This is a genomic window from uncultured Arthrobacter sp., from assembly GCF_947493765.1.
GTDB lineage: Bacteria > Actinomycetota > Actinomycetes > Actinomycetales > Micrococcaceae > Arthrobacter_D.
On record NZ_CANLSZ010000003.1, the window covers coordinates 229699 to 285197 of the forward strand.

At 68.5% G+C, this 55499-nt stretch carries 54 protein-coding genes and 1 pseudogene (2 of these 55 only partly in view); 20 read left to right on the plus strand and 35 right to left on the minus strand.

Annotated elements, in window-relative coordinates; translation table 11 throughout:
• Window positions 1-17: the 5' portion of an aspartate--tRNA ligase gene (aspS, locus tag Q0747_RS06200; RefSeq protein WP_298252663.1), read on the minus strand. It extends 1786 nt beyond the left edge of the window; only the first 17 of its 1803 coding nucleotides appear in the window; its start codon is at window positions 15-17; the stop codon falls past the left edge of the window.
• A 178-nt stretch (window positions 18-195) separates the two neighbouring features.
• Between aspS and Q0747_RS06205 the strand changes: the two genes are divergently transcribed.
• Window positions 196-1449, plus strand: a complete 1254-nt coding sequence (locus tag Q0747_RS06205) for an APC family permease (protein WP_298252665.1) — start codon at window positions 196-198, stop codon at window positions 1447-1449.
• A gap of 54 nt (window positions 1450-1503) precedes the next feature.
• On the opposite strand, the gene hisS is transcribed toward Q0747_RS06205, so the two are convergent.
• Window positions 1504-2832, minus strand: coding sequence for a histidine--tRNA ligase (gene hisS / locus Q0747_RS06210; protein WP_298252667.1), 1329 nt, complete (start codon window positions 2830-2832; stop codon window positions 1504-1506).
• A 610-nt stretch (window positions 2833-3442) separates the two neighbouring features.
• On the opposite strand from hisS, the gene Q0747_RS06215 reads away from it, so the two are divergent.
• Window positions 3443-4828 carry a DUF349 domain-containing protein gene (locus Q0747_RS06215; RefSeq protein ID WP_298253055.1) on the plus strand — a complete coding sequence of 462 codons (1386 nt, stop codon included), beginning with the start codon at window positions 3443-3445 and terminating at the stop codon, window positions 4826-4828.
• Between the two features lie 101 nt (window positions 4829-4929).
• A complete protein-coding gene (locus Q0747_RS06220; RefSeq protein WP_298252669.1) occupies window positions 4930-5568 on the plus strand; it encodes a hypothetical protein in 639 nt (212 codons plus the stop codon).
• Window positions 5569-5617: 49 nt separating this feature from the next.
• On the opposite strand, the gene Q0747_RS06225 is transcribed toward Q0747_RS06220, so the two are convergent.
• The 9 genes from Q0747_RS06225 to pdxT form a co-directional block, all read right to left on the minus strand.
• Complete coding sequence (locus tag Q0747_RS06225) at window positions 5618-8023, minus strand: bifunctional (p)ppGpp synthetase/guanosine-3',5'-bis(diphosphate) 3'-pyrophosphohydrolase (RefSeq protein ID WP_298252671.1); 2406 nt, start codon at window positions 8021-8023, stop codon at window positions 5618-5620.
• Between the two features lie 99 nt (window positions 8024-8122).
• A complete protein-coding gene (secF, locus tag Q0747_RS06230) occupies window positions 8123-9121 on the minus strand; it encodes a protein translocase subunit SecF (RefSeq protein WP_298252673.1) in 999 nt (332 codons plus the stop codon).
• Window positions 9118-10851, minus strand: a complete 1734-nt coding sequence (gene secD, locus Q0747_RS06235) for a protein translocase subunit SecD (RefSeq protein ID WP_298252675.1) — start codon at window positions 10849-10851, stop codon at window positions 9118-9120. The genes secF and secD overlap by 4 nt, the downstream gene beginning before the upstream one ends.
• Before the next feature lie 78 nt (window positions 10852-10929).
• Entirely contained in the window at window positions 10930-11502 is a 573-nt protein-coding gene (yajC, locus tag Q0747_RS06240) for a preprotein translocase subunit YajC (RefSeq protein WP_298252677.1), read from the minus strand.
• 100 nt (window positions 11503-11602) lie between these two features.
• Window positions 11603-12718 (minus strand): Holliday junction branch migration DNA helicase RuvB, encoded by a 1116-nt coding sequence (gene ruvB / locus Q0747_RS06245; RefSeq protein WP_298252679.1) that lies wholly within the window; start codon window positions 12716-12718, stop codon window positions 11603-11605.
• Window positions 12715-13344: a Holliday junction branch migration protein RuvA gene (gene ruvA / locus Q0747_RS06250; RefSeq protein ID WP_298252681.1), complete on the minus strand. Its 630-nt coding sequence runs from the start codon at window positions 13342-13344 to the stop codon at window positions 12715-12717. The genes ruvB and ruvA overlap by 4 nt, the downstream gene beginning before the upstream one ends.
• Before the next feature lie 141 nt (window positions 13345-13485).
• Window positions 13486-14049, minus strand: coding sequence for a crossover junction endodeoxyribonuclease RuvC (gene ruvC / locus Q0747_RS06255; protein ID WP_298252683.1), 564 nt, complete (start codon window positions 14047-14049; stop codon window positions 13486-13488).
• 35 nt (window positions 14050-14084) lie between these two features.
• Complete coding sequence (locus Q0747_RS06260) at window positions 14085-14843, minus strand: YebC/PmpR family DNA-binding transcriptional regulator (RefSeq protein ID WP_298252685.1); 759 nt, start codon at window positions 14841-14843, stop codon at window positions 14085-14087.
• A gap of 2 nt (window positions 14844-14845) precedes the next feature.
• A complete protein-coding gene (gene pdxT / locus Q0747_RS06265; protein ID WP_298252687.1) occupies window positions 14846-15649 on the minus strand; it encodes a pyridoxal 5'-phosphate synthase glutaminase subunit PdxT in 804 nt (267 codons plus the stop codon).
• Window positions 15650-15750: 101 nt separating this feature from the next.
• On the opposite strand from pdxT, the gene Q0747_RS06270 reads away from it, so the two are divergent.
• Window positions 15751-17022, plus strand: a complete 1272-nt coding sequence (locus Q0747_RS06270) for a Mur ligase family protein (RefSeq protein ID WP_298252689.1) — start codon at window positions 15751-15753, stop codon at window positions 17020-17022.
• A complete protein-coding gene (locus tag Q0747_RS06275; RefSeq protein WP_298252691.1) occupies window positions 17022-17792 on the plus strand; it encodes a type 1 glutamine amidotransferase in 771 nt (256 codons plus the stop codon). The genes Q0747_RS06270 and Q0747_RS06275 overlap by 1 nt, the downstream gene beginning before the upstream one ends.
• Before the next feature lie 81 nt (window positions 17793-17873).
• Here Q0747_RS06275 and Q0747_RS06280 read toward each other — a convergent pair whose 3' ends face one another.
• On the minus strand, window positions 17874-19433 hold the full coding sequence (locus Q0747_RS06280) for an alpha/beta hydrolase domain-containing protein (protein ID WP_298252693.1): 1560 nt from the start codon (window positions 19431-19433) through the stop codon (window positions 17874-17876).
• Window positions 19434-19640: 207 nt separating this feature from the next.
• Here Q0747_RS06280 and Q0747_RS06285 point away from each other — a divergent pair, with 207 nt between their 5' ends.
• A complete protein-coding gene (locus Q0747_RS06285) occupies window positions 19641-21650 on the plus strand; it encodes a M3 family metallopeptidase (RefSeq protein WP_298252695.1) in 2010 nt (669 codons plus the stop codon).
• A 293-nt stretch (window positions 21651-21943) separates the two neighbouring features.
• Here Q0747_RS06285 and pdxS read toward each other — a convergent pair whose 3' ends face one another.
• Window positions 21944-22858 (minus strand): pyridoxal 5'-phosphate synthase lyase subunit PdxS, encoded by a 915-nt coding sequence (gene pdxS, locus Q0747_RS06290; protein ID WP_298252697.1) that lies wholly within the window; start codon window positions 22856-22858, stop codon window positions 21944-21946.
• Window positions 22859-23189: 331 nt separating this feature from the next.
• Here pdxS and Q0747_RS06295 point away from each other — a divergent pair, with 331 nt between their 5' ends.
• Complete coding sequence (locus tag Q0747_RS06295) at window positions 23190-24350, plus strand: methyltransferase domain-containing protein (protein WP_298252699.1); 1161 nt, start codon at window positions 23190-23192, stop codon at window positions 24348-24350.
• A gap of 181 nt (window positions 24351-24531) precedes the next feature.
• Window positions 24532-25356 carry a sigma-70 family RNA polymerase sigma factor gene (locus Q0747_RS06300; RefSeq protein WP_298252701.1) on the plus strand — a complete coding sequence of 275 codons (825 nt, stop codon included), beginning with the start codon at window positions 24532-24534 and terminating at the stop codon, window positions 25354-25356.
• A gap of 36 nt (window positions 25357-25392) precedes the next feature.
• Here Q0747_RS06300 and pgsA read toward each other — a convergent pair whose 3' ends face one another.
• Genes pgsA through thrS form a run of 3 tightly spaced genes read right to left on the minus strand, consistent with a single transcriptional unit; the run spans window position 25393 to window position 28624 of the window.
• The gene (gene pgsA / locus Q0747_RS06305; protein ID WP_298252703.1) at window positions 25393-26013 is read right to left on the minus strand and encodes a phosphatidylinositol phosphate synthase; all 621 of its coding nucleotides are present in this window, start codon (window positions 26011-26013) and stop codon (window positions 25393-25395) included.
• Window positions 26013-26612 carry an HIT domain-containing protein gene (locus tag Q0747_RS06310; protein ID WP_298252705.1) on the minus strand — a complete coding sequence of 200 codons (600 nt, stop codon included), beginning with the start codon at window positions 26610-26612 and terminating at the stop codon, window positions 26013-26015. Before Q0747_RS06310 ends, pgsA begins: the two co-directional genes overlap by 1 nt.
• Window positions 26612-28624, minus strand: coding sequence for a threonine--tRNA ligase (gene thrS / locus Q0747_RS06315; protein ID WP_298252707.1), 2013 nt, complete (start codon window positions 28622-28624; stop codon window positions 26612-26614). The genes Q0747_RS06310 and thrS overlap by 1 nt, the downstream gene beginning before the upstream one ends.
• A gap of 238 nt (window positions 28625-28862) precedes the next feature.
• On the opposite strand from thrS, the gene Q0747_RS06320 reads away from it, so the two are divergent.
• The 3 genes from Q0747_RS06320 to Q0747_RS06330 all read left to right on the plus strand — a co-directional run bounded on the left by Q0747_RS06320 (window position 28863) and on the right by Q0747_RS06330 (window position 30929).
• Entirely contained in the window at window positions 28863-29120 is a 258-nt protein-coding gene (locus tag Q0747_RS06320; RefSeq protein ID WP_298252709.1) for a mycoredoxin, read from the plus strand.
• A 94-nt stretch (window positions 29121-29214) separates the two neighbouring features.
• Entirely contained in the window at window positions 29215-30300 is a 1086-nt protein-coding gene (locus tag Q0747_RS06325) for an S-(hydroxymethyl)mycothiol dehydrogenase (protein WP_298252711.1), read from the plus strand.
• Complete coding sequence (locus Q0747_RS06330) at window positions 30300-30929, plus strand: MBL fold metallo-hydrolase (protein ID WP_298252714.1); 630 nt, start codon at window positions 30300-30302, stop codon at window positions 30927-30929. The genes Q0747_RS06325 and Q0747_RS06330 overlap by 1 nt, the downstream gene beginning before the upstream one ends.
• A 19-nt stretch (window positions 30930-30948) precedes the next feature.
• Here Q0747_RS06330 and Q0747_RS06335 read toward each other — a convergent pair whose 3' ends face one another.
• The gene (locus tag Q0747_RS06335; protein ID WP_298252716.1) at window positions 30949-31689 is read right to left on the minus strand and encodes a lipoyl protein ligase domain-containing protein; all 741 of its coding nucleotides are present in this window, start codon (window positions 31687-31689) and stop codon (window positions 30949-30951) included.
• A 177-nt stretch (window positions 31690-31866) separates the two neighbouring features.
• Between Q0747_RS06335 and Q0747_RS06340 the strand changes: the two genes are divergently transcribed.
• Both Q0747_RS06340 and Q0747_RS06345 read left to right on the plus strand, forming a co-directional pair.
• A complete protein-coding gene (locus Q0747_RS06340; protein WP_262364391.1) occupies window positions 31867-31992 on the plus strand; it encodes a hypothetical protein in 126 nt (41 codons plus the stop codon).
• An 85-nt stretch (window positions 31993-32077) separates the two neighbouring features.
• Window positions 32078-32260, plus strand: a complete 183-nt coding sequence (locus Q0747_RS06345; protein ID WP_298252719.1) for a hypothetical protein — start codon at window positions 32078-32080, stop codon at window positions 32258-32260.
• Between the two features lie 30 nt (window positions 32261-32290).
• Here Q0747_RS06345 and Q0747_RS06350 read toward each other — a convergent pair whose 3' ends face one another.
• From Q0747_RS06350 to Q0747_RS06365, 4 genes are all read right to left on the minus strand, one after another.
• Entirely contained in the window at window positions 32291-33172 is an 882-nt protein-coding gene (locus Q0747_RS06350) for a manganese catalase family protein (RefSeq protein WP_298252721.1), read from the minus strand.
• A gap of 174 nt (window positions 33173-33346) precedes the next feature.
• Window positions 33347-34378, minus strand: coding sequence for an aldo/keto reductase (locus Q0747_RS06355; RefSeq protein ID WP_298252722.1), 1032 nt, complete (start codon window positions 34376-34378; stop codon window positions 33347-33349).
• Between the two features lie 90 nt (window positions 34379-34468).
• Window positions 34469-34753, minus strand: a complete 285-nt coding sequence (locus Q0747_RS06360) for a DUF427 domain-containing protein (RefSeq protein WP_298252724.1) — start codon at window positions 34751-34753, stop codon at window positions 34469-34471.
• A gap of 93 nt (window positions 34754-34846) precedes the next feature.
• Window positions 34847-35623, minus strand: coding sequence for a thioesterase family protein (locus Q0747_RS06365; RefSeq protein ID WP_298252726.1), 777 nt, complete (start codon window positions 35621-35623; stop codon window positions 34847-34849).
• Between the two features lie 240 nt (window positions 35624-35863).
• Between Q0747_RS06365 and Q0747_RS06370 the strand changes: the two genes are divergently transcribed.
• Both Q0747_RS06370 and Q0747_RS06375 read left to right on the plus strand, forming a co-directional pair.
• Complete coding sequence (locus tag Q0747_RS06370; RefSeq protein WP_298253057.1) at window positions 35864-37306, plus strand: MDR family MFS transporter; 1443 nt, start codon at window positions 35864-35866, stop codon at window positions 37304-37306.
• 91 nt (window positions 37307-37397) lie between these two features.
• Window positions 37398-38159, plus strand: a complete 762-nt coding sequence (locus Q0747_RS06375) for a glycosyltransferase family 2 protein (protein ID WP_298252728.1) — start codon at window positions 37398-37400, stop codon at window positions 38157-38159.
• Here the strand turns inward: Q0747_RS06375 and Q0747_RS06380 are convergent.
• From Q0747_RS06380 to Q0747_RS06390, 3 genes are all read right to left on the minus strand, one after another.
• Window positions 38134-38637 (minus strand): DNA alkylation repair protein, encoded by a 504-nt coding sequence (locus Q0747_RS06380; protein WP_298252731.1) that lies wholly within the window; start codon window positions 38635-38637, stop codon window positions 38134-38136. The genes Q0747_RS06375 and Q0747_RS06380 overlap by 26 nt on opposite strands.
• A 1-nt stretch (window position 38638) precedes the next feature.
• Window positions 38639-39409, minus strand: a complete 771-nt coding sequence (locus tag Q0747_RS06385; protein ID WP_298253059.1) for a CPBP family intramembrane glutamic endopeptidase — start codon at window positions 39407-39409, stop codon at window positions 38639-38641.
• 298 nt (window positions 39410-39707) lie between these two features.
• Entirely contained in the window at window positions 39708-40754 is a 1047-nt protein-coding gene (locus tag Q0747_RS06390) for an NAD(P)-dependent alcohol dehydrogenase (protein ID WP_298252732.1), read from the minus strand.
• A gap of 259 nt (window positions 40755-41013) precedes the next feature.
• Here Q0747_RS06390 and Q0747_RS06395 point away from each other — a divergent pair, with 259 nt between their 5' ends.
• Window positions 41014-42465 carry an HNH endonuclease signature motif containing protein gene (locus Q0747_RS06395; RefSeq protein ID WP_298252733.1) on the plus strand — a complete coding sequence of 484 codons (1452 nt, stop codon included), beginning with the start codon at window positions 41014-41016 and terminating at the stop codon, window positions 42463-42465.
• 150 nt (window positions 42466-42615) lie between these two features.
• Here the strand turns inward: Q0747_RS06395 and Q0747_RS06400 are convergent, their stop codons facing one another.
• The 5 genes from Q0747_RS06400 to Q0747_RS06420 all read right to left on the minus strand — a co-directional run bounded on the left by Q0747_RS06400 (window position 42616) and on the right by Q0747_RS06420 (window position 45945).
• Window positions 42616-43650 (minus strand): NAD(P)-dependent alcohol dehydrogenase, encoded by a 1035-nt coding sequence (locus Q0747_RS06400; RefSeq protein WP_298252735.1) that lies wholly within the window; start codon window positions 43648-43650, stop codon window positions 42616-42618.
• Window positions 43647-44141: a hypothetical protein gene (locus Q0747_RS06405; RefSeq protein ID WP_298252737.1), complete on the minus strand. Its 495-nt coding sequence runs from the start codon at window positions 44139-44141 to the stop codon at window positions 43647-43649. Before Q0747_RS06405 ends, Q0747_RS06400 begins: the two co-directional genes overlap by 4 nt.
• Complete coding sequence (locus tag Q0747_RS06410; protein WP_298252739.1) at window positions 44138-44431, minus strand: hypothetical protein; 294 nt, start codon at window positions 44429-44431, stop codon at window positions 44138-44140. Before Q0747_RS06410 ends, Q0747_RS06405 begins: the two co-directional genes overlap by 4 nt.
• A 168-nt stretch (window positions 44432-44599) precedes the next feature.
• Window positions 44600-45457, minus strand: a complete 858-nt coding sequence (locus tag Q0747_RS06415) for a universal stress protein (protein ID WP_298252741.1) — start codon at window positions 45455-45457, stop codon at window positions 44600-44602.
• Window positions 45454-45945 (minus strand): universal stress protein, encoded by a 492-nt coding sequence (locus Q0747_RS06420; RefSeq protein ID WP_298252743.1) that lies wholly within the window; start codon window positions 45943-45945, stop codon window positions 45454-45456. Before Q0747_RS06420 ends, Q0747_RS06415 begins: the two co-directional genes overlap by 4 nt.
• A gap of 277 nt (window positions 45946-46222) precedes the next feature.
• Between Q0747_RS06420 and Q0747_RS06425 the strand changes: the two genes are divergently transcribed.
• A complete protein-coding gene (locus tag Q0747_RS06425) occupies window positions 46223-46864 on the plus strand; it encodes a response regulator transcription factor (RefSeq protein WP_298252744.1) in 642 nt (213 codons plus the stop codon).
• Here the strand turns inward: Q0747_RS06425 and Q0747_RS06430 are convergent.
• Window positions 46861-48522: a GAF domain-containing protein gene (locus Q0747_RS06430; RefSeq protein ID WP_298252746.1), complete on the minus strand. Its 1662-nt coding sequence runs from the start codon at window positions 48520-48522 to the stop codon at window positions 46861-46863. The genes Q0747_RS06425 and Q0747_RS06430 overlap by 4 nt on opposite strands.
• Before the next feature lie 80 nt (window positions 48523-48602).
• Here Q0747_RS06430 and Q0747_RS06435 point away from each other — a divergent pair, with 80 nt between their 5' ends.
• Complete coding sequence (locus Q0747_RS06435) at window positions 48603-49073, plus strand: pyridoxamine 5'-phosphate oxidase family protein (protein WP_298252748.1); 471 nt, start codon at window positions 48603-48605, stop codon at window positions 49071-49073.
• Window positions 49070-49516, plus strand: a complete 447-nt coding sequence (locus Q0747_RS06440) for a pyridoxamine 5'-phosphate oxidase family protein (RefSeq protein ID WP_298252750.1) — start codon at window positions 49070-49072, stop codon at window positions 49514-49516. The genes Q0747_RS06435 and Q0747_RS06440 overlap by 4 nt, the downstream gene beginning before the upstream one ends.
• 159 nt (window positions 49517-49675) lie before the next feature.
• On the opposite strand, the pseudogene nrdF reads toward Q0747_RS06440, so the two are convergent.
• From nrdF to nrdH, 4 genes and pseudogenes are all read right to left on the minus strand, one after another.
• Window positions 49676-50656: pseudogene (nrdF, locus tag Q0747_RS06445) on the minus strand (class 1b ribonucleoside-diphosphate reductase subunit beta); the annotation flags it as partial.
• A gap of 79 nt (window positions 50657-50735) precedes the next feature.
• Complete coding sequence (nrdE, locus tag Q0747_RS06450) at window positions 50736-52895, minus strand: class 1b ribonucleoside-diphosphate reductase subunit alpha (RefSeq protein WP_298252752.1); 2160 nt, start codon at window positions 52893-52895, stop codon at window positions 50736-50738.
• Window positions 52892-53350 (minus strand): class Ib ribonucleoside-diphosphate reductase assembly flavoprotein NrdI, encoded by a 459-nt coding sequence (gene nrdI, locus Q0747_RS06455; protein WP_298253061.1) that lies wholly within the window; start codon window positions 53348-53350, stop codon window positions 52892-52894. Before nrdI ends, nrdE begins: the two co-directional genes overlap by 4 nt.
• Window positions 53351-53402: 52 nt before the next feature.
• Entirely contained in the window at window positions 53403-53648 is a 246-nt protein-coding gene (gene nrdH / locus Q0747_RS06460; RefSeq protein ID WP_298252754.1) for a glutaredoxin-like protein NrdH, read from the minus strand.
• Between the two features lie 523 nt (window positions 53649-54171).
• Here nrdH and Q0747_RS06465 point away from each other — a divergent pair.
• Complete coding sequence (locus Q0747_RS06465) at window positions 54172-55104, plus strand: LysR family transcriptional regulator (RefSeq protein ID WP_298252756.1); 933 nt, start codon at window positions 54172-54174, stop codon at window positions 55102-55104.
• A 40-nt stretch (window positions 55105-55144) separates the two neighbouring features.
• Here Q0747_RS06465 and Q0747_RS06470 read toward each other — a convergent pair whose 3' ends face one another.
• Window positions 55145-55499: the final stretch of a methylenetetrahydrofolate reductase gene (locus Q0747_RS06470; protein WP_298252759.1), read on the minus strand. Its footprint extends 548 nt past the window's final position; only the last 355 of its 903 coding nucleotides appear in the window; its start codon lies beyond the right edge, outside the window; the stop codon is at window positions 55145-55147.

Here is a 55499-nt window from a genome sequence, read left to right on the forward strand (position 1 = left end):
TCATGCGTGCGGAGCACAGCATTCCTTCCCACAGATGTAACGGATGGCTGGCAGGTGGTTGAGGCACCCACCTAGAGTTGGGTCAAGCGCGACCAACGTTACCGGTCGTGTCCGGACCATCCTGACAGGCGCCCTGCAGTACCCGTACCACTGCGCGACGCCGCTGGTCCCGCGGGTTCCGATCCGAGGAGGAGCATGTCGTCGCCACCGGAAGCACGCCGGCCCCTCGGGGGCTTCGATGCGACGACCGTGGGGGTCGGCTCGATGGTCGGTGCGGGCGCCTTCGTGGTGTTCGCCCCGGCGGGCGCCGCGGCCGGCGTGCTCCTGCCCCTGGCGGTGGTCGTCGCGGGCTTCGTCGCCTACACCAACGCGGCGGCCATGGCCCTCCTCGCGGGGGGACTGCCCGCGGACGGGGCGGTGGACGGGCGCGAACAGCTCGGTTCGTGGCCGGGCTTCCTCGCCGGGTGGGCGCAGCTCACCGGCCGCCTGGCCGCCTGCGCGGCGGTGGCCCTCACGACAGGGCTGTACGCCGCTCCCGGCAGTGCGGGGAGCGCGGCGGTCGCCGCTGTCGCCGTGACCACGCTCCCGGCCCTCCTCGGGGTGACCCGCTCGGCGACGCTCACCCGGGCTGTCATTTCCCTCGTCATCCCGGTGCTCGCCTTCGCGATCGTGGTCGGGTTGACCTCCCCGGCGTACTCCGCGGCGATCGGTGGCGGACCGGGCGCGACGCCCGGGGTCGGCGGCGTGCTGCAGGGCGCCGGTCTGCTCGTCTTCGCCTACGCCGGGTACGGACGAAGCGCCACGCTGGGTCACGGTGTCCGTGAACCCCGTCGCAACATCCCGGCGGTCGTCCTGGGAGCCCTCGGCGTGACGCTGGGCCTGTACGTCCTGCTGTCGTTCTCCCTGCTGAGGTCGCTGGGACCGATCATGCTGGCGGAGACCACTGTCCCGCTCCGCGAGCTGATCCGCGGGGCCACCGGGGCCGGATCCGCGGGCGTCCTCGGAGCCGTGATCACCGGCGCGGCGGTGCTGGCCGGTCTCGGCGGGCTGGTGTCCCTCACCGCGGGGCTGGGAGGCAGGGCCCTCGCGCTGTCCCGGCGGGGGGAGCTGCCGGAGACGTTCTCCCGGGTCTCCATCCGCTACCGGGCGCCCTGGGTGTCGATCCTCGGTGCCGCCGCCGTCGTGGTGGTCCTCCTGCTCACGGTCCAGCTACCCACCCTCATCGGGTGCGCAGCGTTCGGCGTGCTCGTGCACGGTGCGATCGTCGGGATCGCCGCGCTCAGGGTCGAGGACAGGCGATGGTTCGCTCCGCGCTGGCTCAACGCGGTGGGCGCGGCCGGTTGCCTCGCGCTGGCCCTGGCACTGCCGTGGGGGTCGGTGCTCGGCATGCTCACGGTGCTCGCTGCCGGTGCCGTGCTGCGCGGTATCTCCTCGCGCCGGCACCGCTGAACCGGGTGAGCCCCACCTCCGGTTCGGGTCCCTGCGGGCAGGTGGGGCCGCGACTCAGGCGGTGGTGATCACGGGTCGCACGTCCTCCACCGGAGGTGACCACGACGCGGGATCGGCGCCGTGCTGCTCCCCCGAGCGGATGTCCTTGACCTCGTGCGTACCGTCCGCGTTCGTGAACCAGACGAAGGGGATGCCTCGCCGGTCGGCGAATCTGATCTGCTTGCCGAACTTCTCGGCCGTCGCTGCGACCTCGGTGGCGATGCCCCGCTGCCGGAGCGCCGCGGCGACATCCTGCGCCCGGGACCAGGCGTCGTCGTCGGCCAGCGCCACGAGGACCGCCGTCGGCACGGACCGGGAGACCGAGGCGAAACCCTGGCTGAGGATCCGCGAGACGAGGCGCGTGACGCCGATGGACAGCCCGACGCCGGGGAAGGTCCGGCTGCCCTTGTGGGCCAGGGCGTCGTAGCGGCCACCCGAGCAGATCGAGCCCAGGCCCTCGTGTCCGTCGAGCACGGTCTCGTAGACGGTTCCCGTGTAGTAGTCGAGGCCGCGGGCGATGCTCAGATCGGCGACCACGCGTCCGGGAGCGCGGCGGGTGGCCTCGGCGATGACCTGGCGGAGTTCCTCGAGGCCCTCGTCGAGGAGTTCGTGGGAGACGCCGAGGGCCCGCACCCGCTCCACGAAGGAGGTGTCCGGGGTGCGGATCGTCGCGAGCTCCAGGGCCAGGCGCACCTGGTCGTCGTCGGCGCCCAGCTCCTCCTGCAGCAGGGCACCCACCTTCTCGGGACCGATCTTCTCGAGCTTGTCGATGCTGCGCAGCACGGCGGCCGTGTCCCGGAGGCCGATGGCACTGTAGAAACCCTCGGCGAGCTTCCGATTGTTCACGCGCAGGGTGAAAGCGGGGATGGGCAGGGCCTCGAGGGCCTCGACGACGGTGAGGGCCAGCTCGATGTCGTACCGGAAGGGCAGGACGCCGTCACCGACGACGTCGATGTCGGCCTGGGTGAACTCGCGGGCGCGACCCTCCTGCGGACGCTCGCCGCGCCAGCACTTCTGGATCTGGTATCTGCGGAACGGGAAGGCGAGGTGACCTGCGTTCTCCACCACGTAGCGGGCGAACGGTACGGTCAGGTCGTAGTGGAGGGCGAGGCCGGCCTCGGACGCCGATGCCTCCTCGGCCTGGAGCCGGGAGACGGCGTAGACCTCCTTGTCGATCTCGCCCTTGCGCAGCAGGTCACCGACCGTCTCCACGGCCCTCGTCTCGATGCTGGAGAAGCCGTGCAGTTCGAAGGTCCGCCGCAGGACGTCGAGGACGTGCTGCTCGATCAGGCGTTCCTCGGGCAGCCATTCGGGGAAGCCGGACAGGGAAGCCTTGCGGGCCATGGGGGGGTCTCCTCGCCTACGGGGGTCTCCGACGGGCCGCGGCCGATCGGTGGGGTCTGCGCCATCAATCCTAGGGGCGCCGGACGGATCGGCAGAACGTCCCGCCCGTGCAGTCGTCGCGCGGGGTGCGGCGTGCGGGCCGGGCATGTGGGCGGGGCGCCCTGAGTGGGGCACCCTGGGGGCACAGTCCTGAGTACAGTAGCCTCAGAGCAGGGTTCGGCGGCGCCCCTCCGCGGGTGCCGGAACGGCTGGGTCGGCACGATCGGTGCGTGATACCGGTCCGATAGACTCCTGGATCCTGCTCGGGATCGATCCGTACGACATCGACCCCGGACGACATGGCCCCGGCGGTGCTCGGGGCCATCCGACGAGTGAAAGATTTCCAGCGGTGACAGACAGTCAGCAATCCGACGAAACGACCATCGACCACGGCACGGAGCAGGACGCCGCGGCAGCCGATGGCGGTCCATCCCGTCTGCCCGAGGGCACCGGCACCGATGCCGCGGAGGGCCGGGACGAGCCCCGATCCGAGCCCTCACCTGCGCCTGCACCCGCGGTGACCGCGGACCCGGTCGAAGCATCCGCCGCTCCCGCGGAGTCGTCCGACGACGTGCAGGAAGCACCGCACGCCCGTCCGTCGCAGCCCCGCCCTGCGGCTCCACGCGCGCCGCTACCCACGTCGATGGCCCCGCGGCCCGCGCGGTCGTCCGGCCGCCCCGCTGCTCCCCCGGCGCACACCACCTCGCTCGAGGAAGCCGGCAGATTCGCCCGCGTCGAGGACGACGGCCATGTCTTCCTGCTCGTGGACGGCGAGGAGCACGCCGTCGGGCAGTACCCCGATGCCACGCGCGAGGAGGCGCTGACCTACTTCGTGCGGAAGTACGACGACGTCGTGAGCCAGGTGGCACTGCTCGAACAGCGGGTCCAGGCCAAGGCGCCGTCCTCGGACATGGCCAAGACCGCCAGGCATCTGCGGACACAGGTCGGTGAGCGCAGCATGGTCGGGGACGTGCTCGCCCTCGAAGCCAGGATCGACGCCCTGCTGGAGGCCGTGAGCGGCCTGGAGAAGACCGAACGCGCAGCCCTGGACGAGCTCAAGGCCCGGGAGCTCGCAGCACGTGAGGCGATCGTCGTCGAGGCCGAGGAACTCGCGGGCCGTGACCCTGCCACCGTCCAGTGGAAGGCCAGCAGCACCCGCATGAACGAGCTCTTCGAACTCTGGAAGGCGGCACAGAAGAACGGGCCGAGACTGGGACGGGGCACAGAGGACGCACTGTGGAAGCGCTTCCGCTCCTCGCGCACCGTCTTCGACCGCCATCGCCGTGCGTATTTCTCGCAGCTCGACACCGACAACGCCGAGGCCAAGCAGGCCAAGGAGGCGCTCATCAAGCGTGCCGAGCAGCTCTCCGACTCCACGGACTGGGGTCACACGGCGGCGGAGTACCGCAGGCTGATGGACGAGTGGAAGGCGTCCAAGCGTGCCAGCCGCAAGGACGACGATGCCCTCTGGGCCCGTTTCCGCGCCGCCCAGGATCGTTTCTTCGAGGCGAGGAAGGCCGACAACGAGGCGATCGACGAGGAGTACTCCGTCAATCTCGCCGCCAAGGAGGCGCTGCTGGTCGAGGCGCAGAAGATCCTGCCCGTCAGGGATCTCGCCGCGGCGAAGAAGGCCCTGCAGTCGATCAGGGAGAGGTGGGACGAGGCGGGCAAGGTGCCACGCGCCGACATGGGGCGGATCGACGCCGGTCTGCGCAGGGTCGAGGACGCCGTCAAGTCCGCCGAGGACGAGCACTGGCAGAAGACGAACCCCGAGACGAAGGCCCGCACCACCAGTGCGCTCAGCCAGCTCGAGGCGACGATCGCGCAGCTCAGGGAGGATCTCACAGCCGCCGAGAGCGCCGGCGACACCTCGAGGATCGCCACGGCGAAGGAGGCGCTCGCGGCCCGCGAGCAGTGGCTCGAGATGCTGCAGAGATCGGCCCGGGACTTCTCCTGACACGGCAGTAGCGGGCGTCGTTCCCCGAGCCCTCCGGCACCGTTGTCCACAACGGCGCCGGAGGGCTTTCGCGTGCCGCTCCCACTGGCGATGCTGGACCAATGTCTCCGCTGGACAGCACGATCACGCCGCCCGAGCGCTATCTCGGCGAAACACCGACCGTCACCTCGACCGGGGGTGCGCTCTTCCATGCCGGGGAGATCTTCACCTCGGCCGAGCTCCAGTCCATGAGGCTGGAGGGCCTGGTCCGGCTCGTCATCGGCGACTCCTATCTGCGGAGCGACTTCAGGGAGAACCCCGTCACGCGGTCGCGGGCGGCCGCACGCTGTGTGCCGGAGTCCCTCCGGGCACGTGTCGCCCTGGGGCGCTCCTGCGCCGCATGGATCTACGGGTGCGCCCCCGTGCCCGCCGTGGTCAGCCTCGTCACCGATCACCGACGGCGGACCACGGCGCTGCCTCCGTTCACCGCAGCGGTCATGCATCAGGTCTCGCTCGGCCCGTTCGACGTCAATCTGGTCGGAGGTGTGTCGGTGACCACGCCTTTGCGGACGGCGCTGGACATCGCGGTCCACGGGGACCGCACCGCCGTCACCGTCCTCCGCGCCATCGACAGGGCGCCGGACCTGGCGTGTCCGCTGCGGCTCGTGGAGGCAGCCCTGCTCAATGCCAGCCGTGTGCCGGGCAAGGCCCGGGCGCTGACGAGGCTGCGTGCGGCCCGGATCGGAGGGCCGGGTGCCTAGGGGGATGCCCGGAGAGATACCTGGGTGGCGCCGCCCAGCTGCCGGGTCCTCAGGTGCGGCGCTGCGATCCGGTGGTGCGGTACACGTCGAAGACGCCGTCGATGCGCCGCACGGCACTGAGGATGTGGTTCAGGTACTTGGGGTCGCCCATCTCGAAGGCGAAGCGGGACATCGCCACGCGATCGGAGGATGTGTTCACGTTGGCGGCGAGGATGTTGACGTGGTTCTCGGCGAGCAGGCTCGTCACGTCGGAGAGCAGGCTCTTGCGATCGAGCGCCTCGACCTGGATCTCGACCAGGAACACACTGGACTGTGTCGGTGCCCACTCCACGGGCACGATCCGGTCCGGCTGGTCCCGGAGCTCCTCGACGTTCCGGCAGTCGCTGCGATGGACGGACACCCCGGACCCGCGGGTGACGAACCCGACGATCGGATCGGGCGGCACGGGCGTGCAGCAGCGCGCGAGCTTCACCCAGACGTCGCCCACCCCGCGCACCGTGACGCCGGAGTCGGAGAACTTGGGCCTGCGGGGCTGGGTCGCCGCCGCGGTCTCGGTGATCTTCGCCTCGGTCCCCTCGTGGCCTCCCATCAGCGCCACGAGGTGCTCGATCACGTTCTGCGCCGACGTGTGGCCGTCGCCCACGGCGGCATAGAGCGCGGTGATGTCCTGGTGGTGGAGTTCCTCGGCCACCGTCATGAGGGCGGTGTGCGTCATCATGCGCTGCAGCGGCAGGTTCTGTTTGCGCATGGCCCGCGTGAGGAGGTCCTTGCCCTTGTCGACGGCCTCCTCGCGCCGCTCCTTCGTGAACCACTGCCTGATCTTGTTGCGTGCACGCGGGCTCTTGACGAAGCCCTGCCAGTCCTGGCTGGGGCCCGCACCCTCCGCCTTCGAGGTGAAGATCACCACCGAGTCGCCGTGATTGAGTTCGCTGTTCAGCGGGACGAGCTTGCCGTTCACCCTCGCGCCGATGGTGCGGTGCCCCACCTCGGTGTGCACGGCGTAGGCGAAGTCGACAGGCGTCGATCCGGCGGGCAGTGCCATCACCTCTCCCTTGGGGGTGAAGACGAAGACCTCCCGTGCGTTGATCTCGAATCGCAGGGAGTCGAGGAACTCGTTCGGGTCCGAGGTCTCCTGCTGCCAGTCCACGAGGCTGCGCAACCATCCCATGTCGCTGCCGTCCTGCGCCTCCAGGGTCCGGCCGCCACTCTTGTACTTCCAGTGCGCCGCCACACCGTACTCGGCTCGCCGGTGCATGTCGTGCGTCCGGATCTGGATCTCCACGGGCTTGCCGCCCGGGCCGATCACCGTGGTGTGCAGCGACTGGTACATGTTGAACTTCGGCATCGCGATGTAGTCCTTGAACCGCCCCGGCAGGGGGTTCCAGCGCGAGTGCAGTGCACCGAGGGTGGCATAGCAGTCGCGGACGCTGTCCACGAGGACGCGCACACCCATCAGGTCGTGGATGTCGTCGAAGTCCTTCCCCCTCACGATCATCTTCTGGTAGATCGAGTAGTAGTGCTTGGGCCGGCCGGTGATGGTTGCCCTGATCTTGACGGCGCGCAGATCCTCGTCGATCTGGTTGCGCAGGAGATTCAGGTGCTTCTCGCGTTCGGGGGTCCGCTCCCCCACCATCCGCACGATCTCCTCGTAGATGTTCGGGTGCAGGGCCGCGAAGGAGAGATCCTCCAGTTCCCACTTGATGGTGTTCATGCCCAGGCGGTGGGCGAGCGGCGCGAAGATCTCGATGGTCTCGCGTGCCTTCTTCGCCGACGAGGTCGCGGAGACGAACCGCCAGGTCCTCGCGTTGTGGAGCCGGTCGGCGAGCTTGATGACGAGGACCCGGATGTCCTTGGACATCGCCACGACCATCTTGCGCACGGTCTCCGCCTGCGCAGCCTCCCCGAAGGAGACCTTGTCGAGCTTGGTGACGCCGTCGACGAGCATCGCCACCTCGGACCCGAAGTCACGCTCGAGTTCGGCGAGGGTATAGGACGTGTCCTCCACGGTGTCGTGGAGGAGCGCCGCCGCGAGCGTGGTCCCGGTCATCCCGAGCTCGGCGAGGATCGTGGCGACGGCCACCGGGTGGGTGATGTACGGATCACCGCTCTTGCGCTTCTGCCCCTCGTGGCTGCGCTCGGCAACCAGATACGCACGCTGGATCAGATCCAGGTCCTCCTTGGGATTGATCGCGCGGACCGTGCGGAGCAGCGGCTCGAGGACGGGAGAGTATCCGGAGGACCCGCGCCCGGTGAGACGGGCGATCCGTGCCCGGGTGCGCCCACGGCGTCCTGGCGGTGCCTGATCGGGACCCACGGTGGCGGAGGGGGTCGCGGCCTGGTCCGAGGGAGCCGTGCCGGACGAGGCGCCCGCATCCTGCAGCGGGGCGGACCGCTCGGGCGCTGCGGAGCCTGGCTCCGTCCCGGTGGTCACCGCGGGCTCGACCGCATCAGCCATTCATCGTCCCTCGATCTCGATCCCGGGGCCGCAGGGCCCCGATCGTCGCGGACTCACGCGACAGGTCCAAGTCTACTCGCGGCCCACCGGTGACCGGTCTCAGGCCTGTGCGGCTTCGAGCGAACGCCGCTCCGTGACCCGCTTCTCCTGCTTCCTCAGTTCCGGCTCGTTCACCCTGAGCGCGGCGTAGAGCGGAGCGGCGATGAAGATGGTTCCGAGCGTTCCGAGGATGATGCCGATGAACAGGGCCAGCGACAGGTCCTGCAGCGTGCCGGCGCCGAGGATGAAGGCTCCGATGAACAGGATGGAGGCCACGGGCAGGATCGCGACCACCGAGGTGTTGATCGAGCGCACGAGCGTCTGGTTCACGGCCAGGTTGACCTGTTCCGCGAACGTGCGCTTCGTGGAGATGAGGACGTCGGCGGTGTTCTCCCGGATCTTGTCGAAGACCACCACGGTGTCGTACAGGGCGTAGCTGAGGATCGTCAGGAAGCCGATGATCGCCGAGGGCGTGACCTCGAAGCCGCTGAGCGCGTACAGCCCTGCCGTCACCACCATGACCACCACGAGTGCGGCCATCGCGGCCAGCGCCATCTTCCACGTGCGGAAGTAGATGGCCATGAGGATGGCGGCCAGGAGCACGAAGACGCCGAAGCCGATGATCGCCTGCCGGCTCACGTCCTCGCCCCAGGTCGGGCCGACGAAGCTCGAGGTCACCTGGTCCTCGCCCACGCCGTAGCCGCTGATCAGGTTCGACCGGACGCTGAGCGTCTCGTCGTCGGAGAGCTGTTCGGTCTGGATCCGCATGGTGTCGGCCGCGATGTTGGTCACGCGCGGCACGGCGTCGGGGACGACGTCGGTCACCGCGCTCTCACCCACGGCGATGTCGGTGTTCACCGTGTCGGACACGGTGAACTCGGAGCCCCCACGGAAATCGATCCCCAGGTTGAAGCCCCCCTTGACGATCGGGATGACGATCGAGACGAGGACGGCGAGACCGGCGATGAGGAACCAGATGTTGCGTCTCGCCACGAAGGGATAGGACCGCTTGCCCGAGTACAGCTCGTTGCCGAAGGTGGCGAAGTTGGTGCGGCTCATGCGTCGTTCTCCTTCTCGGACGAACCGGTGCGTCCGGCCAGGGCCCTGTCGTGTTCCGCACGCCGTCGCTCGGCGATGGTCAGGCGCCGCTCGGCCTCTGCCGAGGCGCCCTTGTTCTTGGCCCGCGCCACGACCACGTTCTGGTTCGGCTCGCGCAGCCGTCCGGCGCCGCGGTAGAGCGGGAGGCCGCCGAGTCTGCGGGGATCCAGGCCGGACCACGGGTGGCCCTCGCCGAAGAACCTGGTCCGTGCGAGGAGGCGCAGCACGGGGTGGGTGAAGAGGAAGACCACGATCAGGTCGGCGATGGCCGTGAGTCCGAGAGTGAAGGCGAAGCCGCGCACGTTGCCGACGGCGACGAAGTAGAGCACGAGGGCCGCCAGCAGGTTCACCGCCTTCGATGCGAGGACCGTGCGCTTGGCGCGGCGCCAGCCGTTCTCGACGGCGGAGACGAGGCCGCGTCCGTCGCGCAGTTCGTCACGGATGCGTTCGAAGTACACGATGAACGAGTCCGCGGTCTGGCCGATGGCGACGATCAGGCCTGCCACGCCGGCGAGGGACAGGCGGTAGTTCTCCGTCCACCCGAGGATGCAGATGGCCAGGTAGGTCAGGACACCCGCGACGACGAGCGAGGCGATGGTGACCAGGCCGAGGAGCCGGTATTGGAAGATCGAGTAGGCCGCCACGAGCGCGAGCCCGATCAGCCCGGCGAGCAGTCCGAGGCGCAGCTGGTCGGCTCCGAGCGTGGCGGAGATCTGCTGTTCGCTCTGGATCTCGAAACTGATGGGCAGCGCGCCGTACTTGAGCTGCTCGGCCAGGGCGGCCGAGGACTCCTCGGTGAAGTTGCCGCTGATCTGGGCGTTGCCGTCGGCGATCACCGCGTTCGTGGTGGGCGCGGAGACGATCTTCCCGTCGAGGACGATCGCGAACTGGTTGCGCGGATCTCCCCGCCCGATCGCGTTGAGCCGCTCGGTGACCTCGCGGAAGGCCTTCGTGCCCTCGTCGTTGAAGTCGATGTTCACGGCCCACGTGTTGAGGGCCTGGCCCTGGGAGCTGCGCTGCAGGCCGTAGCTCGCGGTCGAGATGTCGGTGCCGGGGATGGCCACCGGCCCGAGGATGTACTTGCCCTGGTTGTCGGGTTCGCACGCCACCATGGGCTGGTCCGCGGGCGCCGGCTCCTCGGCGGGCTCGAGGGCTGCCGGATCGAGGCAGTCCAGCGCCTCGAACTCCTGGTACAGCTCGGGGGTGATCCAGTTGGGATCGCTGCCGTCCTGTGGCTCCGCACCGGGTCGGGGCAGCTGGTCCTCCGGTGTGGGGGTCTCTGCGGCGGGGGCCTGGCCGGGCCCGCCGGCGAGGACCGGGCGGAACTCCATCTGCGCGGAGGCCTGGATGAGATCGCGGGTCTGCGCGTCGGGTGTGCCGGGCAGGGACACGATCACGTTCCGACCCGACTGCGTGTTGATCTCCGCCTCGGCGACGCCGGAGCCGTCCACGCGCTGCCGGATGATCTCCACCGCCTGGTCGAGCTGTTCCGGGGTGATCTCGCTGCCGCCCTGGACCCGGGGCGCCAGGATCATCTGGGTGCCGCCCTCGAGGTCGAGCGCGAGGCGGGGGCTCCAGCTGGCGGTGCTCCAGAAGGAACCGGCTCCCAGCAGGATGGCGAGGAGGGCTGTCAGTGCGCCCAGCCAGACCAGTGTCCGCTTGGCTGCCGTCCCGGGACCGGTACGAGGCATGATGGGTGTCCTTATTCAGTGGCGCGGCGCGGGCGCCGGATCGATGCTGACGGGAGCGGTCACCCGCCCCACGGAATGCTAGTGGTCGGAGCTCCCGGCGGTCCCACCCGGGCCGCGCGTGTCGCGCTCGTCGCGGTGCGCCTGCTCGCGGTCGAGCCGCTCCAGGGTCTGCTCGGGCGTCTCGTGTCCGGGTCGCGGCTCCCCGGCCGCGGTGGCCCCGCCGACGGGCCGATCGCCGTCGACGCCGTCGAGGGACGAGGCGTCGTCGGGCACCGTCGAGCCGTCGTAGCTGTCGAGGTCCCGGCGCTCCGCGTCGGTGGCGGCGTCGTCCTGCAGCACCGGGTCCTGCTGGACCACCTTCGACAGGGCCTGGGTGTGGACCGTGGCGTGGTTGCCGGGTGAGAGCTCCAGGACGGCCCTGTTGTTCTCCTGGTCGATCGAGACGATGGTGCCGAAGAGGCCGAACTGGGTCATGACCTCACTGCCGGGCTCCAGCTGGGTACGCATCTCCTTGACCTGCTTCTGCGCCTTCCGCTGCCTGCGGAACATGGTGAAGATCAGGAACGCCAGCGCCAGCGGGAGCAGGAGACCGAAGACATCGAAGCCACCCGTGTCTCCGGCGGGCGTTTGGGCGACTACAGCTGAGAGCACAGGGCATCTTCCGTTCCTGGGAGGGGAGGTGGGGGCAGCACTGTGCCCCGGCACACATCGTGAGAGACCAGTGTAGAGGGCAATCCCGGGAGATCCCGCGTCAGGCCTCCGGGCGGGACCAGCTGTCGACGTCGGATCCGGTGCCGTCGAGGCCGTCCGGGGTCACGGAGAAGAGGTCCTCCGGCATGGCTGCCGCGACGGTCGGCGGCATGGCCAGCCCGAGGTGCTTCCAGGCTGCCGCCGTGGCGATCCTGCCCCTGGGTGTGCGCCCGAGCATGCCCTCGCGTACCAGGTAGGGCTCGGCCACGGTCTCCACCGTCTCCGGTTCCTCACCCACCGCGATGGCGAGGGTGGAGAGTCCCACCGGACCGCCGTTGAACTTGGTGATGAGGGCGGTCAGGACCGACCGGTCGAGGCGGTCCAGGCCGCGCGCGTCGACCTCGTACATGTCGAGGGCGGCGCTCGCCGCTCGTGCGTCGATCTGCTCGGACCCGTGCACGAGCGCCCAGTCGCGGACACGGCGCAGGAGCCGGTTCGCGATGCGCGGCGTCCCGCGCGAGCGTCCGGCGATCTCGGCGAACGCGGCGGAGGTGACCGACATGTCCATCAGCATCGCCGAGCGACGCAGCACCAGTTCGAGCTCGTCCGTGGAGTAGAACTCCAGGTGCCCGGTGAAGCCGAAGCGGTCACGCAGGGGGCCGGGCAGCAGCCCCGCCCGGGTGGTCGCGCCCACGAGCGTGAAGGGCGGCAGGTCAAGGGGGATGGCCGTGGCGCCGGGCCCCTTGCCGACGATGATGTCGACGCGGAAGTCCTCCATGGCCATGTAGAGCATCTCCTCCGCCGGGCGGGACATGCGGTGGATCTCGTCGAGGAAGAGGACCTCGCCGTCCGTGAGCGAGGAGAGGATCGCTGCGAGGTCGCCCGCGTGCTGGATGGCCGGCCCGGACGAGATGCGCAGCGGTGCGTTCATCTCCGCCGCGATGATCATGGCCAGGGTGGTCTTGCCGAGGCCCGGAGGGCCGGACAGCAGCACATGGTCCGCGCTGCGCCCGCGGAGCCGGGACGCCTCCAGGACGAGGGAGAGCTGGCGCCTGACCCTCTTCTGCCCCACGAAGTCGTCGAGATTCTTCGGCCGCAGCGCGGCCTCGACCGCCCGATCCTCCGGGTCCGCGGTCCGGGCCACGACTGGTGACTCGTCGGGCTGCTGGTCGGTCATGGTCCCACCTTCGTCCTGGCGGAGCTGCGTGCGCCGTCCTGGCCCAGCCTCCGCAGCGTCATCTTGAGGATCTGCCCCACGTCGCCGGTCGCGGCGATCTCGGGCGCATCGGCGACGGCGGCGTCGATGGCGGCCCCGGCGTCCTTCTCCGACCAGCCCAGTCCCATCATGGCCGTGAGGACCTGTCCCTGCCAGGTCTGCCCGGAGGCCTCGGGAGCCGCGTCGAGCGGGACGAGCTTGCCCGCCAGTTCCAGCACGATCCGGCGGGCACCCTTGGGCCCGATCCCGGGTACCTTGCTGAAGGCCTTGTCGTCCCCCGCTGCTGCCGCCACGCGGATGGCCTCGGGGGCGTGCACAGCCAGGACGGCCAGCGCCAGCCGCGGGCCCACCCCGCTGACCGCGAGCAGTGTCTCGAACACCTCGCGCTGCTCCGCGTCCTCGAAGCCGAAGAGCGTCATGGAGTCCTCCCGGACGATCAGCGCGGTCGAGACCGCAGCCTGCTCGCCGACGCGCAGTCCGGCGAGCGTCTGCGGTGTGGCGAGGATCTGCATCCCGAAGCCGTTGACGTCGACGACGGCGGAGTTCGGACCCACGTGGGTCACTGTTCCGCGCAGGGAACTGATCATCTGAAACGCTCCAGGGAGAGGTGACGCCGGCCAGACCGGACGGATGCCCGGTATCGAACACACGTTCTAGTGACAACGGTACCGGCGTTCCGATCGAGCCGCCACACCGCCCGACGCCGGTCCGCGGGGAGGGAGCGCCGTTCAGCGCCGTCGTGCCCGGGCCTCCGCCTCGGCCCAGATGCGCTGGGCCGGGGTGACCGCGGCGCCCGGGGCGGCCCCCGGCTGCACTCCCCTGCGCCATGCGTGGGTGATGGCCAGGGCGAGGGCATCGGCGGCGTCGGCGGGCCTGGGCGAGGTCTCCAGGCGGAGGATCTTGGTGACCATCTTGGTGACGGCCACCTTGTCCGCCTGCCCGTTGCCGGTCACGGCGGCCTTCACCTCGGTGGGTGTGTGGAGCGCAACGGGGATCCCGCGGCGCGCGGCGGAGACGATCACGACGCCCGACGCCTGCGCGGTGCCCATGACCGTGCTGACGTTGAGCTGGCTGAACACGCGCTCCACCGCCAGGACCTGCGGCTCGTGCAGGTCCAGCCACGCATCGACGGCCTCGGAGATCACCAGGAGCCGCTCGTCGAGGCTCCGTGCCGGATCGGTGCCCACCACGCCGACCGCCACGAGGGTGGAGCGGCGGTTCGGCTCGATGTCCACCACGGCGAGCCCGCAGCGCGTGAGCCCCGGGTCCACGCCCATCACGCGATAGGTCATGGCGCTCCGCGGCCGGCGTCCCTCACCCGGCGATGTCAGTCGTCGTTCTCGAGCTCGGCCAGCACGTCGGCGGGCAGGTGGGCGTTCGAGTAGACGTTCTGGACGTCGTCGAGCTCCTCGAGGGCATCCACGAGCCGCAGGAACTTCCGGCCGCCGTCCGCATCGAGATCGACCTGCATGGACGGCACGAACTCCACCTCGTCGGCGTCGTACTCGATGCCGCTCTCCTCGAGCGCATCGACCACGGCGCGCAGATCCTGCGGCTCCGAGATGATCTCGAAGGTGTCGGTGGACTCCTTGACCTCGTCCGCCCCGGCATCGAGCACCGACATCAGCAGCTCGTCCTCCGTGAGGTCCTTCCGCGGAAGTGTGACGACACCCTTGCGCGCGAACAGGTAGGAGACCGACCCGGGATCGGCGACGGAGCCACCGTTGCGGGTGATCCCCAGGCGCACCTCGGACGCCGCGCGGTTCTTGTTGTCCGTGAGGCACTCGATGAGCAGCGCGGAACCCTGCGGCCCCCGCGCCTCGTACATGATGGTCTGGTAGTCGACGGCCTCGCCGAGCAGCCCGGCCCCGCGCTTCACCGCCCGATTGATGTTGTCGATCGGGACGGAGGTCTTCTTGGCCTTCGAGACCGCCAGCTCGAGACCGGGGTTGCCTGCGACGTCGGCACCGCCGGCGCGTGCGGCCACCTCGATGTTCTTGATCAATTTGGCGAAGGACTTGGCGCGCTTGGCGTCGATCGCCGCCTTCTTGTGCTTCGTTGTTGCCCATTTGGAGTGGCCCGACATGCTTACGCTTCTCCTCTGATCATCCGGATGAATAGTTCGTGGACCCGCCGCTCCCCCGTGATCTCCGGGTGGAAACTCGTGGCCAGCAGATTCCCCGAACGCACTGCGACGATTCTAGCGACCGGCTCGGCACCGGCCCCCGCACCCCCGGGCACCGCGCCCGTCCGGCGTCCCGCTTCCCCCTCGAGCGGACCGGCGGCGGGTGTCGCGCCGGCGGGGACCTCCGCGAGGACCTGCACGCCGTCACCCACCTTCTCGACCCACGGGGCCCGGATGAAGACGGCCCGCACGGGTGCGGCGTCCGACAGGCCCGTGAAGGCGAGATCGGTCTCGAAGGACTCGCGCTGGCGGCCGAAGGCGTTGCGCCGCACCACCATGTCGAGACCCCCGAGGCTCTGCTGCGGCTGACCGAGCTGGTCGACCGTCGGATCGGCGATCACGTCGGAGAGCATGATCATCCCGGCGCACGATCCGTACACCGGCAGGCCGCTGCCGATGAGGTCCCGCAGCGGCTCGGCGAGCCCGAACATCCGGGCCAGCCGGTCCATCGTGGTGGACTCGCCCCCCGGGATGATCAGGCCGTCGAGCGTCGCCAGCTCGGCGGGCCTGCGCACGGGGACGGCGCGTCCGCCGAGGGACTCGATCGTGCCGACGTGCTCGCGCACGTCGCCCTGGAGCGCGAGCACACCGACGCACAGGGTCCTGCCCGGTGCCGACCCGTCCGCGGGGACGTCCGGGGCGTCGGGCAGCACGCGGGGCGACGCGGTGGGCGACGCGGTGGGGTACGCGGGAGGCGGGGACGTCATCCGTCGATTCTAGGTGGTGTCCGGGCCAGGACCGGCAGCCGGGTGCGGCCGCCGGGCGGCAGGTGCGGGGCAGGACGGCGTGACGACGATAATGTGGAGGCATGAATCCCCTTCCAGTTCTCGTGGGCAAGGCCGTGCGCATCGCCTCCCGACTGCGTGGCGGCGGCTCCGCCCTCCCGGGCCTCGTCGTCGAGCGCCTCGATCCCGGTTTCATGGGGCGTGCCCTCTCCTCCCTGCCCCGCGGCGTGGTGGTGGTCAGCGGGACGAACGGCAAGACCACCACCACGAAGATGGTGGTGGAACTCCTCGAGGGCCAGGGGCTGAGGGTCTTCACCAACCGGACCGGCAGCAACTTCACCCGCGGTGTCGCAGCAGCCCTCCTCGGCGAGGTGGACTGGCGCGGTCGGCTCTCCGCCGACGTCGCGGTCCTCGAGCTCGACGAAGCCCATGCCGTGCACTTCGTGAAGCTGGTGCCGCCCCGGTACTCACTGCTGCTGAACGTGCTGCGTGACCAGCTGGACCGCTTCGGCGAGATCGATGCGACCACTCGCCTGCTGGAACGCATCGCGCTCGCCACCACCGGGACCGTCGTCCTGAACCGCGAGGACCCCCGTGTCGCCGGCATCGCGTCCTCCGTCACCCAAGCGGACGTGGCCTACTTCGGCCTCCACGCATCGCTGCGCAGCACCTTCCCCAACGACGACGACCTGCGCGGCGCCGAGGGCACCGCGCCCGCTGCGGCGCTGCCCGCCGACGTCGTCCTCACCACCGTCGAGGGCAACGCGGCCGAGTTCGAGGTGGACGGCATGAGCATCCGGACCGAGCTGCGCCTGCGCGGGGTCTACAACATCTTCAATGCCGCGGCGGCGCTCGCGGCGGCCCGCACTGTGCTGGGGGGCTCCGCCGACGTCGATCGGCTCTTCGGGTCCCTGGCGGCCGTGGAACCGGCGTTCGGCCGCGGTGAGAGCATCGTCGTGGACGGTCAGCCCCTGGAGCTGGTGCTCGTGAAGAACCCGAGCGGCTTCCGGCTGGGACTGAAGTCCTTCGATCCGGCCGGCTGCGCCACCATGATCGCCATCAACGACAACTACGCCGACGGTCGCGACATGTCCTGGCTGTGGGACGTGGACTTCGACTCGCTGGGGCAGGACGGGGTGCACATGGTCAGCGGGGTCCGCGCCTACGACATGGCACTGCGACTGACCTACGACGGCGTCCGGGTGGATGGTGTGGAGCCCGACCTCACGGCGGCGCTCAGGACGTTCCTCAGCGGGTCCGACGGGCGGCCCCGCCGCATCTTCTGCACGTACACCGCCATGCTCGCGGTCCGCCGCGAGCTCTCCAAGATCGCGAAAGTCGAGGTGGTCTCCTGATGAGCGACGCACCGTCCGCCGGCGCGCTGACCAGCGCAGCCACCGATCCCTCGAAGGGGTCGCTGCGCATCCTGCAGCTCTACCCGCGCGAGATGAACATCTACGGCGACTACGGGAATGTCCTCGTGCTCAGGCAGCGCCTCGCCTGGCGTGGCTACGGCGCCGAGATCCTCGAGTACGACATCGGTGACACGTTCCCCGACGACGTCGATCTCGTCATCGGCGGCGGCGGTCAGGACAGTGGCCAGCTGGTCATCCAGGAGGACCTGCAGGCCATCGCCCCGACCCTGCGTGCACGGGCCGACGACGGCACGCCGATGCTCGTGATCTGCGGCATGTACCAGCTGTTCGGAACGGTCTTCAGGACGTACGGCGGTACGGACATCCCGGGGATCGGGGTGCTGGACCTGGAGACGCGGGGTGGCAGCGACCGACTGATCGGCAACGTGATCGCCACCAGCGAGGAGTTCGGCGAGATCCACGGCTACGAGAACCACAGCGGCCAGACCTTCCTCGGTGACGGCGTGGAGCCGCTCGGCACCGTGGTCAAGGGTGTGGGCAACAACTCCGAGGACAGCTCCGAGGGCGCCCGCTCGAGGAACGTGGTGGGGAGCTACCTCCACGGCTCACTGCTGCCGAAGAATCCCGCGATCGCCGACTTCCTGCTGCGTACTGCGGCGGAGCGCAAGTTCGGAGCGTTCGACGACGCCGGTCTCGACGATTCGCTCGCCGAGCTGGCCCGGAAGCACGCCGGAGCCAGGCCGCGCTAGTCCGGTGCTGCTCGCGGAGCTCCTGATGGGTGAGGATCTGCCGGCAGGGCCTCACCCATCACCTCGTCGCCCGTCACCTCGTCAGGGGATGTCGCTCCGTGCGGCGTCGAGGCGCAGCTGCCGGGCGTCGTACGCCGTCAGGAAGCCCCGACGCTCGAGCGAGCGGATGTCATCGCTGACCGCCTTCAGGTACCGGCCGTGATTCGGGTAGAGCGCATCGAGGACCTCCTGCGACAGGGGTCGCTCGTACCCGGCGATGAAGCAGAAGGACGCTCCCGTCGCGGTGCCGTACCACGTGCTCGTCGGGACATCGAGGAAGGGCGATCGCAGACCGCCGCGGACGTTGCCGAACTGGTCGAGGACGGGCTTGCCGTCACGGACGAGGATCGGCTCGGCGTGGGGCGGTGCCACGCCGTCCCGCACCCACAGGTCCAGGTTGCGCAGCGCCGCATCGAAGAAGATCGAGCTCGGGAACCTGCTGCGTGGTCCCTCGTTGCAGGACGCGGGCGGAACGGCGCGGTCCGCGGCGAGGATGTCCGCCGAGGCCGCCGAGAAGATGAGTTCGTCCGGTGTGGCGTGGCCCGCGCCGGCCATCTCGTAGTGGCGGTAGCGATCGCCGGGCTCGTCGCTGTCCGCGCGGCGGGACCCGATCCCCAGCAGGTAGTCGGACTGCGACATCATGCGCATGATCGGCACACCCACGTCCTCGAACTGGCGTCGGGCATCGCCGGGCGGCGGTGCCGGTTCGCACTGGTTCATCGGGTAGGCACCCGCGAAGGCCCCACCGGCGACCGCCACGATGTACGCGTCGTAGATCGGCTTCCCGTCCGACTCCACCACGCGCGGGTGGACACCGTTGATGTAGTTGACGAGGTACCCGCCGGTCTGGGAGTAGCCGAAGCCGTAGGCGTGTTCCACGAGCGAGTCGGTGGACCCGTAGCGCAGGGGGTTGGCGGCGTCGTCGCTCCTGAGCCAGGCCCCCACCTGCGAGTAGATGTCCCAGACGAGGCCGTTCTCCGTGGTCCGCGACGAGTCCGCCGCGACCGCGGTGCAGTTCGCGGGATCGGTCAGGGGCAGCGGATTCGCGAAGGAGAGGGACCCGTAGCGTTCGGCGTCGAAGTTCTTCAGGGCGTCGACGGCGATCGGCTTCGCGGTGATACCCACCCAGGCATCGCCGTTCTCGACGATCTGCTTCTGCGCCATGGCCCAGCCGATGTTCAGATCGAACAGATTGCTGGGATTGAGCATCTCGACGACGACATTGCCGCTGAACTTCTGGCCCTTGGCCGGCTTCCGCACCAGGACACGCGTGGTGTACGGACTGTCGGGGGTGCGGATCTCGGCCGGCCCCGACCCGGGCCAGGTGTAGACGTTCGAGGTGCCGCTGACCAGGAACTCCTCCTCGACGTAGCGGAGCTTCCGGAGATCCTGCGGCACCTCCTGGTGATCGGCTGCCCCGAACGGATAGGACGTCCCGGTGGTTACCAGCGGGCCCTCGACGTCGGGGATCGGCGTCGTACCCCCGGGTGGTGCGATCTGGCCGCTCGGGACCGTCGCCGCGGCCGGGAGGGTCGCACCGGCCCCGGAGAGCGCGATCGTCAGTGTCGCCGCGAGGATCGTCCTGGATCGAGTGGTTCTCATCGAAGCTCCTTCTCGAAGCCGGGCTGCACCGCCCGGCGTGCCTCACGGCGCACCGGCGTCGGCGCCTGGCAGGCCGGCCGTGGACCCTGCGATCCGGGAGGATCGCGTCGGTCGTCGGGCAGCGAAACACTCCGACAGTAGGGTTGCCGGGAAAGCCGGGTCAAGGGTGGTGCGCCGATGTGCAACAACGTGCAAAAGTTGGTTCCCATGAGCAACCCTTTCCTCTCCCCGAGCACACTCGACTACAACCTGCCGCCCTTCGCCTCCATCGAGGACGAGCACTACCTCCCGGCGTTCGATGCCGGCTTCGCGGAGCACATGGAGCAGATCGACGCCATCACCGGGTCTGCGGAGGAGCCCAGCTTCGAGAACACAGTCGTTGCCCTCGAGCGTGCCGGCAGCACTCTCGACCGGGTGTCGCGGGTCTTCTTCAGCAACTCCGTGAGCCACGCGACCGCTGCCATCCAGGAGCTCGAGCAGCTCATCGCGCCACGCCTCGCCGAGCACGAGGACAACATCAAGCTCAACCGTGCACTCTTCGACCGCCTCCGGCGGGTGTCGACCGAGGGTCTGGACGACGAGTCCGTCCGCCTGGTCGAGGAGTACGTCAGCAGTTTCGTGCGGGCGGGCGCCGAACTGGACGACGACGCGCAGGCCACGCTGCGTGCACTCAATTCCACCCTCTCGGCACTGAGTACCGAGTTCTCGCAGAAGCTGCTGAAGGACACCAACGCCTCTGCCCTCCTCCTCGACTCCGCCGAGGAGCTCGACGGTCTGTCCCCGGACGCGATCTCCGCCGCCGCCACGGCGGCCGGTGACGCCGGCCATGACGGCAAGTACCTCCTGACCTTGATCCTGCCGACGGCGCAGCCCGCGCTGGAGCTGCTCACGAACCGGGAGGTACGCCGTCGTCTCCACGAGGCCTCGGTGCACCGTGGGGCCCGCGGCAACGACTCCGACACGCTCGCGATCGCGACCCGGATGACAACGCTGCGGGCGGAGCGGGCGAGCCTCCTCGGCTTCGACTCGCACGCGGCCGCCGCGACGGACAGCCAGACAGCACCGTCGCTGGAGGCGATCATGGACCGGATGCGTGATCTCGCTGCGCCGGCGGTCCGCAATGCCCGGGCCGAGGCAGCGGAGCTGGAGGCCGAGGCCGGCCACCCCGTGGAGCCCTGGGACTGGGCCTTCTACGCGGCCAGGGTCCGCAGGGCCAGGTTCGACGTCGACCTCGATGCACTCCGTCCCTACTTCGAGCTGGAGCGGGTGATCGACGACGGCATCTTCTACGCCGCGCACCGCCTGTACGGTCTGAGCTTCACCGAGCGCCCCGATCTGGTGGGCTACCACCCGGACGTCAGGGTCTGGGAGGTCTTCAACGAGGACGGCTCCGGCCTCGGCCTGTTCCTCGGTGATTACTACACGCGGGACACGAAGAGCGGCGGGGCGTGGATGAACTCGTTCGTCGACCAGTCGGCCCTCGAGGGCACACGCGCCGTGGTCATCAACAACCTGGACATCTCCAGGCCGGCGCCGAATGAACCGACCCTGCTCTCCTACGACCAGGTGGTCACCGCCTTCCACGAGTTCGGCCATGCCCTGCACGGGCTCTTCTCGGACGTGACCTACCCGCTCTTCGCGGGAACCTCCGTGCCGCGCGACTTCGTCGAGTACCCGTCGCAGGTCAACGAGATGTGGATCCTGTGGCCGGAGATCGTGGCGAACTACGCGCGCCACCACGAGACCGGGGAGGTCCTGCCGCAGGACGTCATCGATCGCATCCACGCCGCGGGCGCCTGGGGTGAGGGCTTCGAGACGACGGCGTATCTCGGGGCCACACTGCTCGACCTCGCCTGGCACTCCATTCCCGCCGGGACCACGATCGAGGATCCGCTCGCCTTCGAGGCGCAGGCTCTCGCGGATGCGGGCGTCGACTTCGCCCCTGTGCCGCCGAGGTACCGCACCTCCTACTTCAAGCACATCTTCGCCGGCGGATATGCGGCGTCCTACTACGCCTACATCTGGAGCGAGATGCTCGACGCCGACACCGTGGAGTGGTTCAAGTCCTCGGGCGGCCTGACGAGGCAGAACGGAGATCACTTCCGCCGGGAGCTGCTCGCGAGGGGCAACAGCGTGGAGCCGCTGCAGGCGTTCCGCAGCTTCCGCGGGCGCGATGCCGATCTCACGCCCCTGCTCGTGCGGCGCGGTCTGGCCTAAGCAGAGGGCTCTCCGAATGTGCTGCCGACGCCGACGGAGCTCATGCTGATGATTCCCGAGCCGGTCACCGCCGCTGCTGTTCGGCCGGCTCCGGCGGAGGATCAGGCCGGTGCCGCCGGGATCGGGGCCGGCATCGGGAGTCCGGGTTCAGGGGTCGGGGGTCAGGGGGTCGGGGTTCAGGGGTCGGGGTTGGGGGTACACGCAGGGAAGGACCGCAGCCTGTGCTGCGGTCCTTCTGCGCTCACATGGCGCTAGCGTGCGGAGCTACCGTGCGGAGGTAGCGTGCGAGCTGCCTACCAGCCGCGCTCTGCCAGGCGGTGCGGCTGCGGGAGCTCCTCGACGTTGATGCCGACCATGGCCTCGCCCAGGCCACGTGAGAGCTTGGCGATCATGTCGGGATCGTCGTGGAAGGTGGTGGCCTGCACGATCGCCTTGGCGCGGTCGGCGGGATTGCCGGACTTGAAGATACCGGACCCCACGAAGACGCCGTCGGCCCCGAGCTGCATCATCATGGCGGCGTCCGCAGGGGTCGCGATGCCGCCGGCGGTGAACAGGACCACGGGGAGGCGACCTGCGGCGGCGACCTCCTTGACGAGGGCGTACGGCGCCTGCAGCTCCTTGGCGGCGACGTACAGTTCGTCCTCGGCCATCGAGGAGAGCCAGTTGATCTGCGAGCGGATCTTCCGCATGTGCATCGTGGCATTCGAGACGTCGCCGGTCCCGGCTTCGCCCTTCGAACGGATCATCGCGGCGCCCTCGTTGATGCGACGGAGGGCCTCCCCGAGGTTGGTGGCGCCGCACACGAAGGGGACGGTGAAGTTCCACTTGTCGATGTGGTTGGTGAAGTCGGCGGGCGTCAGGACCTCGGACTCGTCGATGTAGTCGACTCCGAGGGACTGCAGCACGCGTGCCTCCACGAAGTGGCCGATGCGGGCCTTGGCCATGACCGGGATCGACACCGTCTCGATGATGCTGTCGATCATGTCGGGGTCGCTCATGCGGGAGACGCCGCCCTGGGCACGGATGTCCGCGGGAACCCGTTCGAGCGCCATGACCGCTACTGCACCGGCATCCTCGGCGATGCGGGCCTGATCGGCCGTGACGACATCCATGATGACGCCGCCCTTGAGCATTTCGGCCATTCCGCGCTTGACCCGATTACCGCCGGTCTGTGCTTCGGCTGCCGAATTCTCTTCAACGGTGGACACAACTTGCCCCTAAAGGTAGATAAAAACTGACACCTTATGATACGTCGCCACGGGTCCTGTTCCCGTCACCGTTCTGCTGCCCCGTGAACATCTGGTCGTCCAGGCAGCTCACCCGTGGAGTGCTGCGAGCTCGCGGACGGCGCGATCAAGGCGTCGGTAGGAGTTCTGGCGTGGTTGCCGGCGGTATCCGTCCCGCGGATGGTGTCCGTCCGGGCCCCGTGGCTGCGGACGGGGTGAGCCAGGGCGTGCCGTGGCGGGTGTGAATGCTCCGGTCGCTGGTGTGGACGAGTCGGTGGTGGTGCGCGCGCTACTCCTGGGCCAGCATGGAGGGATGACTCTTTCTTCCGCCGAATTCGGCTTCCCCGGTCCGCTCCGGGACCGGCTCGTCGCGGCGATCCTCGCCGGCTCCAAGACGACGACGACGTCGCTGGCACTCGAGTACGAGTCGGGTACCGAACCACTGCCGGCGATCGGAACCCGCCAGCGGGTCGTCGACACGGCGGGCCGGGCGGTCGCCACCATTCGCACCGTCTCGGTTCGCCGGGTACCCCTCGCCGCGGTGCCGTGGCAGCACATGGAGGCGGAGGGCGAGGGTTTCGCGACGCCGGAGGAATGGCGCGCAGCCCACGAGGAGTTCTGGCACGGTGCTGACTTCCGGGCGTACGTCGGCGATCCCGGGTTCGTCGTCGGTGCTGACACCGAGGTGATGCTCGAGGAGTTCGTCCTCGAGCAGAAGGACGCGGACCGTGCTCCCGCCGCGCCGGTGGACGGCTACGCCGATGATCGGCTCGTGGCCCTCTACGACGAGTTCAACGAGGGCACCTGGGACACGGATTTCTACTCGGCGGCGCTGTCGGGTGCTCCACTGAGGATCGCCGACGTGGGCTGCGGGACCGGTTCGTTCGCCATCAGGCTGGCCCACGAGGGCCACACCGTGACCGGGGTCGATCCGGCTCCGCGCATGCTCGCGCTCGCCCGCAGCAAGGACGACGCCGCACTCGTGACCTGGCTCGAGGGAACTGCAGGCGATCTCGGTCCCGGCCCGTTCGATGCCGCTGTGATGACCGGTCACGCGTTCCAGTGCCTGCTCACGGACGAGGAGATCCTCGAGACCCTGACGGAGGTCCGCCGCCGGCTCGTCCCCGGCGGTCGCTTCATGTTCGAGACCCGCAATCCGGCACACCGGGCCTGGCTGGGGTGGCAGAGCCCGGACGGTCCCGCCACCGTCGACTCCAGCGCCGGTCCCCTCCTGACGGGGCGGAGGCTGGTGGACGTCCGCGAGGAACGCGTCACCTTCGAGGGCTGGACACGCTTCGAACAGGACGGAATCGAGATCACCGACACCAGCACCCTGCGTTTCGCCACCCCCGAGCGGCTCTCGGAGCTGGTGCGGGATGCGGGCTACTCCACCGTCCGGTGGCACGGCGACTGGGACGGATCGGCCCTCGATCCGCGCACCAGCAAGGAGATCATCGTGATCGCGGGCGCCTGAACGACGCCGGAAATCCAGCGGTAGCGATACAAGCTCAGCCTTTGGGCAGTATTCCCCCAGCAGGCCCCTGAGGCCTCGGACCCGCTGCTAATTTCATGGAGACATCCGCCGCTCCTGGCAGACCTCCACGAGGTCGATCGGGAGCAGCTTTGCACTCAAGCCAGCTGGGGAGCTTGCTCATATGCATTCACGAGACCGCGAAAAACTGATTCTCGACAACCTGCCACTGGTCGGTTACCTCGTATCGACCCTGTGCGCCCGCGCCACGCATCTCTCACGGGACGATCTCGCGTCGGTCGGGGCCATAGCGCTCATCACGTCCGCCAACTCCTTCGATCCCACGCTGGGTGTGCCGTTCGGCGCCTACGCCCGCCGACGCATCACCGGGGCCTTCGCCGACGAGATGAGGTCCAACGACTGGGCTCCCCGCTCGGTGCGTCGTCGCATCGGCGACACCCTCGCTGCGCAGGAGGCCCTGTCGGCCTCACTGGGACGGAAGGCGACCGTCGACGAGCTCGCCGCCACCCTCGGTGTGAGTCGCCAAGAGGTCCATCTGGCACTCGACGACGCGGCGCGGTCCATGCAGACGCTCGACGAGACAGTGCTCGACGTCGTCCCCGCACTGGACGAGGCACCGGAGGCCTCGCTCCTGGCCGCCGAGCAGGTGCGCCACCTCCGCGCGGCGGTCACGCACCTGCCGGCGCGTATGCGGCACATCGTGGAGCAGGTGTTCTTCGAGGGCCGGTCCGTGACCGAGGTCGCGGCAGAACTCGGCACCACCCACTCGGCGGTGTCCCAGCAGAAGTCCGAGGCGCTGCGGCTCCTCCAGGACGGGCTCTCCACCCACTACTCCGACACCGTTGGGGCAGCTCCCGCCCCGGTGTCGCGCATCTCTCCCAAGCGACGGGCCGAGTACCTCTCGTCCCTCGGCTCGGCCCTCACGCCGCGCCGCTCGCACGCGCCGGCGCTCGGTGCGGTCCGGCCGGTCCTCGCACCGGCGTCCTGACGGCGCACCGGCGTCCGGACGGGGTGCCGGCCAGGATCAGGGCGTGGGCCTGGGGTCGAATGACTGCCGGCGCACGGCCCTGATCCGCTGGTAGACGGTGACCAGGCTCGCGGCGGCCAGCACCAGGAGGACGGTCAGGAGGAAGCCCTGGGGCAGGCCCAGCCCCGTCAGACCCGTGACCACGAGGACGGAGACGAGCCGTTCGGCCCGCTCCGCGATCCCGACATTGGCCGTGAAGCCGAGCGATTCCGCCTTGGCGCGCGCATACGAGACGAGCATCCCGAGGACGAGGCAGGCCAGCGCCGCGACGGCGATCGTGGTGTTCCGGCCACCCGTGAAGAACCAGATGGCGACGCCGGCGAACAGTGCGCCGTCCGCGATGCGGTCCAGTGTCGAGTCGAGGAAGCTGCCCCACGGGCCGCCGTGGCCCTTCAGCCGTGCCATGACGCCGTCGATGACGTCGGAGAAGACGAACAGGGTGATGAAGACCGTGCCCCAGAAGAGCTCGCCCAGAGGGTAGAAGAGCAGGGCACCGCCGGCGACGCCGATCGTCCCGGCGATGGTCACGGCGTCCGGCGTCACGCCCCAGGACAGCAGCAGGCGGGCCAGCGGCGTGAAGAGCCGCGTGAAGAAGCCGCGCGCGTATCTGTTGAGCATCAGGACGCGGGCTCCGCAGCACCGTCCGCCGGCCAGGTGGCAGCGACCTGCTCGCGGACCTCACCGAGCGTCTGGGTGATGGCCTTCGTCTGCGCGATGATCGGCAGGAAGTTGCCGTCCCCGCCCCACCGGGGGACCACATGCTGGTGCAGGTGGGCGGCGATGCCTGCCCCTCCGGTGACGCCCTGGTTCATCCCGAGATTGAAGCCGGTGGGATTGGACACGCGCCGCAGCACCCGCATCGCGGTCTGGGTCAGGGCGGCGATCTCCGCGGTCTCGGCAGCATCGACGTCGGTGTAGTCGGGTACGTGCCGGTAGGGGCAGACGAGCAGATGGCCTGCGTTGTAGGGGAAGAGGTTGAGCAGCACGAAGGCGTGCGTCCCGCGGTGCACGATCAGGGACTCCTCGTCGCTCAACTCGGGAGCGTGGCAGAACGGGCAGGTCTGCTCCGAGGTCACCTTGTCCTGCCCGCCCTTGATGTAGGCGAGGCGGTGGGGCGTCCAGAGCCGCTGGAAGGCGTCCGGGACGCCTGCCAGCTCGAAGTCGTCCGTCACGTCGGCATCGGGCCGGACGTCCTGCCCCTCGCCTGCGTCCGCCATCAGGCGGTCGCTTCCCTGGATCGGACCGCCTCCACGATGCGGCGGACGGCCTCGTCCACGGGTACCTGGTTGTCCTGGCTCCCGTCACGGAACCTGAAGGAGACCGCGCCCGCCTCCTGGTCCTCGCCTCCCGCGATGAGGACGAACGGGATCTTCTCCTTGCTCGCCGTCCTGATCTTCTTGGGGAAGCGGTCGGACCCGACATCGACCTGCGCCCGGACACCCTCGGCCCTCAGCCTGTCGACGACGTCGTACAGGTAGTCGTTGAACGCCTCGGCGACGGGCACCGCGAGGACCTGCACGGGTGCCAGCCAGGCGGGGAACGCGCCGGCGTAGTGCTCCGTCAGCACCGCCATGAAGCGCTCGATCGACCCGAAGAGGGCGCGGTGGATCATGACGGGGCGCTGGCGCGAGCCGTCGGCCGCCTGGTACTCGAGCTCGAAGCGCTCCGGCAGGTTGAAGTCGAGCTGGATGGTGGACATCTGCCAGGTGCGCCCGATCGCGTCGCGGGCCTGCACGGAGATCTTGGGGCCGTAGAACGCCGCTCCCCCGGGATCCGGGACCAGATCGAGGCCCGACGCCTCGGCGACCTCGGACAGCGTGCGGGTCGCCTCGTCCCAGAGCTCCTCCGAACCGACGGACTTCTCCGGGTTCCGGGTGGAGAGCTCCAGGTAGAAGTCGTCCAGACCGTAGTCCTTGAGCAGCCCCAGGACGAAGGTGAGGGTCCCGGTGAGCTCGTCCTTCATCTGCTCACGCGTGCAGTAGATGTGCGCGTCGTCCTGGGTCATTCCCCGGACGCGCGTCAGTCCGTGGATCACGCCGGACTTCTCGTACCGGTACACGGATCCGAACTCGAACAGGCGCAGCGGCAGCTCCCGGTAGGACCGGCCGCGGGAGGCGAAGATCAGATTGTGCATGGGGCAGTTCATCGGCTTGAGGTAGTAGTCCTGCCCGGGCTTGCGCACGGAACCGTCTGCGTTCAGTTCCTCGTCCACGTGCATCGCCGGGAACATGCCCTCGCGGTACCAGTCGAGGTGGCCGGAGACCTCGTACAGGTGGCCCTTGGTGATGTGCGGTGTGTAGACGAACTCGTAGCCGGCCTCGGTGTGCCGCTGGCGTGAATAGTCCTCCATGGCCTTCCGGATGATGCCGCCCTTGGGGTGGAACACGGGCAGGCCGGAGCCGAGCTCGTCCGGGAAGGAGAACAGGTCCAGTTCGGAGCCCAGCCGCCGGTGGTCGCGGCGCTCGGCCTCCGCGAGCCGCTCCTGGTACGCCTTCAGGGCGTCCTTCGTGGGCCACGCGGTGCCGTAGATGCGCTGCAGCTGCTTGTTCTTCTCGCTGCCGCGCCAGTACGCGGCAGCCGACCGCGTCAGGGCGTAGGCGTTGGAGATCAGTTTGGTGTTCGGCAGGTGCGGGCCGCGGCAGAGATCCTGCCACACGACGTCGCCGGTCTTCCGGTCCACGTTCTCGTAGACGGTCAGCTCGCCGGCACCGACCTCCACGGAGGCACCGTCCTCCTCCGTGGCCCCGCCCTTGAGTCCGATGAGCTCGAGCTTGTACGGCTCGTCCTTCATCGCCTCGCGGGCCTCGTCCTCGGAGACCACGCGGCGGCTGAAGAGCTGGTTCGCGTTGACGATCCTGAGCATCATCTTCTCGAGCTGCTTGAGCTCGTCCGGCGTGAAGGGCTCCTCGACGTCGAAGTCGAAGTAGAAGCCGTCCGTGATGTACGGGCCGATGCCGAGCTGCGCGCCCGGCCGCAGCTGCTGCACGGCCTGGGCCATGACATGGGCGGTCGAGTGGCGGAGCACCTCGAGACCCGCGGGATCCTCGAGGGTCACGCCGTCCACGGACGCACCGTCGGGGAGCTCCTCGGCGAGATCCCTCAGCTCACCGTCCACCCGCATGACGACGACGTCGCGCCGCTCGCCGAACAGCTCGGTCCCGGTGGTACCCGTGGTCGCCTGCTTCTCCTCACCGTCGACGATGAGTTCAATGGGCTGTGGCGCTGACACGGATGGTCTCCTCGAGGCTGGGACAGTGGTGGCCCGGAAGGGCTGGACGTCACCCGGCGAAGAGCCGGGACCGCCGTGCTGATCGTATCGGGTGGGCATGGAGGCGACCAACAACGCCGCCGGTCGGGCCGCAGGAATGGGTCGGCACCGTCCGGTGTTGACGCCGGGTGCGGGTACACCCGGTATCCGCCAGGACACACAGTCGTGCGGCAGCGGTCGCACGCACGCGAGGAGCACCGTGGACTACACGCCAGAAGCCGGATCCATCACCATGTTCTCCACCACCTGGTGCGGGTACTGCCGTCGCCTGAAGTCGCAGCTCGACGCGGCCGGCATCGGGTACACGGAGGTCAACATCGAGGAGGTCGAGGGGACCGCCGAGCTCGTGGCGTCCCTGAACGGCGGCAACCAGACCGTTCCCACCGTGATCTTCCCGGACGGCAGCACCGCCACGAATCCGTCGGCAGCCGAGGTGAGGACCAGGATCGACGCCTGACCCGCGCCCTCGCCTCCCCCGGCGGTCCCCCATATGCTGGGGCTGACGGGCCGGTCCTTCGGCCCGTCACACCCAGCGGAAGGACTGACGAGACATGGTGCACAAAGTTCGGGGCGTCGTGGTGCGGGCGAAGGATGCCCCCGCGACCATCGAGACTATCCTGGTGCCGGATCCGGGACCGGGGGAAGCCCTGGTGGACATCCTGACGTGCGGTGTCTGCCACACGGACCTCCACTACAAGCAGGGGGCGATCAACGACGAGTTCCCCTTCCTGCTCGGGCATGAGGCCACCGGGGTCGTGAGTGCGGTGGGCGACGACGTCACCACCGTCGCCCCCGGCGACCGCGTGATCCTCAACTGGCGTGCAGTGTGCGGGGAGTGCCGGGCCTGCGGCCGCGGTGAACCGCAGTACTGCTTCGACACGCGCAATGCCACGCAGAAGATGACGCTCGAGGACGGGACGGAGCTCACACCGGCACTCGGGATCGGGGCCTTCGCCGACAAGACCCTGGTGGCGGCCGGTCAGTGCACCAAGGTCGATCCTGCTGCGGACGCAGCAGCCGTCGGCCTGCTCGGCTGCGGCATCATGGCCGGCATCGGGGCGTCCATCAACACGGGCAACGTCTCCCTCGGCGACTCGGTGGCCGTGATCGGCTGCGGCGGGGTGGGCATCGCCGCCATCGCCGGCGCGAAGCTCGCCGGAGCGACCACCATCATCGCCGTCGACATCGACGACCGGAAGCTCGAGCTCGCCAGGGGTCTCGGTGCCACGCACGTCGTCAACTCCAGGGAGACCGATCCCGTCGAGGCGATCCGCTCCCTCACCGGCAGTTTCGGCGCGGACGTGGTCATCGACGCCGTCGGACGCCCGGAGACCTACAAGCAGGCGTTCTACGCCCGTGATCTCGCGGGGACCGTCGTGCTCGTCGGCGTCCCGAACCCGGAGATGACCCTGGAGCTGCCCCTGCTCGACGTCTTCGGTCGCGGCGGGTCCCTGAAGTCCTCCTGGTACGGCGACTGCCTGCCCAGCCGGGACTTCCCGATGCTCGTGGACCACTATCTGCAGGGCACGCTCGATCTCGAGGCGTTCGTGACCGAGCGCATCGGGCTGGACCAGGTCGAGGAGGCCTTCGACAAGATGCACGACGGCACGGTCCTGCGTTCGGTGGTGGAGCTCTGATGGCGGCGCGGGTGGAACACCTCGTCACGTCCGGGACCTTCTCGCTCGACGGCGGCACCTGGGACGTCGACAACAATGTGTGGATCGTGGGCGACGACGACGAGTGCGTGATCATCGACGCTCCCCATGACGCCGACGCGATCGTGGCGCAGGTCGCCGGGCGCACCGTCCGGGCGATCCTGCTCACTCACGCCCACGACGACCACATCCGGGTGGTGCGCATCCTTGCCGACGCCGTGGACGCCCCGATCCACCTGCACGAGGCCGACCGCGTGCTCTGGGACATGGTGTTCCCCGATCGGGAGCCCGACCACCGGATCAGCGACGGCGACTCGTTCCCCGTCGCAGGGGTCTCCCTGACCGCGCTGCACACCCCTGGTCACTCCCCGGGGTCGGTCTGCTTCCTCCTCGAGGAGGAAGGCACCGTCTTCACCGGCGACACACTGTTCCAGGGCGGACCGGGAGCCACCGGGCGGTCGTACAGCGACTTCCCGACCATCATCGAGTCCATCCGGACCAGGCTGCTCACGCTGCCGCCGGATACCGTTGCGCGGCCCGGCCACGGGGACAGCACCAGTATCGGCGAGGAGGCTCCCCACCTCGAGGAGTGGATCCAGCGCGGCCACTAGCACCGGGCGGCGTCCCGTCTCAGGAGGGGCGGGACGCCTCCGGGGTCTCCAGGTGCACGACGGCGCGGTAGGCCGCCAGCAGGGCGTCCTGGACGACGTCGACCCGCAGGCCGGGAACGAGGTCCTCCGCCGCACCGGCAGTGCTGCTCCGCCACGGCAGTCCCAGGGCCGCGTAGACATCCGTGAGCACGGCGCGCAGCGGAGCGGAGTCCTCGATGACCAGCACGGAGGAGAACAGCCAGGCGCCGGCGACGACGCGCTGTGCGGTCCCCACGAGTTTGGTCGCCGGCACAGCATCCCTCAGGCCGTGGACGCTGAACTCACCCGGGCAGTACTCCCCCGGGATCTCCCCCACTCCGGCGTCCACCCCGACCTCGGCCAGCACCCCGGCGAAGAAGTCGCCGAAGGCGGCGAAGCGGGCGCGCGTCGCGGCGACGGCGTCGGACGCCGGTTCGATGTGGTCCACGACGAGGCACCCCGCGTGGTACGCGGCTGCGCGGCCGCCGGCACGCCGGATCAGCGGCTCGAAGCCGTGGGCCCTCGAGGCGGCAGAGGCCCTGGGGAAGCCGGCGAGGCGGGCGTCCCGCTGCCCGAAGGCGACGGTGGGGCTCGGCCTGTAGACCCGGAGGGTCGGGACGCGCGTGCCGGCGGCGACGTCGCGCAGCAGCTCCAGGCCGCGGTCGAGTTGGCCTGCGGCGTCGCCCGCGGGTGGGTCGACGACGAGCGTCAGCTCTGCCTCACCGCCCCACGGAGTACTCATCGGTCCATCGTAGGCAGTGAAGCCCGGGGCCGTGCACCGCGGCGGGGCGCACCCGGCACTGCGGCATGTCAAGACCCGTCGCCGATGGATTTATCCGTCGGCGTGGTCCACGATGGAGATGTCACCCCGTGGCAGCCACGGTAGAACCGCGGTCCGGTTCAACGAAAGGATTCACCTATGGCAGACATGAGCGGAATGGCCGACAAGGCCAAGGACTATGCAAACGACAACCCGGAGAAGGTGGACCAGGCCAAGGATAAGGCCAAGGACGCGTTCGACGGCAAGGACGGCGATCAGAAGTAACTGATCCTGCCGGCTGAGGCCGGATCACCTGACGGTGGTCCGGCCTCTCCAGTGTCCGGCAGGTTCTGCGTGCGAGGATCGAGCCATGACAGCTGAAGACCCTGCCCCGACTGAAGGCACTGCCCCGACGCTCGCCCGCCTGCGCGAGCGCCAGGACGAGATCGTCCTGGCCCTGACGACGGAGTCCCGGACGGCCAGGCTGGAGGAGTTGAGCCACGAACTCGAGGACGTCCTGCGGCAGATCCAGGACGTGGACCAGACGGGCTGACCCTCCTGCCCGCCCGGGCCGCGGGGAGCCCTACTCCCTGTGCAGCTTGTCCTGGACCGCACCCGCGATCTTCTCCACCCGGTTCGGGACAGGCGTCGTGCCGTAGTAGCGGGCGTCGACCTGCGTCGCGGGAGGCATCGGAGCCGACGTCGTCGGCCCTTCATGGTAGGTGAACTCGCCCAAACCGTCCGGCGTCGGCCCGCTGGCCCACGAGCCTTCCGCAGCTGCGGCTCCGTCGGAGAAATTCTGGTACTGGTAGGACACCGAGCGCTCCTCCTTCTTGATGGGGAAGTTGCTCGGAACCGGCAGGGACTCCAGCCCCTCGTCCTGCAGCTCCCGTGCCGCTGCGATCCACTGGTTCTGGTGCATCGTGTCGCGGGCCAGGAGGAAGGAGAGCAGGTCCCGGACGCCGTGGTCGTCGGTCATGTGGTACAGCCGGGCCACCTGGAGGCGACCCTGCATCTCGGCGTTGGCATTGGCCTGGAAGTCGGCGAGCAGATTGCCGCTGGCGGTGATGAACGATCCCTGCCACGGGTTCCCGTTGCTGTCCACGGGTCGTGCTCCCGCCCCGGCGACGATGGCGTGCTGCACATCCATGCCACCGATCACCGCCGCCACCGTCGGATCCGACTGGATGGCGTCCTCCGTGACACCCAGGGGCGCCTTCTCGAGCAATTGGGCGATCATGATGGCCAGCATCTCGACGTGGCCCATCTCCTCGGCGCCGATCCCGAAGAGCATGTCCCGGTACTTGCCGGGGAGATGGGAGTTCCAGGCCTGGAAGCCGTACTGCATGGCGACGGTGATCTCACCGTACTGACCTCCGAGCACCTCCTGCAGCTTCCTCGCATACACCGCATCGGGCTTGCTGGGCTTCGACGTGAACTGCAGTTCCTGCTTGTGGAAGAACATCGGGCTACCTCCGGATCGAGGGGGCCGGTGGGTGATGACAACGGATCGAGATGATGGTCGGTGCCGGCCCCTACGGGAGAACCTACTGGCCGCCGGAATGGCAAGCAAGCTTAGTTCCTCCTGCCGTTCGCCTCGTCCATCGCGAGCGGCCGCACCCTATACTCCCGGCTCATGTCAGCGCCCACCGTCGAGCCGGCGGCTGCGCTGGTCGAGGCCCGGCCCGCCGTACGGATAGTCCCCGAAGGCCGGGGCGCTGGCGTCGTCGAGCCGGACGAGCTCGTCCGACGAGAGGCTGATCGTCGCCGAGGCCAGGTTGTCCGCCAGTTGCTCCTGGGTCCGGGCCCCGAGGATCACCGATGACACGGCCGGTTGCGCTGCCACCCAGGCGAGGGCGATCTGCGCCGCCGTGACGCCGCGACCCGTCGCGATGTCCGCCACCGTCTCGATGATGCCCCACGTCCGCTCCTCGGCGTTGCGCTTCTCCCAGCCCTCCATGCCGCGCTGGGGATCCTCACCGAGGCGGGTGGCACCGGCAGGCTGCGTGTCGCGCGTGTACTTCCCGGTCAGCCACCCGCCTCCGAGCGGTGACCAGGGCAGCATGCCCATGCCGGCGTCGAGCACCGCCGGGACGATCTCTGCCTCGATCTCGCGCACCAGCAGGGAGTACTGCGGCTGCAGGGTCACCGGGAGCGAGTAGCCGCGGTGCAGCGCCATCTGGTGCGCCTTGGTCAGCTGCCATCCGGTGAAGTTCGAGAAACCGTAGTACCCGATGTCGCCGCGCACCACGGCCTCGTTCAGGAAGCCCAGCGTCTCCTCCAGCGGCGTAGACGGGTCCCAGGAATGTACCTGGTACAGGTCGATGTGGTCCACGCCCAGTCGGGTCAGCGAGGCGTCGAGGGCCTGCCGGAGATGCCGGCGGGAGAGCCCGAGGTCGTTGACGTCGTCGCCCATCGGGAAGCGACCCTTGGAGGCCAGGACCATGCGCCGACGCACCGACGGGTTCCTCGCGAGCCACCGACCGATGATCTCCTCGGACACACCATGGGTGTAGACGTCGGCGGTGTCGATCAGATTGCCACCGGCGTCCGCGTAGTCGGCGAGGATGGCGTGCGACGCCTTCTCGTCCGCCTCGGCCCCGAAGGTCATGGTGCCGAGGGCCAGGTGCGAGACCGAGGTGCCGCTGTTGCCGAGTTTCCGATAGTCCATACGTGCTCCTTCGTCCGGGTGCCGCCGTCTGCTCGGCCTCGTCCTGCTTCGCCTTGTCCTGCTACGGGTCGACCGCTTCGCCTCGTCGGGTCAGTCGGTGACCGTCACGCCCTTCCAGAACGCGTAGCGACCGCGGATGTTCTCCGCCGCTTCCTTCGGTTCCAGGTAGCTCCACGCGGCGTCGCGATTCTGCTCGCCGTCCACCTCGAGGGTGAAGTAGGTCGCCGTGCCCTTCCACGGGCAGACCGTCTGCTGCTCGGTCTGCGTGAAGAACTCCTCCGAGATGGACTCCGACGGGAAGTAGTGGTTCCCCTCCACCATCACGGTCTCGTCCGACTCCGCGATCACCGTGTCGTTCCAGTGTGCTGTTGTCATGATGTCCTCTCCTCGTTGTTCACGGGCGTGCCTGTACCTGCTCCAACTCCCGGGTGCGCCGACCCATTCCGGGGACGTCCCCTCGAGCGGCGGTCAGAGCTTCCGGACCGTCAGGATCTGCTCGAGCCGCCCGAACGGCCCGTCGAGATCGTGGACCACACTGGAGGTGAGTCCCACGCCGCCCTGCCCGAAGGTCACCCGGGTGTCCAGTCCGAGCCACTCCCCACGCGGCATGCGGTGGAGGTGGATCTGGAGATCGACGTTGGGGAACATCCAGCTGTCGCCTCCCGGCGGCACCCTCGACGCGATGCCGTTGGCCGCGTCCATCATGCCGACCAGCCGTACGACGTCGGCCACCGGCCCGGTGTCCAGCATCGGGTAGGGATTGCGGAGCCACACCTGTCCGCGCCCGGGCCGCAGACCGGGAAGAACCCGGACCTCGAGCGATCGGATGTAGCCACCGGGCCAGGCGGTCATGCCCTCGTGCGGCCCCGCCTCCTCGGGACCGGGGATCCGTGGGTCCTCCACCGCGGCGACGGCGGTCGTGTCCTGTGTACTGAGCCTCCATGCCCGGGCCACGATCGCCGTCCGACCGCCAGACTCCATGCGTGCCTCGAGCAGTTCTATGGTCCGCCCGGGGCGCACGACGGCGGTGGTCACCTCGAACTCGCCACCGGGGATCATGCCGAGGATGTCGAAACTCACCCGGCTCAACTGCATCCCCTCGCGCGGCTCGCACTCGAGCAGGCAGTGCGTGAGGAGCCCGGAGATGGGTGCCATGTGCTGCTCGGCAGGATTCCAGGCGCCCTGGGCGTGGACGGTGGATTCGAACCTTCCGCCGCCCAGATCGCGGTAGAAAGAATCAGGCACGGAGAATCTCCTTCGTCGGTGAAGCCGGGGAAAGCCCCATGCTAGTGGAATAGAGTCCGCCGTCCGGGGGTTCTCGCCTGAGAGCAAGCAGCCGTCGTTCGGACGGCACCACCATCTTCGAGGCCGGGCGGCACACTGCCTGCGCCCAGGTACCAGAGAAACCCGAGCGGAATCACCTTGACACAGCGCACCACCTCCCGCGTCTCAGACGCAGCCCCTCCCGTGAAGGCCGACCAGAGGATCACCACCTCGGATGAGCAGGGCAGGCTGCCGGCCCGCGACAAGCTCGTCATCGGGGTGCTGATGGTCTCGGCCTTCGTGGTGATCCTCAACGAGACCATCATGGGCGTCGCGATCCCGAGCCTCGTAAGGGACCTGGGCATCACGGTGGGAGCCGGTCAGTGGCTCACCACCGCGTTCCTGCTCACCATGGCCGTGGTGATCCCCGTGACGGGGTTCCTCCTCCAGCGCTTCGACACCCGGCCCGTGTTCCTCACCGCGATGAGCCTCTTCAGCCTCGGGACGCTGATCGCCGCGCTGGCCCCGGGCTTCGGCGTGCTCGTCGTCGGGCGCGTGGTCCAGGCCGGCGGTACCGCCATCATGATGCCCCTGCTCATGACGACCGTGCTGAATCTCGTCCCGCGGACGTCGCGCGGCAGGATCATGGGCAACATCTCGATCGTCATCTCCGTCGCGCCGGCCCTCGGCCCCACCATCTCCGGTGCTCCCCCCAGCGTGCTCGACTGGCGCTGGATGTTCTGGCTGGTCCTCCCGATCGGGCTCGCCATGCTCGTCATCGGCGCCGTCAAGATGCAGAACGTGACCACGCCGCGCGCCTCCGCCATCGACGTCGTCTCGGTCGTGCTGTCCGCGCTGGCGTTCGGCGGCATCGTGTACGGGCTCAGTCAGCTGGGCGCGGCCTCCGCCGGGAGCAGCCTCCCACCGTGGTTGCCGCTCGCCCTCGGCGTTCTCTTCCTGGGTCTGTTCGTCCTGCGCCAGCTGCGCCTGCAGAGGCGCGACGCCGCCCTGCTGGACCTGCGCGTGTTCAGCTCGGCCAACTTCACCATCTCGATCGTCACGATCGCCATCGCGATGATGGCACTCTTCGGGACGATCATCCTGCTGCCGATCTATGTGCAGAACGTGCTCGGCATGAGCCCGTTCGTGTCGGGTCTGATCCTGCTGCCCGGCGGACTGACCATGGGGCTGCTCGGTCCGGTGGTGGGGCGCATCTACGATCGCCGTGGACCGCGTGTCCTCCTCGTACCGGGCACCCTGCTCGTCAGCGCCGTCTTCTGGTCACTGACGCAGGTGACGGAGACGACGCCGATCCTGCTGGTCCTCGTGGCCCACGTGTTCCTCAGCATCGGGCTGGCCCTGATCTTCACCCCGCTGCTGACCTCGGCCCTCGGCTCCGTGAAGCCCGCGCTCTACTCCCATGGCAGCGCCGTCTTCGGCACGGTGCAGCAGTTGGCCGGCGCGGCCGGCACCGCGCTGTTCATCTCCGTACTGACCATCCAGAGCACCGTCCTGGCCGATGAAGGCACCGGCACCGCAGCGGCGATGGCCGGGGGCGTCCGCGCCGCCTTCCTGTACGGCGCCTTCATCTTCCTGCTGGCGGTCGTGGCATCGTTCTTCATCCGCGCGCCGCAGGAGACCGACGACGAACCTGCCCCGGTCTAGGGACGTGGGACAGGTCCCACCGCGGACCGGCCTATGGTTACTTCATGAGCTCCCGTGAGTGCCCCGAGCCGCAGCAGAAGGGGAACCGGCAGTGATCCAGCGGCTCGCCGTCGTCGTCCCCGTCTTCAACGAACCCGAGGTCGCCCGCACCCTCGATGCGCTCCGCCGGCAGCACGGGAGCGACGGACTGAGCATCTACGTGGTCGACAACGGGTCCACGGACGACACGCTGCAGCGCGTCCACGCTGTCGCGGCGGAGCACCCGGATCTCGATCTCACGGTGCTGAGCGAGCCGCAGAAGGGTACCGGGGCCGCGAGCGACACCGGTTTCCGCGCCGCGATCGCGGACGGTCACGAGCTGGTGGCACGCACCGACGGCGACAGCGAACCGGCCGAGGACTGGGCCGTCCGGATCCGCACCCTGTTCCACGACCACCCCCACATCCAGCTGGCCGGCGGCACGAGCGTCCCGCTGCGCGACAGGTACTACCGCTGGGGCGACGACCTGCTCATGCCGGGGGCGCTGGTGCTGCTGCGGATCATGATGGCGGCCAAGCACGTGGACGCGACCTATCTGCGGTTCGTCGCGGGGCACAACATGGCCGTGCGATCGTCCGCCTATCTCGCGACCGGCGGGATCGCCCGGACCGCCATCGACCAGCGCGACGAGGACATCGACTTCTCCGTGGCGGTAGCGCGCAGGTTCGGCTCCGGTGCGGTACGGATCGACCCGCGCCTCAGGGTCGCGACGTCGATGCGCCGGGTACGCCGCTATGGCCTGGGCATGATGGGGGTCCACCATCTCGTCCCGGCGCTGCGCGGTCGCCTCATCCGCTCGATCGACGTCCGGTAGCGGCTCGGGCTGCAGCGCCCTGCAGCGGCCTGCTGTCGCTGCCCGACCACCGCTCGAGGACCACGCGCGCACGGGCGGCGTCCTGCCCGGACAGCTGCTCCAGGAGGGGCGCGACGACGTCGCCGGCGAGAGCGTCCTCCAGGTACGGGAGCCCGGCCGTGCGGAGGAAGCCCTCGATCCGCGTCAGATCCGTGTGGCGCAGCAACGGCACGGACGACTGCAGCAGGACCACCGCAGCGAGTCGGCGCTCGAAGACCGGCGGTGACCACAGCTCGGACGCGAGGCGGACGACGTCGTCGTGCCCCGGATCCGGGTAGCGGCGCCGGGCGTTCCGAAGTGTGCCGCGGACGGCGCCGACAGATGCACCGTAGTACTCCAGGCCGCCGCCGTGGAGCAGCTCGTGGTCCTCCGCCCGCTCCCAGGAGCTCTCGTACTGCAGGGCTGCGTCGATGAAGGCGGCGACGCTCGGGATGTCCACGTCAGTAGATGAAGATGTCGATCCACGCACGGTTGTGCGCATGGATGAGGACGAGGAACAGCACGAAGTCGAAGAGCAGATGCACGCAGATGATGTAGGAGAGGGACCGGGTCCGCGTGAAGATGAAGGCCTGCAGGAGCGCGAACGGGAAGATGAACAGCGGTGCCCACGCGTGGAAGCCGAGCTCCCAGAGGAAGGACGTGAAGAGGACGGCCTGCAGCACGTTAGCCTGCACCATCGGCAAATGGCGGCGCAGCAGGGCGAACACGGTACAGATGAAGAACAGTTCGTCCCAGATGCCCAGGCCGTTCGTGCCGACGAACAGGCGGGCTATCTCCGCCGGCTCCGACGCCGCCGGCCAGTTCGTGTAGACGCCGGTCCCGAGCATGTAGACCGGTAGCAGCGCGTACCCGATCAGGACGACGACGGGCAGGTACCACTTCTCGGTCCGGCTCCAGGGCTTGCCGGTGCGGAGGGGGAATCTGACGGCGTGGTCCCGGTAGGCGAAGCGGGAGACCGTGTAGGGGACGCCGACGGCGAGGATCATGGCCGCTCCCATGATGCCCATGTGGTCGACGCCGATATCGGTGCTGATGGGTACCAGACTCATCACCGTGAGCCCGAAGGCGATCAGGAGCAGATCGCGGAAGAACGCCATCGAGACGGCGGCGGCGATACCCAGCGCCACCACGAGGATCCCGTACCCGGGCACCAGCTGGTCCAGCACCAGCAGCAGGAAACCGGCAAGGGACACCAGGGCGGCGGGCAGCAGCTCGGGTGAAAGGGTGGTCCACGAGCCGGGCTTCCAGGCCTCCGCTGCGGCGTCGCTCCCCCGGACGCCGCCGGCGGCGACTGGGCGAGGTTGCTGCTTCACGTGATCACGCCTCTCCGGTGGTCCGCGCCAGTCCTGGTGCTGCCACGCTACCCGTTGTGGCCCGTCGGTCGGTCGACGTGTCACAGGGACGTCGGGTGCGGCACTGACGGCACCGGCTGCCCTCCTCGGCTTCGTGCTGTACGGAGCGAAGGTGGGCAGCCGGGCCGCGAAGGATGCCCAGCCCGAAGGCTGAGGATCAGTTCAGCGTCGCGGTATCGATCACGAAGCGGTACCGGACGTCGGAGGCCATCACGCGCTCGTAGGCCTCGTTGATCTTGTCGGCGGAGATCACCTCGACCTCCGAGCCCAGGTGGTGCTCCGCGCAGAAGTCCAGCATCTCCTGGGTCTCCCGGATGCCGCCGATCAGGGATCCGGCGAAGGAGCGCCGCCCGCCGATGAGGGCGAAGGCATTGACCGGCAGCGGATCGGCCGGCGCGCCGACGCTGACCAGTGCGCCGTCCAGGGTCAGCAGGCCCAGGTAATCGCTGATCGGGATCGAGGCGCTGACGGTGTTGATGATCAGGTCGAAGGTCCCGGCGAGATCGCTGAACGTGTTCTCGTCGCTCGTCGCGTAGTAGTGCTTCGCGCCCAGGCGCAGCCCGTCCTCCTGCTTCTTCAGGGACTGGGAGAGCACCGTGACCTCGGAGCCCATCGCGGCGGCCAGCTTGACGGCCATGTGGCCGAGCCCGCCGAGTCCGACGACGGCCACCTTCTTGCCCGGTCCTGCACCCCAGTGCTTCAGCGGCGAGAACGTGGTGATCCCGGCACACAGGAGGGGCGCGGCGACGTCGAGCTCGATGCCTTCGGGGATGCCGAGCACGAAGTCCTGGGTGACGACCACCTGGGTGGAGTAGCCGCCCTGGGTGATGCTGCCGTCGCGGTCCTCGGCACCGTACGTTCCGGTGTTGCCCTTGAGGCAGTACTGCTCCTCGCCTGCCTTACAGTTCTTGCACTCGCCGCAGGAGTTGACCATGCAGCCCACGCCGACGCGGTCGCCGACGGCGTACTTGCTGACGTTCGAGCCGACCTCGGCGACGAGGCCGGCGATCTCGTGTCCGGGCGTCAGCGGATAGGACTGGGGTCCCCATTCGCCGCGGACGGTGTGGATGTCGGAGTGGCAGATGCCGGCGAACTTGATGTCGATCAGGACGTCGTCGGGTCCGACGTCGCGTCGTTCGACGGTGGTCGGGATGAGGTCTGCTCCGGCGGAGGGTGCCGCGTAGGCGTTGACGGTCGTAGGCATGGATGACTCCTGCGGTTGGGGTGGGGAACGATGGCTCCACTGGTGGAGCGTCGGTGGGCAGCCTCGTATTCCTCGTTCTTGCTCTGACTCCGCGTCCGGTGCCCGGGTCGCCCTGGGATGAGGGCTGCGGCGCTCGGCCGGCGAGGACCGGGAGCAGCGGGTGGTGAGGGCACTCGCTGTAGGTATCGGAGTCGCGACGTGCTGTGGATAACCTGTTTCGCGAACCTCGAAATGTCAGTGTTGCACGCGAAAATAGATCATGGACAGCAGCCGGGAAGCACCGCAGGAGAAAGTCGCCGCACGCCGTGACTCAACCTCCCGCGACGCCCTCCCCACCGACGTCCGGAACCTGATCTCCGACGTGGCGTCCCTCCGTCTCGGAAGCGACAGCGCCCAGCTGATCGACCAGATCCGGAGACTCGAGGACCTCACCTCCGCGATCGCGGGGATGCAGGCCCGCGCCGCCGTCGCGTTCGATCTCGCCCAGCGTCGTGAACAGGCGGCCGCGGGTGTACCCGCGGTGAAGCAGGGCCAGGGTGTCGCCGCGCAAATTGCGCTGGCCCGCCGGCAGTCCCCTTCCCGCGGCAGCCGACTGCTCGGCCTGGCCCGGGCGCTCGTCATCGAGATGCCCCATACCCTTGAGGCGCTGGAGACCGGGCAGCTCAACGAATGGCGTGCCACCCTGCTGGTCCGGGAGACCGCATGCCTGAGCGCTGCGGACCGCTGCGCCGTCGACGACGAACTCGCCGCCGACACGGGGACGTTCAGCGGGGCCGGCGACCGTGCCGTCGTCAGTGCAGCCCGCACCGCCTCCTACCGCCGGGATCCCCGATCGGTGACGGACCGGGCACGGCATGCGGCCGGCGAGCGCCACGTCAGTCTGCGGCCCGCTCCCGACACCATGGCCTACCTGACCGCACTGCTACCGGTCGCCGAAGCGGTGGCGGTCTATGCCGAGCTGACCCGGCACACCGATTCGCTCCGCGCTCAGGGCGATCCGCGCGGCCGCGGGCAGCTCATGGCCGACACCCTGGTGGAACGGACTACGGGTGTTCCGGGAGGCGTGTCGAGCGTGGAGATCCAGCTCGTCATGACCGACCGCACGCTGTTCCAGGGCGACAGCGAACCGGCCAGACTGAGCGGGTACGGCGTGGTGCCGGCCGAGTGGGCCAGGACCCTGGTGGCGTCCGGTGATGGTGGGCGGGGAGAGGACCTCCAGGTCTTCCTCCGGCGCCTGTACACCGCCCCCGGACGCGGAGATCTCCTCGGCATCGACTCCTGGGCGCGCCTCTTCACGCATGCCCAGCGCCGCTTTCTCAAGGCCCGGGATGACTCCTGCAGAACGCCGTACTGCGATGCGCCGATCCGGCACCACGACCACGTGGTTCCCTGGAACGACGGCGGATCGACGAGTCTCCCGAACGGCGCCGGTCTCTGCGAGGCCTGCAACCACACCAAGGAACTTGCCGGGTGGAGATCCTCGGCCCGTTCCGGCCCGAGACACACCATCGATGTCCGAACTCCAACCGGCCACACGTACAGATCGCTGGCGCCCCCGCTCCCCGGCAGTGTTCAGGCCAACGGCAGTGTTCAGGCCGACGTCGCCAGTGCGCGTCTCGACGGGCTGGATTCTTTCGACGGCCGGCCGCCCGAGGTTGAGCACCATAGTGAGCGTGGGACAGCAGTGCTCACTATGTCCGGCAGCAGCTGAACCAGGCATCGCTGCCGGCGTCCTGCTTGTCGGCACGACCAACAGGGCACGGGCAGCGTCGCGTCGGGCGGCAGCCGGGCACCGGGCGGCGCGCTGGCGCGAGCAGCTCACCTGCCGGCCTCGGGCGGGTGCATCCGCCCGACGCACGTGTCAGGGGACGATGACGGCGCGGCCGGGGATGGTGCCCGCAGCCAGCCTCTCGTAGGCCTTCGGTCCCTGGTCGAGACCGAAGGCCTCCACCTCGACCTTGATCTTCCCGGCGCGAGCCAGCTCGATCACTTCGATCAGTTCGGAGCGCGATCCCCAGTAGGGTGCCCGGGCCGAAGCCTCCCACGGCGTCGAGAAGAAGCCGACCTTCACGGCGCCCGGCCCCACACCGACGAGCACGATCTCGCCTCCCACACCGACGAGCCGTGAGGCCAGATCAGTGGTCGGGTCGATACTCACGAAGTCGAACACGACGTCGACCTTCCGACCACCGGTCAGCCCCAGGATCTGCTCCTCCGCACTTTCGTCGGAGGCCACTGCGTGGTGAGCACCGACCTTGCGGGCCAGGGCACGCTTGTCCTCGGAGGTGTCGACGGCGACGACGGTGCATGGAGCCAGGGCCCGCAGCATCTGGATGGCCACATGCCCCAGTCCACCGGCGCCGATCACCACGGCCACCGAGCCGGGGACGAGCTTCGGCAGGGACTTCTTGATGGCGTGGTACGGGGTCAACCCGGCGTCGGTCAACGACACGCTCGCGACGGGATCGAGGTCGCCCAGGGGGACGAGATGTCGCGCATCGTCGACGAGCAGGTAGTCCGCCATGGCACCCGGAGCTCCCAGCCCCGGGGGCTTGATGCCCAGCTCCGCCGCCCTCTCGCAGTAGTTCTCCTCCCCCTTGGAGCAGGGGTAGCACCGACCACAACCCCAGGGCCCGTACACCAGCACCGATTCCCCGATGGTCAGCCCGGTGACACCCGGTCCTACAGCGTCGATGGTCCCTGCCCCCTCGTGCCCTAGCGTGAGCGGAAGACCGTACGTGTACTGGTCCTCAGGCAGGCTCATCAGGAACTCGTCGGAGTGACATACGCCCGCCGCGGTCACCTTCACGAGGACCTGGCCGGGGCCCGGCGTCGGCGTCGGAATGTCGACGAGCTCGGGTGCGGCGCCGATCGTCCGGTACTGAAGTGCTCTCATGGTGCTCCTTTCGTCGGTCGGGGCCCGATCGGTGGTGACGCCGGAGTCCCCCTTGGTCCAGTCATGGGAACGATGCGCAGACGATCCCCCATGGCGTTCCGCGACACCTGGTTCAGGCGGCGTTCGATCGCCTCGGTCTGCAACCAGGAGTCCATACCCTCCCACTGGCTCGCCTGTGCCAGGTCGACGATGATGCACGATTCACGACCCAGCGTGCTGGCTCGGGAGACCACCAGATCGAGGCCGTGGACATTCAGGGGGGTCAGGCATCCTCGGACCACGATGCGGATGCATCCGCTCTCCGCATCGATCTGGACGAGGATCCGCAGTTTCTGCCGTCCCGCCGAGGGATGGACGGCCAGCGCGCGACGTCGTTCCCTGTCGCTCCTGCCCGCATCCTGCTCCTCGCGCTGATCCTCAACGCGCTCGAGGGTGGCAGGAGGCGGTACCGACTGCAGCGGTGTACCAACCCGGTGCGCAGGAGGCGTCATCGATCGAGTGCCTCACCGTTTCGGGTGGACTCGCCACCCCTGTCCGCTGCCACGGCGTCCTGCTGTCGGGCAATACGCTCCTGCCTCCTCGCCGTCAGGAACAACATCTCCTCCGGTGTCAGCCAGTAGTCGCCGTGCTCGTCGAGGCGCAGACACTGACCCGTTCCCGGCCCCCCGGCCGGCACCTGATTGACGTAGAACCGTGGCAGGACGTGTGTTCCAGGATTGTCCAGGAGCCACTGCTGGACGTCGGTGTCGAGCATCGCCCAGATCTCACTGATGCTGGTCATGGTGCGGGTCCCCCTCGTCGAACGTCGATCGAATCGCCGCGAGGGCGATCCACCTCCATCCAATCCCGAGTGGCGTCGGGCAACTAGGGCAGAAAGTCCCCCCGTCCCCCGCGGTCGTGCCCGGATCGGCGCACCAAGTAGTGCGCGGGCTCCGAGCTGTGCGACGCCTCAGCGGACCACGATCACGTTGCCCTTCGCGTGGTGCAGGACCGCGTGGACCGCCGAGCCGAGCCTGGCGCCGATGGTGTTGCGCCCCTTCGCGCCCAGTACCACGCAGGCGCTCCCGCGAGCGTGGTGGACGATCACGCCCGGAACGGACGGATCGGAGAGCGACTCGACGGTCACGCCGAGGTCGCTGTCGGGTGGAAGAAGCCCGAGGGCCTGCTGGATGACGGGGTCCTCAGCCGGCTCGTCGAGCCGCGTGGGCACATTCCGCCCGTAGGCACGGACGTGCAGGATACGCAGTGAGGTCTGGAGGGTCCGTGCCAGGTCCGCAGCTGCCAGCACCGCACGCTCGCTCTCGGGTGAGCCGTCGACGCCGACCAGGACATCCCCCTGCCCGGGGTGCTCATCGCGGATGACCGCGATCGGACACGATGCGCTGGCGGCGAGGTGGAGGCTGACCGAGCCGACGAGCAGTCCGGTGAAGCCTCCAAGGCCTCGCGTGCCGGTGACCACCAGGGAGGCTCCGGTGGAGAGTCGCGTCAGCATCTCCGACGGGAACCCGGCGACCAGCCGCACGCTCGCGTCCACGTCCGGCTCGGTCTGCAGAGCCAGCTCCAGACCCTCGGCGGCCGTCTTCTCCGCTTCTCGCTGGAGACCGCTGTCCTCGATGTACGTCACCGGGCCCAGATTCTGGGTGAACAGGGGCCACACCCAGCAGTGGGCGACGACGAGTGGCAGTCCCGCGGCAACGGTATGCCGTGCGGCCCACTGGACTGCGCGGCGCGAGTCCTCGGAACCGTCGAAGCCCACGATCACGGGCTTCTGGTGCGCGCCTCCGGTACCGGCGCGGTCGCCGCTCACGCCGTCACGTCCGAGGACGGCAGGGCTACGGGCTGCCCCTCGGCGAGCTGCGGAGCGCCGTGGGACACCAGGACCGGGCAGGCGGACCGTTCGGCGACGGCAGAGCTGACGGACCCGAGCAGCAGCCCGGCGAAGCCACCGTGTCCTCGTGAACCCACCACCACCATCGACGCGTGCTTGGATTCCTCGATGAGGATGGCAGCGGGAGAACCCTGGATCGTTCGGCTCTCGAGACCTGCGGGTGGACCGTCGGGGAATGCTTCGACCAGGGCCTGGTCCAGGGCCTTCTGCGACATCTCCTCGTAGTTCCACTCCATCGGCGTGTAGGGGCTGAGCACGAAGGGGTGCTGCCAGGCCGACACGGCGTGGATGACATCGCCGGCGAGCGGTATCAGGCTTGCAGCCAGCTGCAGTGCGGCGACCGATGATGCCGAGCCGTCGACGCCGACGACGATGGTGCGGGGATGCGGTGCAGAATTCGTGGTCATGGTTATCCTTACCTCGGCGTGAACGTACTTCAGTGATGCTCGCCCACTCCCCGGGCCGCCGCTAGGGCCAAAGGGCCCGGTGTGTGACTGGAGGGACCGGGACGTTGGACCCTGTGCACGGCTGACGGGCAGGTCCATCATCGAGAAGGGCATGACCGCGACGCAGACGCTCGGAGCACGACCGACGACGCCTCGCCCGAGGTGGGATGTGGAAGACCGGTCCGGCAGCAGCAGACCGGTTCAGGAGTGGGACATCAGGAATGAGGACGACCAGCGCATGAAAGACGTGACAGTGTTCCTGCTCGACGATCACGAGCTGGTGCGTCTGGGGCTACGGGAACTGCTCGAGGCGCAGGGCTGCGTGATCGTGGGGGAATCCGGCTCCGCGGAGGAAGCCACACGGCGCATTCCCGCCCTCGCTCCGGACATCTCGATTCTCGACGCCCGTCTACCGGACGGCTCCGGTATCGAGGTGTGCAGGGACGTACGCTCGATCGACCCGTCCCTGACCTGCGTCATCCTGACCAGTTACGACGACGACCAGGCACTGCGGGGAGCCGTGCTCGCCGGGGCGTCGGGATACATCCTCAAGGAGATCCTCGGCTCCGATCTCGTCGGCCGGGTGCGCAGGGCCGCCGCTGGTGAGTCCCTCTTCGAACCCGGCATGAAGGACCGGATCATCAAGGGACTGTTCGACGCACCGGCGGAGGATCTCCGCCTGGCCGGTTTGACCACCCAGGAGAAGAAGGTGCTCACCCTGATCGGGGACGGCCTGACGAACCGGGAGATCGGCGCAGCGCTGTTCCTGGCCGAGAAGACCGTGAAGAACTACGTGTCGTCGATCCTGTCGAAGCTCGGCTTCCAGAGCCGTACCCAGGCGGCGGTCTTCGTCTCCCGCTCAGCCTCTCCCCTTCGCTAGCCCCTCAGGGGTACGGCGAAACGGACGACGGTCCCCTCCCCGGGCGCACTGCGGATGTCCAGGTGACCGCCGCACAGCTCGGCCCGACGCCGCATGTTCTCCAATCCTCCCGGCGCCGGCAGGTGCTCGAAGCCACGACCGTCGTCGGCGATCGTCAGTTCCAGCCGCTCCGGCTGGGCCCTGAGCGTCACCGTGATCGATGCAGCGTGGGCGTGCCGCAGCGCGTTCGAGAGCCCCTCGAGGAGGACTGCCCTCACATGCGCCGCGACGGCCTCGTCCACGACGGTGTCCACCGGGCCGGACAGTTGCACCACGGGTTCGAGCTCGTGACCGTCGAAGGCCTCCGCGACCAGGGCGAAGATACTGGACGTGAAGGTGGGCGTGATCTGCGGGACCGACCGCAGTGAATAGATGGTGTCGCGCAGTTCCCTGATCGTCGAGTCGAGCTCCGACGTCACGGCCGTGATCCTGTTCAACGGTTCGCTGTCGGTGAGGTACTTCCGCAGGCTCTGGATGCTGAGGCCGGTGGCGAAGAGGCGCTGGATCACCAGGTCGTGCAGGTCGCGCGCGATGCGGTCACGGTCACCGAAGACCGCCTGCTGCTCGCGACGGCGGTGGGCACCGAGCAACTCGAGCGCCAGGGACACGTGCGAGGTGAAGGATCGCATCATCTCGTGGTCCACGCGGGAGAACGGCGGGCAGGGCGCCGAGCGCCCGAGGAGCAGGAACTGGCGTTCCTCCGTGCCCGTGAGCAGGGTACACATGACTGTGTCGAGCGTTCCCCGAGGGGCACCGGGCAGCAGCCGCGCGGCGTCGTCCGCCGTGAGGAGCAGAGGGTTCGAGCTGCTGGTCAACCCCTCGAGGAGAGCACTCTCCGCGCTCGACCGGCCCAGGAACACCTCGGCGAGCTCGCCTTCCGCCGCCTCGCAGATAAGGCCGCGGTCGTGTCCGAAGTCGCGGAGGATCACCGCGAGGGAGCTGTTCGATGCACTCAGTGCGTGACGGGTCAGGACCTCGAAGTCGTTGCGCGAGGCGTCGTTCTGCTCCAGGAGTTCGCGGGCAGCATCCAGGCCACCCTGCAGCCAGCGCGTCCTGCGGGTCGCCTCGTCGAACAACCGCGAGTTCTCGATGGCGACGCCCGCCGCGGCGGCCAGTGCCACCAGGAGCTGCTCATCGGTGTCCGAGAAGTCGGCGCCCCCGTTCTTCTCGGTCAGATAGAGATTGCCGAAGACGGTCCCGTGGATACGGATGGGAACGCCCAGGAACGAGGTCATCTGGGGGTGATGCTCGGGAACACCCACGGCGCGGGGATGCTGCCGGAGATCGTGCAGTCGCAGCGGGTGCGGCTCGGTGATGAGCAGCCCCAGGACCCCGTGCCCCTCAGGGAGCGGACCGATGCGCCGGATCTCGTCGTCCTGCAGGCCCACGGTGATGAACTGACTGAGCATGCTGTCGGGACCGATGACGCCCAGTGCGCCGAAGCGGGCGTCCACCAACTGGCAGGCCGCCGCCGTCACGCGCTCGAGGACGGTGTCCAGGTCCAGATTGTCGGCCATGGCGCCGAACGCACTCAGGAGATTACCGATTCCCATGGGCGTTCCGGAACCGAAACCCGCGTCCGGGGAGATCAGGGACGGTTGCTCTGCTCGTGATGCCACTGTGCTTCTCCTACCCGATGCTTCCTGGATAGGGCCTCAGGACCCTAGCCGCACCGACAGCACTTTCATAGTGTCACGCTATGGACTCTCAACCCACCTCCACCAGAATTCTTCCGGCCCATGAATGCTGGGCACTCCTTCGCACCGCCCCGTTCGGCCGTCTGGCGTTGTGCGTCGACGACCGGCCGGAGGTCTTCCCCATCAATTTCGTCGTGGACCACGGCAGTCTCGTCTACAGGACCTCCGAGGGCACCAAGTCGTCCGCTGCGGAGAAGGCAGCATCGGCCCTGGAAGCCGACGGCCGGCTGGCTCCCGGGACCACCGAGTGGGGCGGTGACCAGGAGATGATGTGGAGCGTCGTCGTGAAGGGGCACACCTCCACCATCGGCATCACGGCGGAGCTCATGGACACGGTGCAACTACCCCTCCACCCCTGGGAGAGCGGGAGGAAGGACCGCTTCATGCGGCTCGTCCCGGACTCGATCAGCGGGCGTGCGTTCGTCCCGTCCGTCGTCCGTGCCGCTGCATCTCCCGAGCAGGTGGGGCAGTGACCGCCACCCCCGAGCACTCCTCCTGGGGCACGCCCGGTACTCTCCGCGCGTCCGACACGCTGCCGCCCTCGGAGTGCTGGGCACTCGCGAGCACCCGGTCGACGGGACGCCTGGGCTTCTTCCGGGACGGCCTGCTCGACATCTACCCCGTGCACTACGTGGTGCTGGACGAACGCATCTACTTCCGGACCTCTGCCGACGGGACCATCGCCACCAGCGATCTGGGCCGGGCAGCTTTCCAGATCGACCAGGTGAACAGGGAGACACACAGCGGCTGGAGCATCCTGGCGAACGGCTCTGCCACCCGTGTGGAGGAACCTGCCCTGCTGACGACGCTCTGGGGCAAGGCCATCGAGGAACCGTGGGCTCCCGGACAGCGGGACCTCTTCTTCTGCCTCGCCCCCACGCAGCTTCGTGGACTCCGGGTCAGTACCGCACACTGAGGGAGGGCCGGGCATTCACGTTCGTCGAGGTGTTCCAGCTGACCCTGCGTCCGTCTGCGTGCCCGAGGTACACGCAGGAGAGGCCCGGTCTGCGGCCATCCGCGGACCGGGCCCCTCCCTGCTCTCCTGAGTCGCCTCTCACGAGCCGATAGGAACCTCCTAGAAGTCCCAGTCCTCGTCCTCGGTGTTCACGGCCTTGCCGATGACGTAGCTGGAACCGGAACCGGAGAAGAAGTCGTGGTTCTCATCGGCGTTCGGCGACAGCGCCGAGAGGATCGCTGGGTTCACGTCGGTGACCGACGACGGGAACATCGCCTCGTAGCCCAGGTTCATCAGCGCCTTGTTGGCGTTGTAGTGCAGGAACTTCTTGACGTCCTCCGCCAGGCCCACGGAGTCGTACAGATCGTGGGTGTACTGGACCTCGTTCTCGTACAGCTCGAAGAGGAGCTCGAAGGCGTAGTCCTTGATCTCCTGACGGCGCTCCGGCGTCGCACTCTCCAGACCGCGCTGGAACTTGTACCCGATGTAGTAGCCGTGCACGGCCTCGTCACGGATGATCAGGCGGATCAGATCCGCGGTGTTCGTCAGCTTGGCCCGTGAGGACCAGTACATGGGCAGGTAGAAGCCCGAGTAGAACAGGAAGGACTCCAGCAGCGTCGAGGCTACCTTCCGCTTCAGCGGATCGTCACCCCGGTAGTAGTCGGTGACGATGTGCGCCTTCTTCTGCAGGTTCACGTTTTCGGTGGACCAGCGGAACGCCTCGTCGATCTCCTTGGTAGAGGCCAGCGTGGAGAAGATCGACGAGTAGCTCTTGGCGTGCACGGACTCCATGAACGCGATGTTCGTGAGGACGGCCTCCTCGTGCTGCGTGATCGCGTCCGGGATGAGGCTGACGGCGCCCACGGTGGCCTGCACGGTGTCGAGCAGCGTCAGACCCGTGAACACCCGCATGGTGAGCTGCTGCTCATCCGGCGTCAGCGTGGCCCACGACTGCACGTCGTTGGACAGCGGCACCTTCTCGGGCAGCCAGAAGTTGTTCACCAGGCGATTCCAGACCTCGACGTCCTTGTCGTCCTGGATACGGTTCCAGTTGATGGCCTGGACCTGGTCTACGAGCTTCAGCTTCTCGCTCATGGGGGTGTTCCTTCTCTGCGTGGGTACTGCCTGGTGTGCCGGAAGCCCGGCCGGGCTGACTGCCCGACCGGACCGATCTAGTTGCCTACAGCATGCAACTGACGCAACCCTCGACCTCCGTCCCTTCCAGCGCGAGCTGGCGGAGACGGATGTAGTAGATGGTCTTGATGCCCTTGCGCCAGGCATAGATCTGGGCCTTGTTGATCTCCCGCGTGGTGGCGGTGTCCTTGAAGAACAGCGTCAGCGACAGGCCCTGGTCGACGTGCTGCGTGGCAGCCGCGTAGGTGTCGATGATCTTCTCGAAGCCGATCTCGTACGCGTCCTGGTAGAACTCCAGGTTGTCGTTGGTGAGGTACGGCGCCGGGTAGTACACGCGGCCCAGCTTGCCCTCCTTGCGGATCTCAATCTTCGACGCCACCGGGTGGATGGACGACGTCGAGTTGTTGATGTACGAGATGGATCCGGTCGGCGGCACGGCCTGCAGGTTCTGGTTGTAGATGCCGTGCTCCATGACGGAGGCCTTCAGCGCACGCCAGTCCTCCTGCGTGGGGATGTGCACGTCTGCGAACAGCTCACGCACGCGCGCCGTCGCCGGCTCCCACACCTGGTCGGTGTACTTGTCGAAGAACTCGCCGCTGGCGTACTTGGACCTCTCGAAGCCGGCGAAGGTGGTACCGGTCTCGATCGCCATCAGGTTCGACGCCCGGATGCAGTGGTACACCACGGAGTAGAAGTAGATGTTGGTGAAGTCCAGCCCTTCCTCGGAGCCGTAGTGCACGCGCTCCCGGGCCAGGTAGCCGTGCAGGTTCATCTGGCCGAGGCCGATGGCGTGCGAGGCGTCGTTGCCCTTCGCGATCGAGGGCACCGAGTTGATGTGGCTCATGTCGGAGACGGCGGACAGCGTCCGGATGGACGTCTCGATGGTCCGGCCGAAGTCCGGCGAATCCATGGTCTTCGCGATGTTCAGCGACCCGAGGTTGCACGAGATGTCCTTGCCGGTGCTCTCGTAGGACAGGTCCTCGTTGTACGTGGTGGGCTCGGAGACCTGGAGGATCTCGGAGCACAGGTTGCTCATGATGATCTTGCCGTCGATCGGGTTGGCCCGGTTCACGGTGTCCTCGAACATGATGTACGGGTAGCCGGACTCGAACTGGATCTCCGCGAGGGTCTGGAAGAACTCACGCGCCTTGATCTTGGTCTTCTTGATGCGGGCGTCGTCCACCATCTCGTAGTACTTCTCGGTCACCGAGATGTCGGAGAACGGCATGCCGTACACCTTCTCGACGTCGAACGGCGAGAACAGGTACATGTCCTCGTCGCGCTTGGCGAGCTCGAAGGTGATGTCGGGGACCACGACGCCGAGGGAGAGCGTCTTGATGCGGATCTTCTCGTCCGCGTTCTCCCGCTTGGTGTCGAGGAAGCGGTTGATGTCGGGGTGGTGGGCATGCAGGTACACCGCGCCGGCACCCTGGCGTGCGCCGAGCTGGTTCGCGTAGGAGAAGCTGTCCTCGAGGAGCTTCATCACGGGGATGACGCCGGAGGACTGGTTCTCGATCTGCTTGATCGGCGCGCCGACCTCGCGGATGTTGGTCAGGGCGAATGCGACGCCACCGCCGCGCTTGGAGAGCTGCAGGGCGGAGTTGATGGAGCGCCCGATCGACTCCATGTTGTCCTCGATACGGAGCAGGAAGCAGGAGACCAGCTCGCCGCGCTGGCGCTTGCCGGCGTTGAGGAAGGTGGGCGTGGCCGGCTGGAAGCGACCGTCGATGATCTCCTCGACCATCTGCTCGGCGAGCTGTTCGTTGCCGCGCGCCAGGTGCAGGGCGACCATGCACACGCGGTCCTCGTAGCGTTCGAGGTAGCGCTTCCCGTCGAAGGTCTTCAGCGTGTACGAGGTGTAGAACTTGAACGCGCCGAGGAACGTCTCGAAGCGGAACTTCTTGGCGTAGGCACGCTTGTAGAGGTCCCGGACGAAGTTCATCGTGTACTGGTCGAGCGTCTCGCGCTCGTAGTACTCGTTCTTGACGAGGTAGTCCAGCTTCTCCTCGAGATCGTGGAAGAAGACGGTGTTGTTGTTCACGTGCTGCAGGAAGTACTGGTGTGCGGCCTCGCGGTCGGCCTCGAACTGGATCTCGCCGTCGGGCCCGTACAGATTGAGCATGGCGTTGAGCTCGTGGTATCCCATGTCCTTGAAGCGGGCCGCCGTCGCGGCGGGTGCTCCTGTCTCGGTCTCTACAACACTCATGTCCAGAACTCTTCCAATCCTTGTGTGACTCGGTCCACGTCCTCGGACGTGCCCATGACTTCAAATCTGTACAGTACGGGGACGTCGCACTTGGCGGCGACGACGTCGGCGGCGAGACAGTAGGTCTCCCCGAAGTTGGTGTTGCCGGCGCCGATGACGCCCCTCAGGAGGCTCCGGTTCCGCTCGACGTTCAGGAACTTCACCACCTGGCGCGGCACGGCTCCCTTGCCGGTGATCCCGCCGTACGTCGGCAGCACGAGCACGTAGGGTCGCGTGGCCCGCAGCGTGGGGTCCTTGGTGAGCAGCGGCATGCGGGCTGCCTCGATGCCCAGCTTCCCGACGAACCGGTGGGTGTTGTCCGAGACCGACGAGAAGTAGATGAGCGGGGCTTCCGTGAACGGGCCCTCCGTCGTGCCGGTGTGGTCCGGAGCGGCGGAGACCCTGCGCTCGTCCATCGTGGTACCGGTCATGACCGACGCCTCCCGGCGGTTCCCCGGGGGGAACCGGTCAGGCCACCGAGCTGACGGCGGAGTCGGCGATCGACTGGATCTTGTCGGGGCGGAATCCCGACCAGTGGTCGTTGTCCGTGACGACGACGGGGGCCTGCATGTACCCCATGGACCGCAGTCGCTCGAGTGCGGCGGGATCCTGCGAGATATCGACGCTCTGGTAGGCGATGCCCTTCTTGTCCAGTGCCCGATAGGTGGCATTGCACTGCACGCACGCTGGCTTCGTGTACACCGTGACTGTCATGTCCTGGTCCCCTTTTTCTCTACTGCTGAATCTTGTGCTGACTGGTTCTTCGTGCTGGGTCCTGCGTCGACAGAGGGCTGGTGTACTTCGTGATGCACGGCCCGGAAACGAGGGGAATCCTGGGATTCCCGCGCCCCCCGGCCTCTGTTCGTCCAGCGGCTGGTTCTGTACTTCGATACTACATCTAGTGCACGTTGGTGGCGTGAACCCCTAGATGATGTATTACAAGTATGTCATTTACACCGGGGGTCGTCCACACGATGTCCACAGACCGGGGTCCCCGCGAAGCCCGGGAATGAGCCGTTCCGGGCCCTCGCGGTCACCTCCGCCCACACCCTGTGGAGTACTTCCCCCACAGGAAAAAAGTGTCCGTGTCGCACTTCCACGGCGTGTCGCGGACGACGTCCGGGGGGTCGCATCGCCCCTCCCACGGCCCGGCGCGGGTAGGCTCGATGGGGCCCGGGACGGAACACGGCACGGAGCCCGTCAGCACTCGGAGTTCCGGCACGGTGGAGAGGATCCGATGGTCAATCCGACCCATCTGCGCACCCTGCTCGAGGTGATCCGGCACGGGTCCTTCAGCGCCGCCGCGACGAGCCTCGGCTACACGGCGTCGGCGGTCTCGCAGCAGATGTCCGCCCTGGAACGCGACACCGGCGCCACGCTCTTCACCCGGGCCGCGAGGAGCGCCGTCCCGACCGACGCAGCGCTCGCCCTGTCCCGGCACGCGGCGAAGGTCCTGACCGACATCGATGCGCTCCTCGCCTCGACGGCCCGCGCCCACTCGGGGACCACGCGCGAGCTGCGCCTGGGGATCTTTCCCAGCCTCGCGACCTTCGCCCTCCCCCGCCTCCTGCGCCAACCCGAGTGGCAGCGCCTCGGGATCACCCTCCGCCTCTTCGTGGGGGAACCGGCCCACACCATCCAGGGCCTGCGGACCGGCGGCGACCTGGACCTGGCCCTCGTCTACCAGGTGGGCCAGGCAGGGCTCGCGTGGCCGTCCACGCTCAGCAGGGAGTGGATCGGCGACGACGACTTCCGCGTCATCCTGCCCGCGAGCTGGGGGATCCGCAGCGGGTCACGCGTGAGTGCCGATCAGCTCGCCGACATGCCGTGGATCATGCACCATCCCGGCACCGCCGATGCCACGGTGATCGAACGCCTCTTCGCGAGCTGCAGTCTGCATCCGCGCATCTCGGCCTACTGCGACGACTTCAACGCGAGCCTCGAGCTCACGTCCGCCGGGCTGGGCGCCGCCCTCGTCCCGGAGCTCGCCATGGTGAACAGGCCCGAGGGCATCGTGGTCCTGGACGTCCCGGAGATCAGGCTGGCCCGCAGCATCTTTGCCCTGCGCACGGGAGACGCCGACGACGCGCGGGTCAGGCTCTTCATGGGCCAGCTGGCGGACATCCTGCGCAGCCACAGCATCGGCCCACGCCACACCGCCGCCCCGTAGGACGCCCGGTAGCCCACCGTCCAGCCCACGCGCACCGGCGCTACATGGATGCTGCGAGGCCCGCTTCGGGCGGGCGCTCCAGCTCCAGGGCGTCCAGGACGGCGAGCGCCGCAGCATGCTCGTTGAACGTGTAGAGGTGCACACCCGGGGCGCCCTCGTCGAGGGCCGCCCGCGCGAGCTCGACGGTCGCCGCGACGCCGATGCTGCGGCGGTCCTCGTCGGAGGCGGCGTCGTCGAGCCGTGCCCGGAAGGCGTCGTCGACGTCGATGCCCGCCAGGCTGCCCAGCTTCGTCAGTCGGCGGGAGCTGGTCATGGGCATGACGCCGGGGATGATCGGGATGGTGACGCCGGCCCGTTCCGCCCGGCTGACCAGCTTCGAGTAGTCCGAGGCGTGG

Bases quoted from the DNA above. Each gene is read 5' to 3' on its own strand.
- Q0747_RS06205 (WP_298252665.1), top strand. From the start codon at position 196: ATGTCGTCGCCACCGGAAGCACGCCGGCCCCTCGGGGGCTTCGATGCG.
- hisS (WP_298252667.1), bottom strand. From the start codon at position 2,832: ATGGCCCGCAAGGCTTCCCTGTCCGGCTTCCCCGAATGGCTGCCCGAG.
- Q0747_RS06220 (WP_298252669.1), top strand. From the start codon at position 4,930: ATGTCTCCGCTGGACAGCACGATCACGCCGCCCGAGCGCTATCTCGGC.
- Q0747_RS06225 (WP_298252671.1), bottom strand. From the start codon at position 8,023: ATGGCTGATGCGGTCGAGCCCGCGGTGACCACCGGGACGGAGCCAGGC.
- secF (WP_298252673.1), bottom strand. From the start codon at position 9,121: ATGAGCCGCACCAACTTCGCCACCTTCGGCAACGAGCTGTACTCGGGC.
- secD (WP_298252675.1), bottom strand. From the start codon at position 10,851: ATGCCTCGTACCGGTCCCGGGACGGCAGCCAAGCGGACACTGGTCTGG.
- ruvB (WP_298252679.1), bottom strand. From the start codon at position 12,718: ATGACCGACCAGCAGCCCGACGAGTCACCAGTCGTGGCCCGGACCGCG.
- ruvA (WP_298252681.1), bottom strand. From the start codon at position 13,344: ATGATCAGTTCCCTGCGCGGAACAGTGACCCACGTGGGTCCGAACTCC.
- ruvC (WP_298252683.1), bottom strand. From the start codon at position 14,049: ATGACCTATCGCGTGATGGGCGTGGACCCGGGGCTCACGCGCTGCGGG.
- Q0747_RS06260 (WP_298252685.1), bottom strand. From the start codon at position 14,843: ATGTCGGGCCACTCCAAATGGGCAACAACGAAGCACAAGAAGGCGGCG.
- pdxT (WP_298252687.1), bottom strand. From the start codon at position 15,649: ATGACGTCCCCGCCTCCCGCGTACCCCACCGCGTCGCCCACCGCGTCG.
- Q0747_RS06270 (WP_298252689.1), top strand. From the start codon at position 15,751: ATGAATCCCCTTCCAGTTCTCGTGGGCAAGGCCGTGCGCATCGCCTCC.
- Q0747_RS06275 (WP_298252691.1), top strand. From the start codon at position 17,022: ATGAGCGACGCACCGTCCGCCGGCGCGCTGACCAGCGCAGCCACCGAT.
- Q0747_RS06280 (WP_298252693.1), bottom strand. From the start codon at position 19,433: ATGAGAACCACTCGATCCAGGACGATCCTCGCGGCGACACTGACGATC.
- Q0747_RS06285 (WP_298252695.1), top strand. From the start codon at position 19,641: ATGAGCAACCCTTTCCTCTCCCCGAGCACACTCGACTACAACCTGCCG.
- Q0747_RS06295 (WP_298252699.1), top strand. From the start codon at position 23,190: ATGACTCTTTCTTCCGCCGAATTCGGCTTCCCCGGTCCGCTCCGGGAC.
- Q0747_RS06300 (WP_298252701.1), top strand. From the start codon at position 24,532: ATGCATTCACGAGACCGCGAAAAACTGATTCTCGACAACCTGCCACTG.
- pgsA (WP_298252703.1), bottom strand. From the start codon at position 26,013: ATGCTCAACAGATACGCGCGCGGCTTCTTCACGCGGCTCTTCACGCCG.
- Q0747_RS06310 (WP_298252705.1), bottom strand. From the start codon at position 26,612: ATGGCGGACGCAGGCGAGGGGCAGGACGTCCGGCCCGATGCCGACGTG.
- Q0747_RS06325 (WP_298252711.1), top strand. From the start codon at position 29,215: ATGGTGCACAAAGTTCGGGGCGTCGTGGTGCGGGCGAAGGATGCCCCC.
- Q0747_RS06330 (WP_298252714.1), top strand. From the start codon at position 30,300: ATGGCGGCGCGGGTGGAACACCTCGTCACGTCCGGGACCTTCTCGCTC.
- Q0747_RS06335 (WP_298252716.1), bottom strand. From the start codon at position 31,689: ATGAGTACTCCGTGGGGCGGTGAGGCAGAGCTGACGCTCGTCGTCGAC.
- Q0747_RS06340 (WP_262364391.1), top strand. From the start codon at position 31,867: ATGGCAGACATGAGCGGAATGGCCGACAAGGCCAAGGACTATGCAAAC.
- Q0747_RS06345 (WP_298252719.1), top strand. From the start codon at position 32,078: ATGACAGCTGAAGACCCTGCCCCGACTGAAGGCACTGCCCCGACGCTC.
- Q0747_RS06350 (WP_298252721.1), bottom strand. From the start codon at position 33,172: ATGTTCTTCCACAAGCAGGAACTGCAGTTCACGTCGAAGCCCAGCAAG.
- Q0747_RS06355 (WP_298252722.1), bottom strand. From the start codon at position 34,378: ATGGACTATCGGAAACTCGGCAACAGCGGCACCTCGGTCTCGCACCTG.
- Q0747_RS06360 (WP_298252724.1), bottom strand. From the start codon at position 34,753: ATGACAACAGCACACTGGAACGACACGGTGATCGCGGAGTCGGACGAG.
- Q0747_RS06390 (WP_298252732.1), bottom strand. From the start codon at position 40,754: ATGCCTACGACCGTCAACGCCTACGCGGCACCCTCCGCCGGAGCAGAC.
- Q0747_RS06395 (WP_298252733.1), top strand. From the start codon at position 41,014: ATGGACAGCAGCCGGGAAGCACCGCAGGAGAAAGTCGCCGCACGCCGT.
- Q0747_RS06400 (WP_298252735.1), bottom strand. From the start codon at position 43,650: ATGAGAGCACTTCAGTACCGGACGATCGGCGCCGCACCCGAGCTCGTC.
- Q0747_RS06405 (WP_298252737.1), bottom strand. From the start codon at position 44,141: ATGACGCCTCCTGCGCACCGGGTTGGTACACCGCTGCAGTCGGTACCG.
- Q0747_RS06410 (WP_298252739.1), bottom strand. From the start codon at position 44,431: ATGACCAGCATCAGTGAGATCTGGGCGATGCTCGACACCGACGTCCAG.
- Q0747_RS06420 (WP_298252743.1), bottom strand. From the start codon at position 45,945: ATGACCACGAATTCTGCACCGCATCCCCGCACCATCGTCGTCGGCGTC.
- Q0747_RS06425 (WP_298252744.1), top strand. From the start codon at position 46,223: ATGAAAGACGTGACAGTGTTCCTGCTCGACGATCACGAGCTGGTGCGT.
- Q0747_RS06435 (WP_298252748.1), top strand. From the start codon at position 48,603: ATGGACTCTCAACCCACCTCCACCAGAATTCTTCCGGCCCATGAATGC.
- nrdE (WP_298252752.1), bottom strand. From the start codon at position 52,895: ATGAGTGTTGTAGAGACCGAGACAGGAGCACCCGCCGCGACGGCGGCC.
- nrdI (WP_298253061.1), bottom strand. From the start codon at position 53,350: ATGGACGAGCGCAGGGTCTCCGCCGCTCCGGACCACACCGGCACGACG.
- nrdH (WP_298252754.1), bottom strand. From the start codon at position 53,648: ATGACAGTCACGGTGTACACGAAGCCAGCGTGCGTGCAGTGCAATGCC.
- Q0747_RS06465 (WP_298252756.1), top strand. From the start codon at position 54,172: ATGGTCAATCCGACCCATCTGCGCACCCTGCTCGAGGTGATCCGGCAC.